A 57,671-nucleotide genomic window follows, 5' to 3' on the forward strand; every position below is an offset into this window, starting at 1 on the left:
GCAGAATCTGCTGGGCGCGGTGCACTTCAGCCCTTGCCACGAGCAGATCGAGATCACCTTCGCCCGCAAGCACCTGGTGGAGGCGCCTGCTGCTCTTCCAGTAGCAGTACGACACTTGCTGGCGATGAAACTCGTTCAGGACACCCAGCAGGGCGAGCGGGATCGCGACGTCGGCGCCCGATCGAGCAATAGGCTCAATTTCACGGAGAGCGTCCATCTGTCCCTTCTCCTGCCGACTCCAGTTCGGACACCTGACCGGCTTTGGGATGCCCGGCCGCGGCTTCTCGGACTGGATTCACGGACATGTCGCGGGGTGGCGTCCGCCATCTCCAGGTAGCAACCTTGGTCCGCCCCCAATTCAAGGCAAGAGCGGAATAGTACTTCTTGTGCCTGACCATGAACTCGCCGACATCGCCGTAACGATATCGGGCGTGCTCTCTGAGATCGACCCGCGTCAACACGGACATTGCGAAATCGCCGCGCGCATTGTCGAGGCAGCCCGCTTCGCGTAGCAGGCTTACCGCGTTACGACTTACCTCGCGCCTCGTGCTGCCCCATTTCACGACGAACAGCAGTTTGTCGGCGACAGCAGGAAGCAACCGGGCCTCGACGGCGCCTAGCACGGGTGGACCGTCAATAATCACTGCGTCGTAACGCTCCCGCATTTGACGGACGAATCCACGCAGTTGCTCGGATGCGAAGAGCGTCAGCGGGTCTGTGCGGCCCCTGACCAGCGGAAGAAGATCAACACGAGAAAGAAGGTCGACGCGCGCTTCCGTGAGCCGCCGCATGAGTTCGGCGGAAGAGAGATTCTCCGGGAGCGCATTGACCGTTCCTGTCGCATTGCCGAGCGGCGAACCGGGCCGCGGATCAAGACCAATCAGAAGCACGCGACGCCCAAGCGCTCCCAGATAGGCCGCAAGGCTCATCGCCAGCGTGGTCTTTCCTTCTCCGGGGATGCTGGAGCAGACCAACACCACCTTGGAGTTGCGCGACGGAGTGGCAAGCTCCAGTGGAGCGATGACCGATCGTATTGCCTCCGCGTACCGTGAGAATGGCTCCCGCAGGAAGTAGCGGTCGGGACGCACGGCGTTCCGGCGCGAAATCCTCGGTATGAGCGCGATACAGGGCATACCGAGCACGTCGGCCGTCTCCTGCTGATCCCGTAGCCTACGGTCGAGCCGCTCACGAACGACCGCCAGCCAGCATCCGAGGATTGCAAACAGGATGAACGACGGAACGACGAAGAGAATCGGATTGTGGGAGCTGGGTCTGGTCGGCACTCCCGCCAGAATCAGCTGGATTCCCACCTCGGATGAGCTTTCCTGCTGATCACGCAAGGCCTTTCTGGCACGCAACAAGCTGTCATAGCGCTGCGCACTGCTACTGGCGTGCCGCAGCAGCTCACGCAATTGCGGGTCGGCCAGCTGTTCCGGATCTGCGCCATCCTGCCTCGCGCCTCGTTTCTGTCGCACCGCCTTCTGCACCGTCTCGGCGGCCCTCTCCGCCTCGTACTTTGCCTCCGCAACCCGATCATCCATCTGCGCCAGCTCGCGGCTTGCGGACGCTTCCTTCCTCGCCGTCAACTCGTCAACGTAGAGCTGGACGATGCGATTGGCGAACGCCGCTGCCCTCTGAGGACTTGGCGATGTGAATGCAACGGAGATAACGCGGGATCGACGCTCCTGGATGACCACCGTGTTGCGTCTGAATTCCTCGAAACGGGGCACCGTACGGCTCCCACCCTTTCGAAGTTCGCCAATCCAGACGCCCAGGCGCCGCTTGAGTTCCGTCAACCCCAGCGTTTCCGTCGCAGGATCGATCGACGGAGCCGTCACAGCCGTTCGCGGCACATCGCGCGCCCCATCCAAGTCCGGCTCCGCATTGATCGCGTTGCGCGTTTCGGCTCGGAACTCCGGATCCTGCGAGAGACTTTCGATGACTCGTTGCAGATGATCGGGAGAACTCAGCAACGTCACATGGGTATCGATGCTCACGTCGATTGCCGATACGCCCGGTGCGCTCTCGGCGGCAGGGACGGGAGCCTCGACCACGAGTTGGGCCGTCGCGGTATATTTGGGTGCGATCAAGAGCCCAATGACGATTGCGAGCAGCATCCCGATCAAGGCGATCGACGTGATCATTCCGCTGCGGCGGCGCAGGATTGCGGCTATATGACCGAAGTGGAGGTCATTGGTTGAGCCGGAGCTGCCGCCTGACTCGACACCGGCTCCCTCATGCTCACCGATGCGCACGTCATCCACGTGAGCAGTCTTCCCGCTCGCTGCACGGTCGTCTGGACGCACGCGCAACATCGCTCAGCCTCCTCTTGCAGCCGGTACCCTTCGTGGAGCGATCAAACATAGCGAAATCGCAAACCAGAAGATCGGATGTCGCACGTCGAAATGAAAGCCGATGAATATGGCCAGCCCGCAGACCAGCGCCGTCAGGGCATCCTGTTCGGCTCTCCGCGTCGCCAGGAGGGTCACCGCCAGCAACCAGCCGAAGTTAAGGACCGCGATGAACCCGCCCTGGACAAAGAGATCCAGAAAAGTGTTGTGCGCTTCGAAATTCGGGATCACCCCGAACTTCGGGTGCTCCTCATGTTTCGGAGCATTCGTGGAATCGCGTCGGCCCGCCACTATGGACTGCGGAATTTCGAGATGCGGACCGGGTCCAAGGCCCAGCAGACCTGCGTCGATTCCACGGCGGAGGGCACCGTTCCATACCTCGAACCGTAGCCGGGCAGTCTCGTCCGTGTCGCGACCGCCGCCGCCCTTGGTCATTCCCTTGGCGAAATCCTCAAGCTCGGCAGCAAGCGTGGACCCGAGTGGCGTGGCGTAAGCTATGGTCAGCGGCAGGGCCATAACAAGGAGCCAAGCAAACGCAGAGCGCAGGAGCATTTTTCGCTCGCGCGACATCAACCATTTCCAGAGCTTGAAAACCCCGAAAAGGGGCCCGGCCGCAAGCAGCACCAGCAGGAACGCATCGCTCTTCGTAAGCCGGCCTACGATGATCGCGACCATCATGCAAATCAGAGCAGTGATCCGCTCTCCATGTCGACGCGCAGAATCGGCCAGATGCAACGACAGTGGAACGAGCACCGCACAGTACAGCGCAAGCTGATTGGAGTTATCGCTGAAACCACGAAAGCGATCCCATTCCCATGTATCGTATTCGCCGGGGTCGAGCAGCCCCCAGCCGAACGCGACCTGGATGATCAGCCACGCCGCTCCGAGCGTCGCCGACAGCCAGGCGATCCGTTGCAGACGAGCCGCGGCGCCGGGTTCGACAACCATCAAGCCGCTCAGCGCCGCCGCCAGAAGATAAGCCCCGATGTCATGCGCAAACAGTGCCGGATCGTGACGGTCGCCGAGCACGTAGGCGGTCATCGTGCCGATGCAGAGGGCCACCGCGAATAGGAGCCAGAAAGTGAGCAACCGTGACAATGCCGGCGTCAACGGGGGACCAAGCCGAGCTATCTCTCTGGAGAACGTCAACAGGACCCAGACGAGCAAGCAAATCTCGGCAGGTCCGACGGGAGCACCATCCGGTCTCAACTGGGATGCGGTCGACAGCAACAGACCGACCGTCAGCAGCAAGTCCAACGCCACGCTAGTCTCCCGAGCACAAGTCCAACGCGGCTCGTCCACGCCCCGCGCCGATCTGAAGTCTCTCAATCACCAAACTGTGCAACGTCATGGCTACGCGCTACGCTCGCGAGCGCCTCCTCAAGCGTCGGCAACGGGTTCTTCATGGAGCGCTCCACCAGGTTTTGGTACACCGCGGCATAGCGCGCGACTGTGATATCGAGATTGAATTCCGCTCTCACCCGTTGCGACGCTCGGGCCGCCATCTTCGTGGCCGCGTCTCGATCATCGAGCTGGCGGAGAATTCCATCGGCCATGCGCCTCGGATCGCCCGGCGGCACAAGGAGGCCATTCCAGCCGTCTCGCACGACGTCGGTGCATCCAGGCATCGTCGTCGTCACGATTGGGCAGCCCGCCACCGCCGCTTCGAGAAGTGCGCGCGGGACTCCCTCATGATACTCGGTCGGAAATGCGAACAAGTCCGCGATGCCAAGCAACGAAGGCACGTCGGATCGCCGCCCCAGAGCCATTACGTAAGGCGCATGACGCTCGATCTCGGCCTCAGTCACCGCGAACGGTCCCTCGCTCTCTCGAGGCCCGACAAGCAGAAATCGGGCCCCGGGTCGATGCCGGTGGACGATCGCTGCCGCTTCGAGCAGCGTCGGGATCCCCTTCTGCCGAGTCATGCGGGACACCGTAACGATGATCTCGCGCCCTGCGAGACCGAGCGCTTCGCGAAGGGCTGCAGACGATGGTCCCACCACCGCGGCGCGATCAAACGTCGCGATATCGACGCCGGACCCCGGAATGAGCAGGCTGCCTCCTCTACCGATCATCCGGTGACGAATGAAGAAGGCCTGATCTTCGCGGTTCTGGAACACAGTGACCGCGACCCATTGGCTCGCCAGCCGCTCCAGTATGCGGTAGATCGGCCGAAGACTCAGGGCCATTGGCGATTGAGAGGAATACAGCCACCCGCGTCCATTGATCGTGCTAACGACCTTCACACCGTGCAGCCCGCCAGCGGCAAAGGGAACGAGGATGTTCAGCTTCGTGTCGAAGCATTGAACGAGGGTCGGACGAACATCGGCGATCAGCTTCGAGATCGCCCTGAAGGCCGACCAATCCGCAAGCGGATCGACGAACCGTGCGAAATCAAAAGGATGGAAATCGATTCCCGCCTGCAGAAACGGATTGGACGCGGCGCTTCCCGCCGCGCTTACTCGAAATCCCTTCCTTCGGAGCGCAAGCAGAAATGGGATTCGAAAAGAATGGTCTTCTCCTCCAATGCAGAGCAGGTGCGGTTTCACGTGGATGCCCTCACCTGTCGTCCATCCGAGCCGATCGACAGCGGAATCGCAGCTGCTACGGTGTTGACCCTGCTCGCTGCCGGCGCCTCTAGCCCTGCACTCCAGCCGTCGACTAGATCGCAGAGCGGCATCCACTCGTGCGCGCCAACGAGCGAGGCGAACCGTTGCTCGCATTTTTCGAGGTTGACGCGATGACGAAACGCGTGAGTGGCCTTGATTCCGGTGACTCGGGGCTGACCCGGGTCAATCTCCCAAGGATGGATATAGAAGATGTAAGGCGTTCCCGACTGCAGAATTCTGCGCACACCCCAGAGCCACAGCAAATAGGGGGCGAGCCGGAAATAGCCACCGCCCCCCCAGGGGATTCCATGCCTGCCGAGCCGGATGCAGGAGATGCAGACTTCATAGAAGCCCTCGCGCAGCAGCACGACCGGTCTGCCCGCATCCATCCCCTTCAATCGACCATAGCGATGGTGCGCAATGGTCGGCACAACCGAGGAATCGTAGTCAAAGCCCGCATCCTGCAGGATCGGCACTGCCCATTCGGTGATCGAGAAACTGGGCGCGCGGTAACCACGAACTCGCCTGCCGGTCAGATCTTCAAGATACTTCTTCGAACGGATCACGTCTGTCCGGAAGTCGGCCGGATTGAGCGAGTAGACCAGTTCGTGATTGTAGCCGTGAGATGCAACTTCATGCCCCGCCGCGGCTATCGCACGCACCAACTGCGGACACTTCTCGGCCACCCAGCCCAGAACGAAGAAAGTTGCGCGGACATTGCATCCACCAAGAATTTCTACCAATCGCATCGTGTTGCGCTCGACGCGCAACTCGCATCGGTCCCACGCCTCCCGCGCGATATTCAGATTTGCGGCATGAAACCAGTCCTCGACGTCGATGGACAGCGCAGCTTCGCCGAAAGACCGACGCTCGGTAGTCGAACCCGCTGGCACCTGTTCTTCGGCAGCAACATCCGTGCCGCACGATAAGTCCGTCCGGCTCTTGCAGTTATCGAACGGCTTGGTCCGTGGGATCGTCGGTTCGGCTCGCATTGCGCCGTCCATTCCATAACTCGAAATGAGCATTCGCATAAACAATTCTGTCCTAAACCGAGAATCAGTAACACGGCGATCCGGCCGAACGGGCGTGTATGACGGGGTATCCTCCTATAGGGGTATCCGGCTTCGAGCGGTCGACCTCAGCGCGGCGGCGGCGCCACCGAACCACAAGCTTGCGCTGCGCCGGCTTCCGAAGAGCGCTCAGCAACGCGGGTACAAGCAGGCCATTTGCGAAGAAGACAGGCCCGGATTTGCCAATCCCGGACTTCGCCGGCGTCGAAGCAACTTCCCAACGGTCGCGGATCGTCCAAAGGTTTCCCTTTTGAGGTAGTCCGGCTTTGCCTTGCATGAACAAACACGGGCAAGCGTAAGCTTTATTCGCTCAATAGCGCCGGAACGACGAGACTTTCCTGCAACAACGCAGCAAGATTGGATCTCCCGGGCAGCCGCGAGCTTCGGGCAATCGCATGAGACACCTCGAGATCGTCGAAGTGGCCGATGCCGGCCAGGAAGAGTGGCAGGGCTACGTGGAGCGCGCCTCTCAGGCTTCGCTGTACCACGCGCTCGGTTGGCGGGACGTTCTCCAGCACAGCTTCGGCCACCGGAGTTGGTATTTGATGGCACGATACCGCGGCGAAACGCGTGGAGTCCTGCCATTGGTCGAGATGAAGAGCTCACTCTTCGGGCACTCCCTCGTATCGCTGCCATTTCTCGACTACGGCGGCGTGCTGGCTGACGGCCCCGAATACGAGGCTGCGCTCACGACCGCGGCCGTCGATCTAGCCACGAAAAGAAGCGCGCAACATGTCGAATTGCGGCAGTCGACCGCGGCTACGAGACCATCGGAAGATGGATGGATGCTCCGCCAGCACAAGGCAGCGCTCGTCATTCCCCTTGATGCCGATGCCGACATGCACTGGTCCCGCTTGAATTCGCGGCTCCGTGGCAAGATCCGGAAAGCCGAGAAATCGGACGCCACATTTTCCATTGGGACACTCGAGGTGCTCAGCGATTTCTATCGCGTATTTTGCCTGAACATGCGGAACTTGGGTACGCCTGTTTACAGTCTGGCATTCTTCAAGAATGTCCTCCGGTTTGCGGAGGATGCCACCGTACTGATTGTGCATCGCGAGGGACGCCCGGCGGCTGCAGCGATCGCATTGCGTCGCAACGGACTGGTGGAGCTGCCATGGATCTGCTCGGACTACTCGCAATCCTCTTTTTATGTGAACGAATACTTGTACTGGAGCGCCCTCCAGTGGGCCTGTCAGTCGGGAGCTCATGAACTCAATTTGGGACGCTGCTCGGTCGACGGAGGCGTCTTTCGATTCAAGCAGCAATGGAATCCCGAAGTGCGGCCACTATTTTGGTATTACTGGGCGCCCCCCGGCGTCACGCCGCCGGAATTGAGCCCCAGCAACCCGCGATACGCCGTCGCGATCCACTGCTGGAAAAAGATGCCGCTGGCGCTCGCTAACCGTCTCGGACCGTGGATCGTGCGAAATATCCCATAGCGGCCCCAGCGACAGTCATCCACCCGACGCCGTCTGGGGCCAGGATGGCCGAGAGACATAATCTGCCACTGGTCCGCCGGGCTGGTCCCAGTTGCTCGACCAAACCACTTGCGATGCATCGGGCGACGGCGAAGCATGCGTCTCGCTGTAGTAGTCACGCTTTGCGTTGCGAGTCTGGGCGATGCGCCGCACCTGACCGCTCCCGTCGATTCGCACCGCAATGACTTCTCGATAGAATGGCGCGTAGCCCGGGCTGCCCGCCACCTTGGAGCGGGTCCCCTCGTAGCTTACGAAAGCCCAACCCGGTCGGCGGATGTTGCGGGTCGAAACGTGTGTCCCGTAGCCGGCCGGGATTAAATCAGTGACCTTTCCGTCCTGGAGCCGGCGCTTGATTACGTGCCACTTGTCGGGGTCCGCCTTGCTGACGCCGACATAGACGTCGCTCCCGTCAGCATCGATCGTCATATCGCCATGGCCGGGACGATGATGCTCGGGCCAGTACTGAATCTGCGTACCATCCAACGCAAAGATGTAGGTGACCTCCGTCTCGTCAGTCGTTCTGTGGAAACAGTAGACGTATCTTCCGGAAGGAGAAATACCGCAATACGCGTGCGCTCCCGGAAGGCTGCTGAGGTTGATATCCGGATACTTAATCTTCGTAGAAAGATCGTAGCCGAAGGCTACCAGCGCGCCCGCCCGGTTTGTCGCGACCACGACCAACCGATTGCCGTCGAACGACAGATTTCCCTTGTATGGTCCAAATTGGAGATTTGTATAGTCGGAAGGAGCATACACGATCGCCTTGACATCGTTCCGCGGCGCCCATCGATAGATCGCATAGCGGGATATGCAGATCATGAGTTCGGGATCGACAGGGTGCCACTTGCAATCGTCGCTCATCGGACGATGAAAAGCCGGTATGTAAGTCCTGCCGTCCAGGAAGCAGATCCCGTTGCAACCGTCGTTGATCGCCAACAGGCTCTGGTCGGCATTCCACGCTTGTGTGCTTGAGTACCGGTGCCGGCAATACTCAGGCTTGCAGAGACTACCGGGAGCGAGCAGCTGCCCGGGATCCGTCACACGCGTAAAGCTTGTCCCGAACTCCGGGTCCGTCGTCGCTTGAAGATAGCCGGGTCGCTCCATCGGAGGCGCGACGAGAATAGGAATGCTCGCCAGTTGGCTGTACGCGACAACGCCGAAGCCCGATGCCGCGAACAGCACTGCGCAAAGCGTCATCGCCGTCCTGAACACCGGCGCCTCCCGCCACTGAATGATTGCGACCGGCTCGAAGCCTCGGAGCGGAGCTTCCGCCATATCGCGCAGGCCCGGCACGGCTACACGGCTGAACCAATGTTCGCGCGCAAGCTGCCCCAGTCTGGTACCATGCCTTGAATGCCGTGGTCGGCACATTTTATCGGTACGTCGTCCGGTGCATGCCGCCCGCAGGCAACGCGCACCTACATCGTGCGGATCGAAGCACAATCAGACTCGCTAACTCTTCGGGTCGAGCAATGCCTACCCCTCTTGGCTATCGCACCCCGTAGGAACTACCCACTCCAGCACATGCACTCTGGAAAGCGACCGGCTTGACGATTGCAGATGATAACACGTTCTAGCCGAGCTGGCGGAACGGAGAGGACGATAGATTGAGCGTTCTCGCGTCTGGATCAGAAATCGTCACGAGAGAGTATCCAGTGTATCCACGGATCTTGCGTTGGTGGACAGCAGGATCCTTTCCCTCGGGAGAATGGAGTGCCAAATGTCCATGCAAACGCCGACCCCATTGATCATGAGGCCGACCTCGTTTGACCAGCTTACCCCGATCCGCAACTTCTCCGAGGTACGAGCAACGCCGGCTACCATTCTACGCATCGCCGTTGACATAGCCGTGATCTGGTTGGCATTTCTGCTGAGCTGGCTCGCCGAAGGCAACCACCTGAACACACTCATCCCGAATGGCTCGGGAATTATCCAGCTTGTGGGGCTTTCGTCGCTCCTCGCGTGCATCGCTTATATGAGCGCCGGCCTCTACAACCACCACAGCAAATACAATGCGTGGACCAAGATTGGCCGGATCGCCCTGATCAACCTCGGCATCCTCCTCATCGCAACTGTCATCAGGGCCACGACCGGCCTCTCCGGGCCACTCGAACCTCACCTGATCTTTACGACGGTCATCGGTGCCACCGCGCTGCTCTCGATGGCACGCATTGGCTCGCTTGTGCTTCGTTCGGAAGACTGGCCCGGCAGCCGTCTGGTAACTACCGAGCAGCCAGACGAGACCAAGGTCCTCGTCATCGGCGGTGGTGGATACATCGGATCGGCGCTGGTCAAAGAACTGCTGGACGGGGGCCTACGAGTCTCGGTTCTCGACGCAATGCACTTCGGCGAAGAGCCGCTCGCACGCGTTGCCGGACATCCAAATCTCACTCTGATACGCGAAGATTTCCGTCATATCGAAGCACTCACCAGAGCCGTAAGCGGCGTCGGTACGGTCATACACCTGGGAGGCTTGGTGGGAGACCCTGCTTGCGCATTCGATTCAGACCTTACCGTCGATGTGAATGTTACCGCCACCAAGGTGATCGGCGAGATCGCGAAGGCGCGCGGGGTCCGACGGTTCATATTCGCCAGCTCCTGCTCGGTCTACGGCGCCTGCGACGACACCGTGAACGAGGATTCCCACTTCAATCCGCAGTCGCTCTATGCCCGCAGCAAAGTCGCTTCCGAAGCCGTGCTCGATGCGCTGAACAGCCCGGACTTCTCTGTGACGTGTCTTCGCTTCGCCACGATCTACGGCATCTCGGGACGGACTCGGTTCGACCTTGTGGTCAACCTGCTTTGCGCGAAAGCCGTACGTGACAATGAGATTACGGTCTACGGCGCCGATCAGTGGCGCCCCTTCGTTCACGTGGAGGACGTGGCGCGAGCCATCGTGACAACGCTGCGGGCACCTCGCCACCTGGTTTCGGGAGAAGCATTCAACGTCGGCAGCGATGCCCAGAACTACACGCTCGGCGATGTCGCCGAGCTCATCCAAAAACAGGTGCCGGACGCGGCGATCATTTCCGACGATACTTTCGTCGACAAACGCAACTATCGCGTCTCTTTTGAAAAGATACGGAGCCGTCTCGGGTTCACCCCTGCATGGACCATCGAGAGCGGGATTGCGCAGGTCGTATCCGTGGTTCGCTCCAACCAGGTCGGCGACTATTCGCTGCCGACGTACAGCAACGTCCTCTACCTGAAGGAGCATGGAACAAAGAGCTTCTGCAACTTCAAGATCACCGGCTGGGAGCAGGAATTCATGAGCCTCGATCACATCGATCACATCGCACCTCAAGACACTATCGATCGACCGGCGGCATAGGAATCAGATCATGCAAGACATTCCCTCCCGCCGAACGTTCGTGTCGCCAAATGTGCACCACCGACGCATATCGACGCCGGCCTTGCCCGGTACACATGCGACGCCGGCCAAGATTCCCTGCTTTCGGCCCTCAATCGGTGAGGATGAAATCGAGGCGGTTGTCGACGTCTTGCGATCAGGCTGGCTGACCACTGGTCCCAGAGCCCGGGAGTTTGAGGAGAAGTTCGCGGCCTACATGGGCGAAGGCGTCCAAGCCGTCGCAGTGAATTCGGCGACTGCGGGACTGCATCTGGCTGCTGAAGCTTGCGGCATTGGACCCGGCGATGAAGTTCTCGTGCCGACCCTCACTTTTACAGCCTCGGCCTCGGTCATTCGCTATCTCGGCGCAGAAGTGGTGCTGGTCGACGTCGACGAAAATACCCACTGCATCGACCTGGAGCAGGCGGAGCGCCTCCTGACGCCGCGTTGCAAGGCAATCATACCGGTACATTTTGCCGGCTTCCCCTGTGACATGACCCAGGTGCTCGCCTTTGCGCGCCTGCACGGCCTCAAGGTCATTGAAGACGCAGCACATGCGATGCCGGCGCGGCGCGATGGCCGACTGGTCGGCTCGTGGGAATCGGACGCCTGCGTGTTCAGCTTCTACGCTTGCAAACCTATCACGACCGGCGAAGGCGGCATGATCGTGACCCGCAATGGTGACATCGCCGAGCGCGCGCGTGTCATGCGTACCCATGGGCTCAATCGGGACGCCTTCGACCGCTTCTCCAAGATCGGCGCTTCCTGGGCTTATGACGTCGTGGCACCGGGTTTCAAATACAATCTAACGGACGTCGCCGCAGCCATCGGGGTGGTTCAGCTCTCGCGTGCGAACGTATTGCAGGCATCGCGACAGGCAGCTGCCGAGCGGTACCTGAAAAGGCTCACTGGCCTGCCACTGGACTGTCCGGCTCGCCCACCTGCCGGCAGCCTTCATGCCTGGCACATGTTCCCGATACGCATCCATCAGAATGCGCGCGCCAACCGAGACGACCTGATCGCCGGCCTTACCGCGAAAGGCATCGGCACGTCGGTCCACTATCGGCCATTGCACGAGATGACTTATTGGAGGGAGCGCTATCGCTGCGAGCGGAGCGACTTTCCGGTCGCCAGCCGCTATTTCGAGGGGGCGGTGACGTTGCCATTGTTCCCCGGCATGACGAACGCGGAAGTCAATCGTGTCGTTGACGCTATCTGCTCCATTTTAGGATGACACAACATGCGATCCGCCCCCGATCGCAGCGGCCCCACCTCGCCGCCGTTCCTGACGTTGACGGCTAAGCGCGCACTCGACGTTGTGGGATCAGCCGTCGGCCTTATGGCGCTATGGCCCGTGTTTGCGGTCATCGCGATAGCCATCAAGGCAGACAGCCGTGGCCCCGTCTTCTTCCGCCAGGAGCGGGTCGGGCGAGGCGGACGCAGGTTCCGCATGCTCAAATTTCGTTCGATGGTCGTGGAGGCGGAGCGAATCGGCACCGCACTCACCGTGCGCGCCGACCCGAGAATCACGCGCGTGGGAGCCCTCCTCAGGAGAACGAAGGTCGACGAGCTTCCTCAGCTCTTCAACGTCCTCGTCGGCGACATGTCGCTGGTTGGACCTCGCCCCGAAGTGCCGCAATTCATGGAGTTCTATACACCGGATCAGCGGGCGGTTCTTCTCGCGATGCGGCCAGGCATCACCGACTACGCGGCCATCCTGTTTCGTGACGAAAGCTCTCTGCTCGAGGGAGAACGCGATCCGATCGACGTCTACAGGCGAGAGATAATGCCCGCCAAGTTCAGCTACTACGAACGCTACAGTTGCGAGATCGGTCTGCTGAACGACTTACGGATCATCGTGGCGACCGTATTGCTGCTCTGCGCTGGCCGGGTGCCGCGCTGGCTCGGTCTCGAATCCGGGGCAGCGTCGCCAGGGAACGAAGCGAGAGTTAATCCATGAGCCCGGCCAAACACCTGTGACAGAGGCCCCGACCATGTTCTGCATTTTCGAGAACTGAGCCTGTCTCGAAGATCGGCTGGTTGAACGAGGGGAGCGTTGACATGAGCTATTCTTCAGAGATCGAGACCCTGTTCTCCGGCCCTTCGGTCGCAGGCACCTATCCGCCGCACAACGGGCTTGCGGTAGGACCGAACTATATCGTCATGGTGGAGGGCTCCCGCATCGAGTGGACCGACCTCTCCGGCGGATCGCCGACGGTCCAATCGACCTATAACTTCTTCTCGTCCCTGTCGCCGACAGGCGGCCTGTATGACCAGCGCTGCGTATACGACCCGATCAATCAACGCTACATCGTGATCATGGAGTACAGCGCGTCGGGCTCCACCATCAGCGACATCGACATTGCGGTATCCAAGGACTCCAACCCGAACGATGGCTGGTATTTCTCACAGCTCAACACGTCGCTCACGATCAACGGCCAATTGACTTCGTCGGACCGCCCGATGCTATCGATCGACGGCTCCAACATCTACATCACCGCATCGCAATTCAATGTCGGCGTCTCAGGCTATGCCGGAACGGAAGCGTGGGTCATCGGCGATACGGCCGGCGCCGGTGGCGGCATCTACAATGGCGGGACACTGACCGTCACCGCCAGCGAGCTCACCCCGACGAGCCAGGGCATATTCGGGGTCTCCGCAGGCGGCAACGGCAAGACCTACTACGCGAGCACTTACCCCAGCGGCAGTCAACTGATCCTGGCGTTGCAGGCCTACGACGTGGCGAGCAACAGTTTCGGGTCCATCAGCACCATCAATCTCGGTGCGATTGACCAGGGCGGCTCCTCCTACACCGCCCAGCAATTGGGAACGAGCCTCCTGCTGGACGCCGGCGACAAGCGGATCGCCAAGCATGGTGTACGCCAACGGCTTTCTGTACGCCGTGGGTGAGGTCGAGCCGACCGGCTCGACTGTTCCCGTGGTTCACTGGCTCAAGGTAGACGTCAGCAATCCCGATGCACCGACCCTCGTCGCGCAAGGCAACATATCGGGTGATGCAATTGGCATCAACGTAGCGACTTTCAACCCTTCCCTTGCGGTCGACGCTGCGGGCGACGTCCTCATCAATTTCACCGCCAGCGGCCCGAACATGTATCCGGCCGATTATTACGTCTTCCAAGGGGCCCAGGATCCGGTCGGTTCTTTCAGCGCACCCATCCTGTATCAGGCCAGCACCGGATTCTTCAATTCGGGCGCCAGCGGCGTGCAACGTTGGGGCGTCAACTCCACGGCGGTCGTCGACCCCAACAATCCAAACTCATTCTGGATATCGAACGAATATATCGCCAATGGCTGGTGGCAGACGTCGGTCGCCCAGATCGCGATCCAGAACCTCTCCGCCGTGACGGTTTCCTCGATCACGCCGTCCGGCACGGGGATTACCAATGGTGCCGGCGACCTCAACGCCGGCGACGTCGTCACGCTGACCATCAACTTCAGCGCGGCCTTGACGGCGGACACGTCCGGCGGCACACCGACACTGACGCTCAATGACGGCGGTATCGCGACCTATGCCGGCGGTTCGGGTTCGACCGCCCTCACCTTCAGCTACACGGTCGCGGCCGGGCAGAACACATCCGATCTCACGGTCTCCTCGTTCAATCTCAACGGCGCAGCCGTGACGGACGGGGCAGGCAACGCTGCCGACGTTTCGGGTGCGGCCAACAACAACCCAAGCGGCATACTTCAGATCGACACCTCGGCGCCGGTACCCGCATTCAGCCAGTATCCTGCATCGAGCACCAACAGCACCACCGCGACCTTCGCCGTTACGACGTCCAACACCGAAACGGGCGGCGTGAGCTACGCGTACGAACTCGACGGCGCGAATATCTGGACCCCCGTCAGCGGAAACAATCTTACGCTGTTCGGTCTCGCGCTCGGGTCACACGCCATTCAGGTGCAAGCGACGGATGGAGCGGGGAACTTCTCTACCTCGCCCACAAGCTACGGCTGGACCATCACGCCCCCCGCGGCGCAGGTTGAGACGCAATTCTCCGGACCGTCCGTCACGGGCACCTCCCCGCCGAACAACGCTCTCGCCGTGGGGCCGAACAACGTGGTGATGATGGAGGCGTCCCGTATCGAATGGACGAACCTCACCGGCGGATCGCCGACGCTTCAATCGGTCTACAGCTTCTTCTCTCCTCTCGGAGCAGCGGCGACCAACTCGCTGAATCACCCGCGTTGCGTCTACGACAGCGTCAATCAGCGCTACGTCGTGATCATGGACAACAGCGCGTCCGGCCACACGGTGAGCAATATCGATATTGCCGTGTCCAAGGACTCGAATCCGAACGACGGCTGGTATTTTGCTTCGCTGAATACATCAATCACAATCAACGGTCAGTTGACCTCGGCCGATAGCCCGACACTGACCGTCGACGGCACGAATGTCTACATCACCGCAACAGCCTACAACGTAAATGTCTCGGGCACGGCCGGCACCGAATGCTGGGTCATCAGCGACACGGCCGGCGCGGGCGGCGGCCTCTATAGTGGCGGAACGCTTACAGTTGTCGGCAGCGAGGTCTTACCTGCAACGCAGAATGTCTTCACGGCAGTGGCCGGCAACAATGGTAAAACCTACTACGCAAGCGACTACTCGAACGGAAGTCAGATCGTCGTAACGCTTCAGGCCTACGACACGGCCACGAATACGTTTGGCACTAGCAGCACGATCAGTCTCGGCAACATTGATCAGGGTGGCTCTTACACTGCCCAACAACTGGGAACCAGCCTCCTGCTCGATGCTGGCGACAAGCGAGCCCGGAGCCTGGTCTATTCGAATGGCTTCCTTTACGGCGTTGCCGAAGTGAAGCCTGTCGGCTCGAATGTACCCGAGGTCCATTGGTACAAGATCGACGTCAGCAATCCCAATGCTCCATTTCTCGTTGCGCAAGGCGACATCTCCGGCGCAACGATCGGGACCAATGTGGCGACCTTCAACCCGTCCATCGCGGTGGACGCGGCGGGAGATGCCATCATCAATTTCACTGCCAGCGGCCCGAACATGTACCCGGCCGACTATTATGCCTATCAGAGGGCCAGTGATCCGCCCGGCTCGTTCAGCGCGCCGATCCTGTATCAAGCCAGCACCGGCTTCTTCAACTCCGGCAACGGCTCCAGCGTGCAACCTTGGGGCAACTATTCCACGGCGACCGTTGATCCCAACAACGCGAATTCGTTCTGGATCTCGAACGAATACGTTGCCGGTGGCTGGTGGCAGACGTCGGTCGCCCAGGTTGCGATCCAGAGCCCTACAGCTGCTCCGACCGTGTCCTCAATCGCGACATCCGGCACCGGAATTGCCGGCGGCACCGGCAACCTCAACACCGGCCAGACAGCCACGTTGACGGTAAACTTCAGCGCGGCCGTCACGGTGGACACCACGGCAGGCGCGCCAACGCTTACGCTCAACGACGGCGGCATCGCAACCTATGTCGGCGGGTCGGGCTCGACAGCCCTGACCTTCGGCTACACCGTTGCGGCTGGGCAGAATACACCCGATCTCGTCGTTTCGGCGTTCAACCTAAACGGCGCAGTCGTCAGCGACGGTACCGGCAATGCCGCCGACCTGTCCAAAGCGACCAACTACAATCCCGCCGGCACTCTGGAGGTGAACACGAGCGGCGTACCACACTACGGACACATCGTGGTCGTGGTCGAAGAGAACAAGAACTATGGCGAGATCGCCGGCAATATCGCGCAAGCGCCATACATCAACAGCCTGATGGCCGGCGGCGCCTCGTTCACCAACTTCACGGCGGAGACTCATCCGAGTGAACCGAACTACTACGCACTCTATGCTGGTTCGACGTTCGGCATCACCGACGACGGCGCTCACAACCTTGCGGATCCAACTCTATACACGCTGCTGCAGAACGCAGGCCTGACATTCACGGGCTACGTGGATGATTCCGGAACGGGCAATACTTCCAGCCACGAACCTTGGGTGTCATTCCCCGAGGGCCGCTCGGTTCAAACGGATTTCACCAGTTTCCCGGGGCTTTTTCCGACCGGGGATTATTCGAACCTACCGAACATTTCATTCGTCATTCCCAACCCGACCGACGACATGCACGACGGAACGGTCGCGCAGGGTGACGCGTGGCTTCAGCAGAACTTGAGCGCATATGCCCAGTGGGCGCTTGCCAACAATTCGCTCCTCGTCGTGACCTGGGATGAAAGCGATACCTCGCCCACGAACCAGATTCCGACCGTCATGTATGGCGCCGACGTCGCCTCGGGAAGCTACGGCGCGGCTTACAACCACTACAACCTCCTCAGCACGATACTTGCCTCATATGGCTTGACCGGACCGAACAACGCCGCGACGGCCGCGCCCATCCAGGTCTTCGGGAGTATTCCCACGGTATCTTCGATCACGACGAGCGGACCGGCCATCACAGGTGGCAGCGGCGACCTCAACGCCGGCCAGGTGGTCACGCTGACGGTGACTTTCAACGAGCCGGTGACCATCAATACCTCCGGCGGCACGCCGACGCTGGTCCTCAACGATGGCGGCGCTGCAACCTATACCGGTGGCACAGGCTCAACGGCGCTGACCTTCAGCTATACCGTTGCTGCCGGGCAGAACTCGGCCGATCTCGCCGTATCCTCGTTCAGCCTCAACGGCGCAACCGCGACGGATGGCGCCGGCAACGACGCCGACCTGTCGGGCGCGACCAACTTCAATCCGACCGGGATACTTCAGATCGACACCGTTGCGCCGACGATCTCTTCGATCGCGGCCTCCGGGCCGGGCATTACTAACGGCAATGGCGATCTGGATGCCGGCCAGGCAGTCACGCTCACGGTCAATTTCAACGAACCAGTCACTGTCAATACCGCCAGCGGCTCGCCGACCCTCACCCTCAACGATGGGGGCATCGCAACCTACACCGGTGGCACGGGCTCGACGGCTTTGACCTTCAGTTACACCGTTGCGGCCGGGCAAAACACGCCCGATCTCACCGTGACTTCGCTCGATCTCAACGGGGCGACCATGACGGACGGCGCAGGCAACGCTGCCGATCTGTCGGGCGCAACCAACTTCAATCCGGCCGGGACGCTGCAGATCGATACATTCGCGCCGTCGATTTCTTCGATCGCGTTCTCTGGGCCAGGTATCACCAATGGCAACGGCAATCTGGGCGCGGGCCAGGTGGTCACGCTCACGGTCAACTTCAGCGCAGCCGTCACGGTAGACACAACGGCAGGCTCGCCGACGTTCATCCTGAACGATGGCGGCATCGCGACCTATACTAGCGGAACCGGCTCGACGGCCCTCACCTTCAGCTACACCGTCGCGGCTGGGCAAAACACGTCCGACCTCACCGTGTCTTCGCTCAATCTCAACGGGGCGACCATGACGGACGGCGCTGGCAACGCCGCCGACCTTTCGGGCGCAACCAACTACAACCCAGGCGGAACGCTGCAGATCGACACCCTGGCGCCAACCGTCTCCTCGATCACGACCTCCGGCACCGGCATCACGAACGGCGCCAGCGATCTCAACGCCGGCCAAGTGGTCACGCTCACGGTGAGTTTCAGCGCGGTCGTCACGGTGAATAGTGCGGGCGGCTCGCCGACGCTCACGCTCAACGACGGCGGCACGGCAACATACACAGGTGGCACGGGCTCGACGGCCCTGACCTTCAGCTACACCGTCGCGGCCGGGCAAAACACGTCCGATCTCACCGTGTCTTCGCTCAATCTGAGCGGTGCAATCATCGCCGACGGTGCCGGCAACGCCGCCGACCTTTCGGGAGCCAGCAACTACAATCCGGCGGGAACACTGCAGATCGACACCTTGGCGCCAATCGTCTCCTCGATCACGACCTCCGGCACCGGCATCACGAACGGCGCCGGCGATCTCAATGCCGGCGATGTGGTCACGATCACCGTCAATTTCAGTGAGGCGGTGGCGGTCAATACCGCCGGCGGCTCGCCGACGCTGATCCTCAACGACGGTGGCAACGCGACCTATACCGGCGGCACGGGCTCGACGGCCCTCACCTTCAGCTACACCGTTGCGGCCGGACAGAACACGCCCGATCTCACCGTGTCTTCCCTCAATCTTAACGGCGCCACCATCACCGACGGCGCCGGAAACGCGGCCAACCTGTCGGGCGCCACCAACGCCAACCCGTCCGGCGCGTTGCAGATCGACACCATCGCGCCGACCATTTCCTCGATTGCGGTCTCCGGCACCGGGATCACGAACGGCACGGGCATCCTCAAAGCCGGCCAGGTGGTTACGTTCACCGTCAATTGCAGTGAAGCCGTGGCCGTCAATACCGCGGGCGGTACGCCATCGCTCGGGCTCAACGACGGCGGCACCGCGACCTACACCGGCGGCTCGGGATCGGCGGCCCTCACCTTCAGCTATACCGTCGCTGCCGGACAGAACACGCCCGATCTCACCGTATCTTCGCTCAATCTCAACGGCGCCACCATGACGGACGGCGCCGGCAACCTCGCCGACCTGTCGGGAGCGGCCAACTATAACCCGGCCGGGACGCTGCAGATCGACACCACGGCGCCGTCGGCGCCGACCGGTCTTTCACTCGATGCCGCGACCGACAGCGGCGCACTGGGCGACGGGATCACTAATCTTACCCAGATCAAGATCGACGGCACGGCCGCGCCGGGCAGCACGATTACGCTCTACGATTCGAACGGAACGACCGTAATCGGAACTGGAACCGCTAACGCCATCACGGGTGCGTTCGGCATTACCACGTCGGTTCTGGCCAACGGCACGCACAACATCACGGCCAAGGCGACCGACGCAGCCGGCAACGTCAGTCCAGCCTCGAGCCCCTGTGCCGTAACGGTCGATACCACCGCGCCGACGGTCACCTCGATCGCAACTTCCGGTGCGGGAATCGCCGGCGGCAGTGGTGACCTCAACGCTGGCAAGGTCGTCACGTTGACGCTCAACTTCAGTCAGGCAGTCACCGTGAACACGAGCGGCGGCTCACCGACCCTGACACTTAACGACGGCGGCACCGCAACCTATGCGGGGGGATCCGGAACGAGCGCACTTGTCTTCAGCTATACCGTTGCAGCAGGCCAGAACACGTCCGACCTGATTGTGTCCCGCTTCAATCTCAACGGCGCAACTGTCCGGGATCTGGCGGCAAACAATGCCAACCTGGCAGGCGCGACCAACTACAATCCGGCCGGCACGCTGCAGATCGATACGTCGGCGCCAACCATCAGCATCAACACCATCGCCGGCAACAACATCGTCAGCGGCACGGAAGCTTCGGCCGGGTTCGCGATCACCGGCAAAACTACTGCCGTCGAGAATGGGCAGATCGTCACCGTCAACATCCTCAACAGCGCGAATACCATCGTCGACAGCTATACGACAGCGGACAGCAGCAATGCCTGGTCGGTCACCGTTACGAGCGCACAGGCGCTCGCCTTGGCCGATGGCCAGTATACCGTAGCTGCCAGCGTTTTGGACAAAGCCGGAAATCCGGCGCCGACCGGCACGCGTGCGCTGACGGTCGATGAGGACAAGGGGCCCGAAGCGCCGACGCTGAGTATCAGCAACACGTCGCCGACGGTACCCGCCGGCGGATCGATACCGCTGGGAATTACAGCGACGCCCGTCGACGCCGACGACAGATTGTCGGTAACGATCAGCGGCGTCCCGAGCTACGAGGTGATCACCGCTCCCTCTGGCTACAGTGTATCGAGCAAGAAGCAGTCAAACGGGACTTATACCTGGACCATCACGCAAGGAACCGCGGGCACACCGCTTACCGGCTTGACCCTCACCTCACACTACACGGGGACGGGTCATCCCGTTGCAACATTCACGGTGACGGCGAGCAATACGACCTCCGGGGAAGCTGCGACATCCGCGGCACAAACCATGCTGGTGACCGATCCGCCGGTCGGCACGTCAGGCGGTCTATTGGCCAACTGGCCTCAGGGCCTCTCCGTCGCATCGGCCCAGGACTCCGGGAACGTGGATCGCCTTCTGGCCCTCATGGATCAGTTCACCGCCGCCGGCTTCGAGTCGAACCGACCGGGTACAGGCACGATCACCCCCACGCTCGATCCGAACGGCGGTCGCGATCATCCATCGCTGGCCATACCGAACCAGCCGCAATCGTGGATGCATTCGTAATCCGGTGAACGGCTGCTCCATTGCCGGCTCGCCGGCGAACAGGAACTTGGAAGTCTGCCTATGGCCCAAGACAATGACCCCGGACTGTTCGCCCTCGTCATGATGCTGCGGGCCCACGGTATCGCGGCTGAGCAGCCACAGCTGCGCCATGGGCTGGGATCGACGACGGTCGGCGTCGTGGAGATGCTTCGTTGCGCGAAGGGGTTCGGGCTGAAGGCCCGAGCGGTCCGGACGACGTGGGCACGGCTTGCCCACACGCCGCTACCGGCAATCGCAGTCTTGAACGACGGTGGCTTCCTGCTTCTCGGCAAGGCAGGCGACGACAAGGTGCTCGTTCAACGCGCTTCGGCGCCCCGCCCGGAAATGCTGTCTCGAGCCGAGTTCGAAGCGGTGTGGAGCGGCCAGCTGGTTCTGATGGCGAGACGTGCATCGCTTTCCGCCCTGTCGCGACATTTTGACATCACCTGGTTTCTTGGTGCCATGCGCAAGTATCGTCACCTCCTGGTCGAGGTGCTGGTCGCCTCGCTCTTCCTGCAGATATTTGCACTGGTGACTCCCCTATTCTTCCAGGTTGTGATCGACAAGGTGCTCGTGCATCGCGGCCTGACCACGCTCGAAGTACTGATGGTCGGCCTGGTAACCATCAGCGTTTTCGAAGCCGTTCTCGCGGCACTACGCACACATCTGTTCGCCCACACCACAAGCCGCATCGATGTCGAGCTGGGGGCCCGCCTGTTCCGTCACCTGCTTTCGTTGCCGCTCGGTTACTTTCAAGCCCGTCGCGCCGGAGACTCGATCGTACGAGTGCGCGAGCTCGAGACCATCCGTAATTTCCTGACCAGTTCGGCTTTGACACTAGTCATCGACCTGCTGTTTACAGTCATTTTCCTGGGCGTGATGGTCGCTTATTCGCCCTGGCTCACCTTGATCGTTCTCAGCGCCTTTCCCTTCTACATCGGTATCTCGGCAGGTGCATCGCCGCTTTTCCAACATCGACTCGATGAAAAGTTTCAGCGTGGTGCCGAGAACCAGGCCTTTCTGGTCGAAAGCGTTACCGGCGTCGAGACCTTGAAGGCCATGGCGGTCGAGCCGCAGATGCAGCGCCGCTGGGAAGAGCAGCTTGCAGCCTATGTCGGCGCAAGCTTTCGCGTCCTTAGCCTGGGCAACGCGGCAAGCCAGGCCATTCAGCTGGTAAGCAAGCTCGCCACCGCCGCCATCCTGTTCTTCGGGGCCAAGCTCGTGATCGAGGGAAACCTGACCGTCGGCGAGCTCGTCGCATTCAACATGCTTGCCGGCCGCGTCAGCATGCCGGTGCTGAGACTGGCCCAGATATGGCAGGATTTTCATCAGGCGCGCCTCTCGATCCAGCGGCTCGGCGATATCCTCAATACCCGTGCCGAGACGACGATCGGCACGGCTCGCACGGCCCTGCCTCCGGTTCGAGGCGAGGTCGAATTCGAGCATGTTCATTTTCGCTACCGCATCGACGGGGCGGAAATCCTGAACGACGTGAGCTTCCGCGTATCTGCGGGCCAGATCATCGGGATCGTCGGCCCGTCCGGCTCCGGCAAGAGCACGCTTGCCAAACTCGTGCAGCGGCTCTTCGTACCCGAGACGGGGCGCGTCCTGGTCGATGGCGTCGACCTCGCCATGGTCGACACCACCTGGTTGCGACGGCAGCTCGGCGTCGTGCTCCAGGAGGACATCCTGTTCAACCTCTCCGTCCGCGACAATATCGCGCTCGCCGATCCAGCCATGACCATGGAGAAAGTCGTCGCCGCAGCGTCCCTCGCGGGGGCGCACGATTTCATTCTCGAGCTCCCGGAGGGTTACGACACTCTGGTCGGAGAGCGGGGCAGCAACCTGTCCGGCGGGCAACGTCAACGCATTGCGATCGCGCGAGCGCTCGCGACTGACCCACGCATCCTGATCTTCGACGAAGCGACGAGCGCACTGGACTATGAGAGCGAACGAATCATCCAGGAGAACATGCGGCGGATATGCGAGCAGCGCACCGTTTTCGTGATTGCGCACCGGCTGTCGACGGTGCGCGGCGCCGATCGGATCCTGACGATCGAGCACGGGCGCCTCGTCGAAGACGGGACACACGACGAGCTGATGCGTCTGAAAGGCTCCTACGCCAAGCTGCAGCATCTGCAAGCGGGGGTTCAATGACCGCGGACAAAGTGATCGAATTTCCGCAGCGGCAGACCCGCCGTCGCAGCCATGAGACGGCGTTTCTGCCTGCCACGCTCGAAATAATCGAGACCCCACCCTCGCCGACGGGCCGCGCGATCGGTGCTACGATCATCGCAGTGTTCTGCTCGGCCCTGATCTGGGCGTCGATCGGGAAAGTCGACGTGGTGGCCACGGCTGCGGGCAAGGTTGTGCCAAGCGGCCGGACCAAAACCATCCAGCCCTACGAAGCCGGTGTCGTGCGGGCGATCCATGTTCGCGACGGAACCTCCGTCAAAAAAGGCGACGTGATGATCGAGCTGGATCCGACGATCAGCGCCGCCGAAGTCGAACATGCCAGAAGCGACCTCGTCGGCGCCGAGCTCGATGTCGCGCGGCTCCGTTCAGCGCTTCGTGGCGAGGCCGAATTCATTGCGCCGGCGGGAGCGCCCGATGATCTCGTCGAGACCCATCGCCGGTTGTTGTCTGTCCAGGCCGCCGAACACCAGGCCAGAATTGCCGAGGTTGACGGGCAGATCGCGCAGAAAGTTGCTGAACGCGATACGATCGCAGCCATGATCGCGAAGACCGAAGCAATCATCCCGCCGCTTCAAGAGAGGGTCAATATCCGCCAGTACCTCTATGAACGGCAAGTCGGCTCGCAGCTCACCTATCTCAGCGAGTTTCAAGATCTCCTCGGGCAGCAGCATGATCTGCTGGTCCAACAGAGCCGTCGGCGCGAGGCAGACGCATCGATAAAGGCACAGACCGAAGCGCGGACCAGGGCCGAGGCGGAGTATCGCCGCAACCTGTTCGATGACCTGGCCAAGGCGGAACAGAAGGCCGCGGGTCTCGCCCAAGACTTCATCAAGGCCGAACGCAAAGCCAAGCTTCAGATTCTGAGCGCGCCGATCGACGGCGTCGTCCAGCAACTTGCAGTGCACACCATCGGCGGAGTGGTTACACCCGCACAAGCGCTTGCCGTCGTCGTGCCGCGCGACAGCGAACTTGAGATTGAAGCAATGCTATCCAATCGAGATATCGGATTCGTCGTCGCGGGACAGAGCGCCGAGATCAAGGTGGATACCTTCAATTTCACCCGCTATGGCTTGCTCCATGGGAAGGTGACGAGCGTCTCGCCCGACGCCATCCCCCGCACACGGCCGGAAGAACCGTCCCGAGCATTATTGAACGGCGCACCAAACACAACGAGTGAGGTTAACGGCCAGGAACTGGTCTATGCCGCCCGTGTCGCACTCGACCAGACACACATGGAAATCGAGGGCTCTTCCGTCCGGCTCCTGCCGGGCATGGCAGTAACGGTCGAGATCAAGACCGCCTCACGTCGTATCATCAACTATCTGCTCTCCCCGCTCGCGCGGTATCGACAGGAAGCTATGAGAGAGCGATAAGCGCGCACCTGCGTCAGCCAAGCGGCTTCGTTGAATTCAACGGCAAGCCGGTTGCTTCCGTGAAAAATGGCTCAAGACCGAGGTAGGGCTCGCCGGCCGACCGGGAAAGGTGACGCCCCACACCGCGCGCCATTCCGCTGCGACAAGGCTCATGGCGTGCAGATCTATGGGGCGGCCGGGTTCCTGGGCATGTCTCCCGAGCTCCAGCGGGACACCTGCGGGCACCACCACCCAGACAATCTCCAGGGGGCGGCCACGGCTATCGGCCCAAAAGGCCGGCACGTTCCGGTGGTTGAAACGATGGTTGACTCGGGAAAGACCAGCGATCAGAAGGAAAAACCTAATGATTTCTGGTCGGAGTGGCAGGATTCGAACCTGCGACCCCTGCGTCCCGAACGCAGTGCTCTACCGGGCTGAGCCACACTCCGACAAGAGGCCGGCTTATAGCGTCGGGTTTGGCGCACCGCAAGCGGCCGATATGAGGAATTTTGTCCCTGTGAAAACGGGTCTTGAAACGTCGATTTTACCGGCAGGCCGGGCCGCCGCCGAGGCCGCCGCCCGAACGCTGGCCGCCGGCGGGCTCGTTGCGTTTCCGACCGAGACGGTCTACGGGCTCGGGGCGGACGCCGCCAATGCCACGGCGGTCGCCCACATCTACAGTGCCAAGGGCCGGCCGGCCTTCAATCCGCTGATCGCTCACGTCCCCGACCTCGCGGCTGCGCGGCGGATTGGCCGGTTCGACGCGCGTGCGCTCAAGCTGGCCGAGGCGTTCTGGCCGGGGCCGCTGACGCTGGTGGTGCCGAAGACCGCTGATTGCCCGGTGGCCGATCTTGCCACGGCCGGCCTCGACACCGTCGCGATCCGCATTCCCGCGCACCCCGTGGCAGAGGCCATTCTGCGTGCCTTTGGCGGGGCGGTGGTGGCGCCGTCCGCGAACATCTCCGGCCACGTCTCGCCGACGCTGGCGGCTCACGTCGAGACCGATCTTGCGGGGCGGATCGACCTGATCGTCGACGGTGGGCCTGTCGCGGTCGGCGTCGAATCGACCATCGTCGGCTGCTTCAACGCGCCGATGCTGCTCCGGCCTGGTGGGCTGTCGCGCGAACGGATCGAGGCCGTGCTGGGCATGCCCTTGGCGCGACCGCCAGTGGAGGCCGAGAGCGATGACAGCCAGCCGCTGGCGCCCGGCATGCTGGCCTCGCACTACGCGCCCCGCGCGACCGTGCGGCTGCGCGCACAGGACGTTGCGCCTGATGAAGCGTTGCTGGCGTTCGGCCCGGATCGCCTGCCGGGCCAGGAGGCCGCCGCCGTTGTCATGAATTTGTCGCCCGCAGCTGATCTCGATGAAGCCGCGGCCAATCTCTTCGGCTATCTTCGCAGCCTCGATGCGAAGGCACCAAAGGCGATCGCCGTCATGACAATCCCCGAAGAAGGCTTGGGCGAAGCGATCAACGACCGGCTGCGGCGCGCGGCCGTTGCGCGATAAGAGTGGAAGAAGAGACGATGAACATCAATCAATCCGCCACCCCGCCGCTTGCACCCGAGTTGATCGACCAGTTCCGCAAGATCGTCGGCGATCGTCACGCCATCACCGACGCGACCGACATCGAGGCTTACGTCACCGAGGAGCGCAATCTGTTCCACGGCCGCTCGCCCCTGGTGCTCCGTCCCGGCTCGACGGCGGAAGTCTCCGCAATCTGCAGGCTCGCCTCCGAGCACAAAATCGCGCTGGTGCCGCAGGGCGGCAACACCGGGCTCGTCGGCGGGCAGACGCCACACAATGGCGAAGTGGTAGTGTCGCTGCGGCGCCTGGACAAGATCCGTGAGGTCGACACCGCCTCCAACACCATGACGGTCGAAGCCGGCATGGTGCTGCAAATCGCGCAGCAGAAGGCCTCCGACGTAGACCGGTTGTTTCCTCTGTCGCTGGGTGCGGAGGGCAGCTGTACCATCGGCGGGAACCTCTCGACCAATGCCGGCGGCACCGCCGCCCTCGCCTATGGCGTTGCGCGCGAGATGGCGCTGGGGCTGGAAGTCGTGCTCGCCGACGGCCGCGTGCTCAACGTGCTGTCGAAGCTGAAGAAGGACAACACCGGCTACAACCTGCACAATCTCTTCATTGGCGCGGAAGGCACGCTCGGCATCATCACGGCGGCGACGCTCAAACTGTTTCCGAAGCCGCGGGCGGTCGAGACCGCCTATGTCGGGCTTAAATCGCCGGCCGCAGCACTCAAGCTGCTGACCATCGCGCAGAGCGAGGCCGCGAACGCGCTGACGAGCTTTGAGCTGCTCTCGGAGATGGCGGTGGATTTCTCCGTCCGTCACGGCATCGACGTGCGCGATCCGCTTGCAGAAAAGCATCCGTGGTACGTCCTGATGGAATTGTCCTCCCCCGGCGACGACGCCCGCACGCCGCTCGAGACGATCCTCGCCCGCGCCATGGAGGAAGAGATCGTCGACGACGCCGTGATCGCAGCCAACCTCACCCAGCGCAGCAATTTCTGGAAGCTGCGCGAAGAGATGTCGGCCGCGCAGAAGCCCGAGGGCGGCTCGATCAAGCACGATATCTCGGTGCCGATCGCCGCGGTGCCCGTCTTCATCGAGGAAGCCAATGCCGCCGTGGTGAAGCTGATCCCTGGCGCGCGGCCAGTGCCGTTTGGCCATCTCGGCGACGGCAATCTGCACTACAATGTCAGCCAGCCCGTTGGCGCCGACACCGCGGATTATCTCGCGCGCTGGCACGAGATGAATGCCGTCGTGTTCGAGATCGTGCTGCGCATGGGCGGCTCGATCTCGGCCGAGCACGGCATCGGCGTGTTAAAGCGTGACGAGCTGCCCGACGTGAAAGACAAGACCGCGATCGAGCTGATGCGCGCGATCAAGGCGATGCTCGACCCGCACGGCATCATGAATCCGGGGAAGGTGCTGTGACCGCTCTGGCAATCGACCCGATCAAGGACACCGATGTGGAGAACGTCGTGGCGCTGTGGCAGCGGTGCGGCCTGACCCGGCCGTGGAACGATCCGCATGCCGACATTGCTCTGGCGCGGCGTCGCGAGAACTCGACCGTGCTGATCGGCCGCGATGCCGGCACGATCGTGGCGACCATCATGGTCGGCCATGACGGTCATCGCGGCTGGGTTTATTACGTCGCCGTCGATCCGGATGGGCGCAAGCGCGGCCATGGCCGGGCGATCATGGCCGCCGCCGAAGACTGGCTGCGCGCGGCCGGGATCGCCAAGCTTCAGCTTCTGGTGCGGCGCGAAAATGCGCAGGCCAATGCGTTCTACGACTCGCTGGGCTTCGAACTCTCCACCTCGGTGATGTTCCAGAAGTGGCTCGACGGCCGCGCTCCCACCTAATTCCGGAAGACAGCAATGCCCCTCTCCGACCGCATCCGCATCAAGGACGTCCGCGTGCTCTCGAATGGCTGGACCACGCTGAAGAGCACCACGTTCGACTACCGCCGCGCCAATGGCGAATGGCAGACGCAGAAGCGCGAAACCTATGAACGCGACAACGCCGCGGCCGTGCTGCCGTACAATCGCGCGCAACGCAGCGTGGTCCTGGTGCGCCAGTTCCGCCTGCCCGCCTTCATCCGCGGCTATGGCGACCTGCTGATCGAAGCGGCCGCCGGCGTGCTGGACGCTGCGGAGCCCGAGGTGCGTATCCGCGCCGAAGCCGAGGAGGAAACCGGCTACCGCCTGCACGACGTCCACAAGGTATTCGAGGCCTTCATGAGCCCCGGTGCCATCACCGAGAAGCTGCATTTCTTTGTCGCGGAGTACGAGCCCTCAATGCGCGTCAGCGCCGGCGGCGGCCTCGAACACGAGGGCGAGGACATCGAGGTGCTGGAGCTCGGCATCGACGAGGCGCTCGCAATGATCGCCGACGGCCGCATCATCGACGCCAAGGCGATCATGCTGCTGCAATACGCGGCGCTGCATATTTTCAGGTAGCCCCGCCGGGACGGCAATTCTGGCCTGCGCGGGCATAGCGCCTGTTGAGCAAACCGCAGACTATCTCTAGTCTGTCTGTCAACGAGAACCAGGAGACGCGCCCATGTCCGCCCCGCGCGACGACGAATTCGGCTTTGCGCCCGACTATGATTCCCCCGTCCCCTACATGCAGCGCACGCGGGATTATTACACCGCGATCGGATACACCACGCCGTATCGCTGGGCGCACTACACCGAGGCGCCATTCCAGAAGCCGAAGAAGCCGCTGGCGAAATCACGCGTTACCATCGTCACCACGGCTGCGCCCTACGATCCGGCCAAGGGCGACCAGGGTCCAGGCGCGGCGTACAATGGCAGCGCAAAGTTCTACCAGGTCTATGACGGCGACACGTCGAAGCTGCACGATTTACGCATCTCCCATATCGGCTACGACCGCAAGCACACCACGGCGACCGACAACGGCACCTGGTTTCCACTGCCGCAACTGCTGAAGGCGAGCGCGGCCGGTCGGATCGGCGAAGTCGCCCCGCGCTTCTTCGGCGCGCCGACCAATCGCAGCCATCGCGTCACGCTGGAGACCGATGCGCCTGAGATCCTGGCGCGTTGCATTGCCGACCAGGTCGATGTTGCGGTACTCGTGCCGAACTGCCCGGTCTGTCATCAGACCACAGCGCTGGTGGCGCGGCATCTCGAAGCCAACGGCATCCCGACCGTGATCATGGGCTGCGCCAAGGACATCATCGAGCACGCCGCCGTGCCGCGCTTCCTGTTCTCGGATTTCCCGCTCGGCAATTCCGCCGGCAAACCGCAGGACGTCGCCTCGCAGGCGCAGACGCTCGAGCTGGCCTTGAGGGTGCTGGAGACCGCGAGTGGGCCGCAGACCACGATGCAGTCGCCGCTGCGCTGGAGCGAGGACGCATCCTGGAAGCTCGACTACAACAATGTCGCAAAGCTCTCGCCAGAAGAGCTCGCCCGCCGACGCGCCGAATTCGACAAGCAGAAGGAGATCGCGCGCGGCAACCGCGCCGCCTGACGTCCTCCGACAACGAAAACAAAATGGGGAGAGACACGTGACGCGACCGTTCGAGGGCGTGAAGATCCTGGATTTCACGCAAGTGCTGGCTGGCCCTTATGCGAGCTACCAGCTCGCGCTTCTCGGCGCCGACGTCATCAAGGTCGAGCGGCGCGAGGGCGAGGACATGCGCCGCACGCCGCTCTCGCGCGAATGGGCCGAGCGCGGGCTGGCGCCGGCGTTCCAGGCCATCAACGGCAACAAGCGCAGCCTGACGCTCGATCTGCAAAAGCCTGACGCCATCGCAATCGTGAAGAAGCTTGCCGCGACAGTCGATGTCGTCATGGAGAACTTCCGCCCCGGCGTGATGGACAAGCTCGGCATCGGCTACGAGGCGTTGGCCGCGATCAATCCGAAGCTGATCTATTGCGCGGTGTCGGGTTTTGGCCAGACCGGCCCGGATCGCCTGCGGCCCGGCTATGACGGCAAGATGCAGGCGCTGTCAGGCATCATGGCGATCACAGGCCACCCCGAGACGGGGCCCACGCGCGCGGGCTTTGCGGTGTGCGACGTGCTCTCGGGCGCGACCGCCGCATTCGCGGTATCGAGCGCACTTTACCAGCGCGACCGCACCGGCAAGGGCCAGTTCGTCGACGTCTCCATGCTGGAGGCGACGATGGCGTTTCTGTCGGGGCAGATCGCGGACTGGTCTGTCGCCGGCCACCGGCAGCAACTGTCGGGCAACCAGGCGGTCAGCCGGAGAACCACGGCAAACCTGTTCAAATGCGGCGACGGCCACATCCTGCTCGCAGTCAACAACGAGAAGCAGTATCGCGCGCTGATGAGCGCGCTCGGCCGCGAGGACACGCTGAACGATCCGCGCTTCTCTGACTGGTTTTCTCGCAACGAGAACGAGCCGGCGCTGCGCGCCATCATCGAGGAGGCGCTCGCCGCCAAGCCGGCGAGGGAGTGGGAGAAAATCCTGGAAGACGCCGGCGCGCCTTGCGCCAGCATCTGGAAGGTCGAGGAGGTCATCGACCATCCTCAGATCAAGGCGCGCGGCGCGATCCAGGAGCTGGACACGCAATACGGCCGCCTGCGCTTTGCGGGCAGCGGCTTCAAGCTTGCCCATGGTGGCGGCCGGCTGGACCGGATGGCGCCGGAATTGGGCGCGGATACGGATGCGGTGCTGGCCGAGTTGGGCTTTGATGCCGCGGAGATTGCCGACCTGCGAAAGCAGGGGATTGTATGAACGCTATATCGCCTTCGCCGCGACCTTGGCGGCGGCCAGGATCTCGCGCCTGATTGCGTCGTCCTTCACCGCGCGCGCCATGTCGGCCGCGCCCGCCAGGATCGCCAGCAGCGCCAGCGCCCGCTGGCGTGCGTGTGTGCCACGAAAGCCCTGCGCAACGAGGTCCGCGAGGCGCTCCAGCTCGCTCTGGTAGACTGCACGCGTTGCCGCATCCGAGCGCGCGACATCGGAGGAAAAGCTCGGAAGCGCGCAGGCCTCATCGAGGCCGACCTCCATCCGCTCACCCAGATAGAAATCGATGAACGGTTCGCGCCAGCCGCTGCCGTGTTGCGCCTGAAACTGGGCTATGCCGCCGCGCAGGAACGCCAGCCCATCCGCCACGGCAAGCCGGAACGCATCGGCCTTGGATTCGAAATGGGCATAGAACGCGCCCGAGGTGAGGCCAGCGCCCTTGGCGAGCGCATCCACGCCGGCGCCGCCGAACCCGCCGGTGCGGAAGCCGCGCCCGACCGCGTCCGCCAGCCGCGCGCGCGCATCTCCGTCGCTCTTCTTCGGTCTGGCCATCGCCGGTCACCTCTCGATAGCGATCGTTACATTACGCTTGACGAAATAACGATCGTTATGTTTTATATAACGACCGTTATCTTACGGTTCAAAGGGAGACCACCTATGCCCATCCAGATCATCGTTCCCGAAGGCGCGCTGACGCCGGCCGCAGAAGCCGAGGCGTTCGGCAGGCTGACCGAGTTGCTGCTGCGTCTGCACGGCCTCACGGGCAACCGCTTCATGACGCCGAACGTCATCGGCGAGGTGACCGTGGTGCCGAAGCGGCGCACCTATTCCGGCGGCAAGCCCGCCGACATCGCCGTGTTCGAGCTCAAGGTGCCGTCATTCGTGCTGCCGACACAGGAGCTCAAGGACGCCTGGATCTCAGAAGGCACTGCCATCATCGAGAAGGCCGCCGAGGGACGCATCAAGCGCGAGCACATTTTTGCAAATGTCAGCTACGCCGTGGACGGCGGCTGGGGCATTGGCGGCGAGGCGTACAGCAACGCGGCGCTTGGGTCGGCCGTCGCCGCGGCTTGAATCGAATCATTGAACAGACGGTGGGCACGGCGCGTTGCGCTATTGCCCACCGGCATCGCTGATCAGAACAACGACCCCTGCCCGTCATCCGTCGATGCGCCCGCGGCCTTTCGCGCGACCTTCTTCGGCTTCGGTGCCTCGGCCTCCATCTCCTCCGCGCTGATCGGCAAGACCAGTTGCTCGTCGTCATTGGCGACGCGATTGACGCGGGTGGAGACCGGATGCCAGGCAAATTCGCCGACGCGGGGCGCCGTCATCAGCGGCATGATCGCATCGATCTCGTCGCCGCGGCAATCCAGCCAGCGCTCGAAGTCGCGCGGGCTGATCGTGACGGGCACGCGGTCATGCAGCGCAGCCAAATCCTCGCTTGCGGCCGCCGTGACAATCGCGACCGTGTCGAGCTCCTCGCCGTTCGGTCCGATCCAGGTCTCGAACACCGCGGCAAAGCCGAGCGGAGCACCGTCTACGTGGTGGATGAAGAACGGCTGCTTGCGGCCGCTCTCGGACTTCCATTCATAATAACCGTCAGCCGGGATCAGCCCGCGCCGCCGGCGGATCGCTTTCTTGAAGGCAGGCTTCTCCAACGCCGTCTCGGAGCGGGCGTTGATCAGAAGGGTAAAGCCCTTGGGGTCCTTGACCCAGCTTGGCAGCAGGCCCCAGCGCATCAGGCGGAAATGGCGCGCGCCATTCTCGACCAGCACGACCGGAATCGGTTGTGTCGGGGCGACATTGTACCGGGGCGGGAAATTCGGCTGCTCGATATAGCCAAACAGTTGCCGCAAGGCCGCGGGGGCCGAAGTTATGACGAAGCGTCCACACATCCTTGCGCCAATATAGGGTCCGTTCAGGTCCTTTTAACCCCGAACGTTAACACTGCGGCCGATGAGCTCAATGGCCTCGCAACCCGCGCGGACGCACGTACAGACGGGCCCCGAGGCGCAAGCCTGGGCCGAACGGCTGCGCGTGGCCAATATCAACCCGCGGACCGGGCTTGCCACTGACTATCTCAACCATTTCAATGAAGCCGTGATGCTGTTGGAAATGGTCCCCGACATGCCGGAATGCGCCGAAGATTTTCTGACCTGGTCGCCACTGTCCTATGCTGAGCATTTTACGGCGTCGAACTTCAAGGCGCGGGATCTGGCCATCGAGGCTTATGAGAAGGCCGAGCCATCCGTGCGCGCTCAGTTCGACCACATCACCGACACCATGACCTCGATCCTGACGGCGGTCGGCTCGGCGATGCGCGAGGTCGAGAAGGACACGACCCGCGTTCGGCTGGCCGAGCAGGCGACGGCTTGGGTCAAGCCGCTGATCGCGGCCTGCGGCGGCATCATCAATGGCGGTGCGGAAGCCGACGTCGACACCATCATGGCGAATTGAGCCAGGTCCTTGAAGAAAATGGCCACGGTCGTCCAGCCCACCCATCCCCAGATCGCGGTCAGCGCGGCCATCTTTCGCGACGGCAAGGTGCTGCTTACCCGTCGTGCCCGCTCCCCCGCCAAGGGATTCTATTCGCTGCCGGGCGGCCGGGTCGAATTCGGCGAATCGCTGCACCAGGCGCTCAAGCGCGAGGTCCGCGAAGAAACCGGGCTTGAGATCGAGATCGTCGGCCTGGCCGGCTGGCGCGAGGTGCTGCCGGCCACGCCCGGTGCCGGCCACTACCTGATCATGTCCTTCGCCACCCGCTGGGTGGCCCGGGAACCGTCCCTGAACGACGAGCTCGACGATTTCAGGTGGATCGCCCCGGACGGGCTGGCGAGCCTGGCCGACATCAAGATGACCGGGGGCCTGGAGGAGATCATCCAGTTCGCCCACCGGCTGACCAGCCCCTGACCGAGCCGCCTTGCTTCATCAGCCCCGAGGGGGCATACAGCCCGCCGATGTCGACGCGATTTCTGGTCATTTTTACCCTGATGCTCGCCTGCGCTTCCGTGCCCGCCCGGGCCCAGGACGTGGCGGCGCCGTTCGACCCCGATTTGCAGCGACTGGCCGAGATCCTCGGCGGCCTGCACTATCTGCGCGGCATCTGCGGCTCCAACGAGGGCAACAAATGGCGCAACGAGATGCAGGCGCTGATCGACGCCGAGACGCCCTCCGGCGAGCGCCGCACCCGCATGATCGCGGCCTTCAATCGCGGTTATAACGGCTTCCAGCAGACCTACCGCAGCTGCACTCCGGCAGCGACGGTGGCGATCCGCCGTTACATCGAGGAAGGCTCGAAGATCTCGCGCGATCTCACGGCGCGTTACGCGAACTGAGCTCGCGGGAACCTCTCGTCGACTTTGTTCACAGCCGTTAACCGTTCTTAAAGATGTGGCCTAGCGGGCGTTAATACGCGTGCTACACCTCACCTGCAGCGCATCGCCGTGGATCGCGCCCCAGCCCTGATCGAGTTTCATGAGCCAGCCGATTTCCTACGCCCCCGCCCGCGCGCCGCTGCCCGACCACGAGCAGAAACAAGCCGCCCTGAGCTATCTGAACGAGGCCTGGGCCGAAGCGCGCCATGACGGCGTCGACGGCGACTGCCTGGCGCAGGCAAGCCTGTTTGCGGCGCTCGCCGAGCTTGTCGGCACCTATGGCGAGGACGCGGTGGCGAAATTCGTCGAGGGCTTTCCCGCCCGAATCCGCAACGGCGAGTTCTCGGTCTGCCTCGCAAGGCAGTAAGCGCGCCAGATTTGATGCGCCTCAATCCGTCTCGATCGGCAGCGACGCGTCCCTCGCCCACTCCCCCATCGAGGCGTCGTAAAGCGTCAGCTTGTCGTAGCCGAGTTGCGTCAGCATCAGCAGGTCGATCGTCGCCGAGATGCCGCCGCCGCAATACAGAATCACGTTCTTGTCGCGCGTGACGCCTGCCGCGGTGAATTTGGCTTCGGCATCGGCGAGCCTCGTCAGCGTCTTGTCGGCGTTGACTAGCGTGGCAGCCGAGACGTTGACGCTGCCGGGCACGCGGCCCGGCCGGCCGTAACGGCTCGGCTCAAGGCCTTTATGAAATTGCGGTCCGAGCGCGTTGACCGTGACGGTCGAGGGATCGCCGATGCGCGACTTCACAAATGTCTTGTCCACGAAGAAGCCGGCGCGGGGTGTGGCCTCGAAGGTCGTGGCCGGATAGCCCTTGGGGGCACCGGTCTCGATCGTCCGCCCCTCTTCCTTCCATTTGTCGAAACCGCCATCGAGCACGCGCGCATCGACGCCGAGCGAACGCAGCATCCACCAGAACCGCGTCGACCACATCATGGTGCCGATGCTGTAGAGCACCACGACGGTCCTGGTCGCATCGAGACCGTGGCGGCCGAAAGCAGCTTCGAGCCGGGCCACCTCGGGCATCATGAAGAACTGTTGCGCGGAAGTGTCGGAGAACTCGCCCTGCAGGTCGAGAAAATCGGCGCCCGGGATGTGGCCGGCGGCGAAGGTCTTGTCGCCGGGGACGGCGCGATACGGCACGTCGCTGCCTGGCGGGACCGGCTCGTTATAGGTCGTGCAGTCGTAGAGGCGGAGGTTGGGGTCGCCGAGAAGCGTGGCGAGTTGCCGGGTAGATATGACCGCTGATGGCTGCGACATCGGACTGCGCTCCCGTTGGCGAGGAAGTGTAGACCTCTCCCTCGTCCTTGTGGGTAGGCACCGTGCCTCCCCACCAGCAATGCCCCCTACTGCTTCAGCGTCTCGAGAAACCGTACCGGCTCGCCCTGCGATGGCATCACCAGTTCGCCCTGCCACATCACGCGGCGGCCGCGGATGAAGGTGCCGACGGGCCAGCCCGTGACGCGGACGCCGTCATAGGGCGTCCAGCCGGCTTTCGAGGCAACCCATTTGTTGGTGATGGTCTCGCTGCGCTTGAGATCGACGATCGTGAAATCGGCATCGTAACCGGCGGCGATGCGGCCCTTGCACGCCATGTTGTAGAGGCGCGCGGGGCCGGCGCTCGTGAGATCGACGAAGCGCGCGAGCGAGAGCCGGCCGGCGTTGACGTGATCGAGCATCAGCGGCACCAGCGTCTGCACGCCGGTCATGCCGGAGGGCGACGCGGGATAGGTCTTCTGCTTCTCCTCCAGAGTATGCGGGGCGTGATCGGAGCCGAGCACGTCGATGATGCCCTGCTCGATGCCGCGCCAGATGCCGGCGCGGTGATCGGCACCACGCACCGGCGGGTTCATCTGCGCGAGCGTGCCGAGCCGCTCGTAGCATTCGGGCGCGACCAGCGTGAGATGATGCGGCGTCGCCTCGCAGGAAGCCACATCCTTGTGATCACGCAAAAATTCGATTTCTTCCTTCGTCGAGATGTGCAGCACGTGGATACGCTTGCCCGTCTCGTGCGCGAGCTTGACCAGGCGCTGCGTCGCCATCAGCGCCGCGGTCTCGTCGCGCCAGACCGGATGCGAGCGCGGATCGCCCTCGATGCGGAGAGACTTGCGGTCGTTGAGGCGGTACTCGTCCTCGGCATGGAACGCTGCGCGCCGGCGGATCACCTGGAAGATGCGCCGCAGGCTCTCGTCGTCCTCCACCAGCAGTGCGCCGGTCGACGAGCCGATGAACACTTTCACGCCCGCGCAGCCCGGGGCGCGCTCCAGCACCGGCAGATCCTGCACGTTCTCGCGGGTGCCGCCGATGAAGAAGGCGAAATCGCAATGCATGCGGTGATGGGCACGCTTGATCTTGTCGGAGAAGGTCGCCTCGGTCACCGTGAGCGGAGAGGTGTTAGGCATCTCGAACACGGCGGTGACGCCGCCCATCACGGCGCTGCGCGAACCGGTCTCGAGGTCTTCCTTCTGCTCCAGCCCGGGCTCGCGGAAATGCACCTGCGTGTCCATCACGCCGGGGAGGATGTGCAGGCCCTTGCACTCGATCACCTCGGCAGCAGAGGCCTGCGACAGCGGGCCGAGCTCGGCGATGCGACCGTTGGTGATGCCGATATCGCGAACACCCTCGCCGTCCTGGTTGACGACGGTGCCGCCCTTGAGGATCACATCGAAGCGCTGGGTCATGGCTGAAGGCCTCTCTCGTCCCCAAGCGCAGGGCTCGAGGTCTTGTCGTTTATGCCTTGCGGGCTTACGTTCCGCAGCACCATGTCGCAAGAGATTTTCGCATGAAATCAGCGTTTCTTCCGGACCGGGGCGTGATCAAGGTCGCGGGCGAGGATGCGCGCAACTTCCTCAACGGCCTCATCACGACCGATGTCGACAGGCTCAAGCCGGGCCTGGGCCGATTCGGCGCACTGTTGACGCCGCAGGGCAAGATCATCGTCGATTTCCTGATCACGGAAGCGCCCGCCGGCCACGGCGGCGGGTTCCTGGTCGACTGCCCGAGGGCGCTGGCGGAAGGCCTCGCCACCAAGCTGAAATTCTACAAGCTGCGCGCCAAGGTGACGGTGGACAACCTCTCCGACGATCTCGGCGTGCTCGCGGCTTGGGACGGCCAGTTGGCTGCGCAGCCGGACCTCGCTTTCGCCGATCCACGCAATCCCGAGCTCGGCACGCGCATCCTGATTCCCGAGGATCTCAAGCAAAAACTCTCCGATTTGATCGGTGCCGAACTGGTCGATCCCGCCGACTATGAGGCCCACCGGATCGCGCTCGGCGTACCGCGCGGTGGGCTCGATTTCATGTACAGCGATGCGTTCCCGCACGAGGCCAACATGGACCGCCTCGCCGGTGTCGATTTCGACAAGGGCTGCTATGTCGGCCAGGAGGTCGTCTCGCGCATGCAGCATCGCGGCACTGCGCGCACCCGCAGCGTAAAGGTGCTGCTCGAGGACTCAGCGCCCGAGGTCGGCGTCAGCGTCATGGCCGGAGACAAGTCCGTCGGCACCATGGGCGCGTCGGCGAAGGGCAAGGGCATCGCTTTGGTGCGCATCGACCGCGTAGCTGATGCACTCGATGCCGGCCAGCCGCTCACTGCTGGCGGACTCGCGTTGAAGCTGGCAGAACCGGACATCGTCCGCATTCCTGCAAAGCAGCCGATTGCATGAGCCGAGCTCCCCGCCTGCATCCCGACGGAAGGACCCGTTGCCCCTGGCCGGGTGACGATCCGCTCTATGTCGCCTATCACGACACCGAATGGGGTGTCCCTGAGTATGACGACCGCGCGCTCTATGAAAAGCTGATCCTCGACGGCTTTCAGGCCGGCCTGTCCTGGATCACGATCCTGCGCAAGCGCGACAATTTCCGCAAAGCCTTCGACGATTTCCAGCCGGAGAAGATCGCACGCTATACCGACAAGAAGGTGCATGCCCTGATGAACGACGCCGGCATCGTGCGCAACCGCGCCAAGATCGACGGCACGATCCTGAGTGCGAAGTCGTATCTGGAGATCATGGAGAAGGGCCCGGGCTTCTCGAAGCTGTTGTGGGACTTCATGGGTGGACAACCCAAGGTCAACAATTTCAGGACCACGGCAAGCGTGCCGGCGTCGACGCCGCTGTCGGTGCAGATTTCCAAGGAGCTGTCCTCGCGCGGCTTCAAGTTCGTCGGTCCGACCATCGTCTACGCGTTCATGCAGGCGACAGGCATGGTCAACGACCATCTGGTCGATTGCCACTGCCACGCGACCTGCAGCAAGATGCAGCGCAAGCCGCGCCTCAAGGCCAAATGACGGCCAGGAAGACCGCCCGTTCAATTGAGTCCCGCGCCTGGCAGCGCATGCTGTCTGGCCGCCGGCTCGATCTGCTCGATCCCTCTCCGCTCGATGTCGAGATCGCCGACATCGCGCATGGGCTCGCGCGCGTCGCGCGCTGGAACGGGCAGACCATCGGCGCGCACATCTTCTCGGTCGCACAGCACACGCTGCTGGTGGAGACAGTGATGCGGCACGAGATGCCGAACGTTGACCAGCGCATGCGGCTCGCCGCGTTGCTGCACGATGCGCCGGAATACGTGATCGGCGACATGATCTCGCCGTTCAAGGCCGTGCTTGCCGGCAATTACAAGGCGGTGGAGATGCGCCTGCTCGGCGCCATCCACATCCGCTTCGGCCTGCCGCCGGTGCTGCCTGAGGAAATCACGCAAGCGATCAAGACCGCCGATCGCGGCGCGGCTTATCTCGAGGCGACCGAGCTTGCGGGTTTCAGCGAGAGCGAGGCCAAGCGGCTGTTCGGAAAGGACCCGGGCCTCTCCGACAGCGTCCGGCGCGACTATCTGACGCCCTGGACGGCGGCGCGGGCCGAAAAGCAGTTTCTGGAGCGGTTTGGCGCCGTGTTTGCCTAGCGGCGGGCAAGGACGCACTTGCGCCGTGCCCGCCATTTCTTCGCGCTTGCGACAAAAGTGGTGAGCACGCTTCGCTTTGCCCACTCTGCGGCGGTTGTTATAATCGCCGGCAAAAAGGTCCGCCATGATCCACGTCTGTTCGCTCGCCGCCCTTCCCGAAACCGTCCGTCGCACCGGAGCCAGCCATGTGCTGACCGTGATGGCCAATGTCGAGCAGGTGGCGCGGCCGGTGTCGGTACTCCCGGCCAACCATCTCAAGGTGTCGATGGACGACATCACCGAGGAGATGGACGGCTTTGTCGCACCGTCCGAAGCCCATATCGGTCAGGTGCTGAATTTCGTGCGCGGCTGGGACCGAGCTGCGCCGCTGGTGGTGCATTGCTATGCCGGTATCAGCCGCTCCACGGCGAGCGCGTTCGCCGCCGTCTGCGCGCTCAATCCCGATCGTGACGAGGTCGAGATCGCGAAGAAGATCCGTGCGGCCTCTCCGATCGCCTCGCCGAACCGGCGCATCGTCGGCCTCGCCGACCGCGCGCTCGGGCGCAACGGCCGCATGCTGCGCGCGCTCGACGAGATGGGTCCGGGCGAGATGCTGGTCGAGGGCCGCCCATTCGTGATCGCGCTCGAATGACAGCTGCGCGCGACATCGCAGGTGCGCTCCCTCTCCCGCTTGCGGGAGAGGTGCACCGAGCCCGCGGACAGATTTGCTCAATCAACTCTACACCTGCGATCATCATCGCATGAGCGACAAGCTGACGCCGATCGAGATCGGCCTGACTGCCGCGATCGTCGCGATCGAGGATCACGAGCCGCTGGTGCTGACCGCCCGCGGCGCTGACGGCTTGGCAGGACTGCCGTTCGGTCCGTTCGATGCGCCGAGCCATCGCACCTTCGAGATCGGCCTGCGCGCCTGGGTTGAAGAGCAGGCGGGATTGCGGCTCGGCTATGTCGAGCAGCTCTATACGTTTGGCGATCGCGGCCGTCATGCGGAGGCTGGCGACACCGGCGCGCATATGGTGTCGATCGGCTATCTCGCGTTGACGCGCGCCGCCGCGGGCACCGCAAACGCGGCGAGTTTCGAACCCTGGTATCGCTTCTTCCCCTGGGAGGACTGGCGCGAGGCACCGCCTGCCATCATTGCCCGCGACATCATCCCGGCGCTGACCGCATGGGCCGAGGAGGAGCCGCCGGAGACGACGCGGGCGCTGCCGCGAAAAGATCGCGTGCGGTTCTGTTTCGGTCTCGATGGCGCGGCCTGGGACGAGGAACGCGTGCTCGATCGCTACGAGCTCCTGTACGAGGCCGGCCTCGTCGAAGAGGCGCGGCGCGACGGCCGGCCTGCGGCATTGGCGCGCAAGGCGCTGCCGGCGCTCGGCACCTCGATGCGGTTCGACCACCGCCGGATCCTCGCCACCGCGATCGCCCGGCTGCGCGCGAAGCTTAAGTATCGCCCTGTGGTGTTTGAACTTTTGCCCGCCGAGTTCACACTCACTGAGTTGCAGTACACGGTGGAGGCGATCTCCGGCCGTCACCTGCACAAGCAGAATTTCCGCCGCCTGGTCGAAGCCGAAGCCCTGGTCGAACCGACCGGCGTGATGTCGACACAGACGGGCGGGAGACCGGCGGCGCTCCATCGCTTCCGCCGCGACGTGCTCCAGGAACGGCCGGCGCCCGGTTTGCGCGTACGCTCCCGGCGCTAGATCAAGGATTGCGGTCGGCCCCTGCCCGCCGATCGCCAGGAGGCCCCATGTTCGACGCCCCGTTCGACGTCTTTGCGGTAATGATTGCGATCGCCGCGTTCCTGATCGCGCTGAAAGCTTCGAACCAGGCAACCGAGCTTCGCCGGCGCCTGGGCTCGCTTGAGGCCGCGTTGCAGGCGCAGCGGCAGGTCCAGCCGCCGCCACCGCTTCCTCTGCAGGAGCTCGCGAGCACGCCCGCGGCAGAGCCGCCGCCGCTTGCACCGGAAGCCGATGTCACGCCGCCTCCGCCCGTCACCGAGGCGGCTTCGCCGCCCCCGCTCGAAGCCGGCACCGAGCCCGAAATGCCACCGCCGCTGCCGGCGCCCGCCCCCGGCTTCGAGGAACGGCTCGGCACGCGCTGGGTGGTGTGGATCGGCGGCCTTGCGCTCGCGCTCGGCGGCTTCTTCATGGTGCGCTATTCGATCGAGGCCGGCCTCGTCGGCCCCGGCGTGCGCGTTTTTCTGGGCAGCCTGTTCGCAGCCGCGCTGTTGGGCGCCGGCGAATGGACGCGGCGCAAGGAGAGCATCTCCAATATCCAGGCGCTGCCAATCGCCAACATCCCCGCAATCCTCACTGCGGCCGGGACCGCGGTGGCGTTCGCGACCGTGTATGCGGCCTACGCACTCTATGGCTTCCTGGTACCCGCCACTGCGTTCGTGCTGCTGGGCATCGTTGCGATGGGCACGCTCGCGGCGGCACTGCTGCACGGGCCGGCGCTCGCAGGCCTCGGCGTGGTCGGCGCCTTTGCAACGCCGGTGCTCGTCTCCAGCGGCAAGCCGGACTATTGGGCGCTCTACATCTATCTTGCCATCGTTACCGCCGCGAGCTTTGGCCTCGCGCGTATCCGGCTCTGGCGCTGGCTGGCTGTGACGACGATCGTCTTCGCCGTGCTCTGGATCTTCCCGGGCCTCGACAACGGTCAATTGGAGGTCGCGCCGCACGCCTTCCATGCGATCGCCGGTTTCGTGCTTGCCGCACTGCTCGTGGTCTGCGGCTTCATGTTCGGCCCGACCATCGAGGATGGGCAGATCGAGCCGGTGTCGTCCAGCGCGCTCGGCGCCTATCTGTTCGGCGCGATGCTGATCGTGCTGTCGAGCGCGCATGCCGACCTCTCGCTGATCGCATTCACGATGCTTGTTGCGGCGACGCTGTTCGTCGCCTGGCGCGCGGAGGCCGCCGTCGGGGCGCTGGGCGCCGCCGCCGCGACCGTGTTCATCGTGTTCGCCGAATGGGCGGTGCGCGCCAATCCTGACATGCTGGTCCTGCCGGGCGGACCCATGCCCGGAATCACGCCGACCGCCACCGACAGCGCGGTGATGCAGCATCTGGTGATGGCCGCGATCTTCGCCGCCGGCTTTGGCATCGCCGGCTTCTTCGCGCAGGGTCGCTCCAATTCGGCGATCGTTCCTGTGGTATGGTCGGCGGCGGGCGTCGCCACGCCGATCGCGCTCCTGGTTGCGCTCTATGCCCGCATCGCCCATCTCGATCGCTCTATTCCGTTCGCGATCGTCGCGGTGCTGCTCGCGGCCGCCTTTGGCGTCGCGACCGAAGCACTCACCCGTCGCGAGAGCCGACCCGGCCTTGCAATCTCCACGGCGCTGTTTGCGACCGGCACGCTCGGCGCGCTGGCACTGGCGCTGACCTTTGCACTGGAGAAGGGCTGGCTCACCATTGCGCTGGCGCTGATGTCGCTCGGCACCGCCTGGATTGCGATGAAGCGGCCCATCCCGTTCCTGCGTTGGCTCGCCGCGATCTTCGCCGGCATTGTCACTGCGCGCGTCGGTTATGACCCGCGCATCGTCGGCGACGCCGTCGGCACGACGCCGATCTTCAATTGGCTATTGTGGGGATATGGCCTGCCGGCGGCCTCGTTCTGGGCGGCAAGTCTCTTCTTGCGTCGCAGGGGTGATGACCCGCCGCTGCGCATCGTGGAGACCGCGGCAATCCTGTTCACCGCGCTGCTCGCCTTCATGGAGGTCCGCCATCTCGCCACCGGCGGCGACATGATCGCGGCGCCGTCATTGTTGGAGGCCGCCTTGCAGGTCTGCGTGGCGCTGGCCATGGCGATCGGACTGGAACGGCTGCGGCTGCGCAGCCACTCCATCGTGCACAATGTCGGCGCGATCGCCCTCACGGCGATCGCTGGTTTCATCAGCGTATTCGGTCTCTTCTTTCTCGAGAACCCGCTGATCTGGCACATCGATGTCGGCGGCGCCGTCTTCAACCTGCTGCTGCTCGGCTATGCGCTGCCGGCCGTGCTGCTGCTGCTGCTCGCCTATGCTGTCGTCGGCGCGCGCGGCAAGATCTACGCGAATGCGATCGCTGGCGCGGCGCTGGTGTTTGCGCTGTCGTACCTGACGCTGGAGATCCGCCGCTTCTATCACGGCCCGTTCCTCACCACCGGCGAGACCACGGGGGCCGAGCAATACACTTATTCAATCGGCTGGCTCGCCTTCGGCGTCGTGCTGCTCGGCATCGGCATTCTGGTCAACTCCGAGCGGGCGCGGCTGGCCTCGGCCGCCGTCATCGCGCTGACGATCCTGAAGGCCTTCGTGATCGACATGTCGACGCTGACAGGCGTCTACCGCGCTCTGTCGTTCATGGGCCTCGGCATCGTGCTGGTCGCGATCGGCTGGCTCTACCAGCGCATCCTGTTCCGGCGACAGATCACGCCGCCGCCGACTCCGCAGACGACAGGCAGCTGAAGATCAAGCCGCGCGGACCGACTCCAGGAACTGCGCAACCTCGACCTTGAGGCGGGTGCTGTCGGTCGCGAGCGATTTCGCCGCCGACAGAACTTCGGTCGAGGCCGAGCCGGTCTCGATCGCACCGCGCTGCACGTCGGTGATGTTCATCGAGACTTCTTGCGTGCCGAGCGAAGCTTGCTGAACGTTACGCGAGATCTCCTGCGTGGCCGCGCCCTGCTCTTCGACGGCGGCGGCGATCGCGGAGGACACTTCCGACAGCTTCTCGATGGTGCCACCGATCTCCTGGATCGCGCTGACTGATTCCTGCGTCGCGGCCTGGATGCCTGCAACCTGCGCGCCGATCTCGCCGGTCGCCTTTGCGGTCTGCTCGGCCAGCGCCTTCACCTCGGAGGCGACGACCGCGAAGCCGCGGCCGGCCTCGCCGGCGCGCGCCGCTTCGATGGTGGCGTTCAGCGCCAGCAGATTGGTCTGGCCTGCGATGGTGTTGATGAGTTCGACGACGTCGCCGATGCGGGACGCCGCCTGCGACAGCTCGTTGACCCGCGCATTGGTGCGCGCCGCCTGATCGACCGCCTCCGCGGCCATCCGCGCCGAGTCCTGCACGCGGCGGCTGATCTCGGTGACGGAGGACGACAGCTCTTCGGAAGCCGAGGCCACCGACTGCACGTTGGTCGACGCTTCCTCGGAGGCCGCCGCGACTGCGGTTGCAAGCTCCTGGCCACGCTGCGCGGTGTTGCTCAGCGTCGTTGCCGACGCCTCGAGCTCGGTCGAGGCCGAGGAAACGGTGCCGACGACCTCGCCGATCATCGCCTCGAATTTGCGGGTGATGGCGTCGACGCGGCGGCCGCGATCGATCTTGGCCTCGGCGTCGCGCGCAGCCGCCTCGTCGGCCGCCCGCTTTGCGATCAGCGCCTCCTTGAAAATCTGAAGTGCGTCGGCCATCGAGCCGATCTCGGTCTTCTCGCCGCGATGCGGCACCTCGGCCGAAAGATCGCCTTCACCGAGCGACTGCATCGGCTTGATGATCGATGCGATTCCGCGCGACACGTCGCGCACGAGGTAGTAGGCCGCACCGATCGCGATCACGACCGAGAGCACGATGATGCCGACCAGCACGCGGAAGATGGTGGCATAGCTTTCGGCGGCCTGCTTCGTTTCTAGCTCGGCGCCATGGTTGTTCAACTCGATGCCCTTCTGGAGCAGGGGATCTGCCGCCTGGGCCATCTTCGCGACCTTGGTCTGCAACATCTCGTTGGCGTCGGTCGGGAACTTGCCGGGGCTCTTGCGCGACAGCGCCATCGTCTCCTGAACGCCGGTCAGGTAGTCCGCCCAGGCCTTGGTCCACTGTTCGTAGATCGAGCGCTCTTCCGGCGAGGTGATCAGGCTCTCATAGACCTTGCGGGTCGCCTCGATGCGGTCGCGTAGAGGAATCATGCGCTTCTCTGCGGCCTCCTTGCCCTCGATGCTCTCCTGCATGAGATGCAGACGAAGGACGACGCGCAGCTCGTTGATATCGGCACGCATCGAGCCGAGCGCGCGCACGCTCGGCAGCCAGCTCTCTGCGATCTCGACGGTATGGGAATTGATGTTCTGCATCGTGCCGATCGCCACAACGCCGATGCCGGCGAGGGAGAGCACGAGGACCGACAACACGGTCAGAAGCTTGAACACGATCGACAACTTCGACATCACGACAAATCCCGATGGTACCTGAGAGCACAAGTCACCCGCGCCGCGACCATCCCGAACGACGGTGGGCGGAAGTCATTCCAACAATGCTGGCTGGTTCTTATCCCGTAAGATTGGGCCCATAGTTGCAAACAGGCGTTAACAGGAACCTACGTGGAACTGCCTCATGCGCCGCCGCTGGCGCTATCTATTCTGCAACCATGTGTTGTATTACAACGAATATCACGCCGCGTCGCACCAGCGCACCGTCAGGTGTGTGGTTCGAACAGCGACAGCTGACGGACTCAGGCTGCCCGCACGGACTCCAGGAAGCGCGCGACCTCGCTCTTCAGACGGTTGCTCTCCCGTGACAGCGACTGCGCGGACGAATGCACCTGCGCCGAGGCAGCCCCGGTCTCGCCCGCGCCGCGCTGAACCTCGCCGATATTGGCGGAAACTTCCGAAGTGCCGTGCGCGGCGTGCTGGATGTTGCGGGAGATCTCCTGCGTGGCGGCTCCCTGCTCCTCGACCGCGGCGGCGATGGTCGAGGATATCTCCGACATCCGCGCGATGGTGTCGCCGATCTCCTTGATCGCGCCGACGGAGTCCTGCGTCGCGGTCTGGATCGCGCCGATGTGCTGGCTGATCTCGCCGGTCGCCTTCGCAGTCTGCTCGGCCAGCGCCTTCACTTCGCTCGCCACCACGGCGAAGCCCCTGCCGGCCTCACCGGCACGCGCGGCTTCGATCGTCGCGTTGAGCGCCAGGAGATTGGTCTGGCCGGCGATGGTGCTGATGAGATCGACGACGTCGCCGATGCGACCCGCTGCCTTTGTCAACTCGCCGACGCGTGCATTGGTGCGCTGCGCCTGCTCGACCGCGACGTCGGCGACGCGGGCCGATTCCTGCACCTGACGACCGATCTCGGAGATCGACGACGTCATCTCCTCGCTCGCCGACGATACCGACTGCACGTTGGCGGAGGTCTCCTCCGAAGCCGACGCAACGGAGGTGGCGAGCCCTTTGGAGCGCTCGGCCGCAAGGGTCAGCGTGTTGGAGGAGGCCTCGAGCTCGTTTGCCGCCGATGAGACGGTCTCGACGATCTCGCCGACCGCCCCCTCGAAATCATCAGCGAGCCGCTTCATATCCGCCTTGCGCTGCGCACGTCGCCGCGTGTCGGCTTCCGCCTGCCCGGCGCGCAGCCGCTCCGCCTCCGTCATGTTGGACCGGAACACCTCGACCGCGCCGGCCATCTGGCCGATCTCGTCCCTCCGTCCGACGCCGGGAACGGCAATCGTGAGCTCGCCGCGCGCAAGTCGCGTCATCGCATCGACCATGCCGGACAGGGCCTTCGAGATCGAGCGTCCGAGCAAAAAGCTGATCGCCGCAAGCACAACGACAGTGACGAGAAAGGCGATCACCATCCAGAACCTGACGGCGTCGCGGGTCGCAGCTTCGGCCGCGTCGGCGTGCCTGTACATGGCATCGACGCTGGTTCGCACCTCGACCATCACCGGCGCGAGCTCGCGAAAGGTCTTCATCATCGAGGCGTCGAGAGCCGCGCTTTGTTGTGCAGTGTCAGCCCAGGCCGCGAATTCGGACAGGTATTTCTGGAGCTTGGCCGTGATGTCGTTCATCACCGCCGTCGGGACGGCGACGACCTCGATCGCATTGGAGAATTCAGCCGCGTCCTTCTTCACCTCGGCGAGATATTTGGGGTCGCGCCGCAGCATGAAGTCCATTTCGTGCCGGCGCATCGTCAGCAGCCAACTCGTCGACCTGGGATCGTCGACTTCCTTCAGCTTCGCCTCGATGTCGTCCACTGCGGCACGCAGCGAGCCGGACAGGCCGAGCGTCTCGTTCAGGCCGAGCCGGGTTTCGGCGGCGACCAGCGCGTTGAAATCCGCGGTGTAACGCTTGAAGCCCTCCTGGGCCTGCTTCGTCTTGTCAGACAGGGCGACCGTGCCCCCGCCCGACATCAGCCGTTCGATCTCGCCGAAATCGCGATTGATCGGGCCGATCAGCTCGGCATGGGCCTTGGCATAGCTCTCGTTGCGGCGTTGCTGAAAATTCTTTTCGTTGCGGCGTGCCTCCAGCATCTCGATCGAGAGCTGCTTGCTGAGGTCGGCGATCGCGCGGGCGCGGTTGGCAACGTCGCGGGAGGCGTCCTGGGAAAGACTGCCGATCTCATAGATCGCGCCGAAGGCGACCAAACCGACGAGACCGAAAAGCCCGATCGCCATCACCCTGTGGGTCAGGCGGATGGAAAGGCCGCTCATGAATGTGCTCCAAAGGCCAGGACATGATGGAGGCGGACGACTCAACGCCCCGGAATATTGCGGGAGGATCATGCCAGCGTCGCTTTTCCGGAAGGTTAACCCTGCGCCGCATTTGTCGTCGCACCGCAATATACTCGCACGCAAACGCCGCGCGATTGGGCGCGACGGTTGCGAGCGGTGTCAGTCGAGAGATGGCGGCGTCAGGCCGCGCGAACGGTGCCCAGGAACTTGCTGACCTCGACCTTGAGGCGATTGCTGTCGCCGGACAGCATCTGGGCCGCCGACAGCACTTGCGAGGATGCCGAGCCGGTCTCGCTCGCCCCGCGCTGCACGTCGGTGATGTTGGACGACACCTGATGAGTGCCCTCCGCCGCCTGCTGCACGTTGCGGGAGATCTCCTGCGTAGCCGCGCCCTGCTCCTCGACGGCGGCCGCGATGGTCGAGGAGATCTCGGACAATTTTTCGATGGTGTCGCTGATCTCCTTGATGGCGCCGACCGATTGCTCGGTCGCGGCCTGGATGCCGGTAATCTGCTGACCGATCTCGCCGGTCGCTTTCGCCGTCTGCTCGGCGAGCGCCTTGACCTCCGAGGCGACGACCGCAAAGCCGCGGCCGGCTTCACCCGCGCGCGCCGCCTCGATCGTGGCGTTGAGCGCCAGCAGATTGGTCTGGCCCGCAATCGTGTTGATCAGTTCGACCACGTCGCCGATCCGCGTTGCCGCCATCGACAGTTCGCTCATCCGCTCGGTCGTGACGCGCGCCTGGCCGACCGCCTCGTTGGCAACACGCGCGGACTGCTGGACCTGCCGGCTGATCTCGTTGATCGATGACGAGAGTTCCTCCGTTGCCGATGCCACCGACTGGACGTTGGCGGAAGCTTCCTCGGAGGCCGCTGCGACCACGGTGGCTAGCCCCTGCCCGCGCTCGGCTGTCGAGGTCAATGTCGAGGCCGAAGCCTCGAGCTCGGTTGCGGCGGAGGATACGGTCTCGACGATCTCGCCGATCGCGGATTCGAAGCTGTCGGCAAGCTTGTGCATCTCGGCCTTGCGCTGCGCCGCGGCCGCCTGATCCTGCCTGATCTTGGCCTCGGCTTCGTCGCGGGCCTTCTGTTCGGAGACGATCTTGAACTTCTCGACAGCCGCAGCGACGCCGCCGACCTCGTCCTTGCGGCCAAGACCCGGCAGCACGACGGAAAAGTCGCCGCCGGCGAGCTTGTCCATGGCGATCGTAAGCGCGCGGATCGGCCGCGCGATGGACAGGAAGGACATCAGCCAAGAGCCGATCAGGATGATCACGGCGCAGATGCCGACCATCAGCCCGATCTCCTCGCCCGAGGTCATCGCCTGCAACGCACCGGCGACTTCCTCCTCGCTCCTGTGTTTGGCGAAATCGGCAACCTGACCGGTCAACTGATCCAGTTCGGCCGCGATTGGTAGTGTGCCTTCGCGGGCAAGACGCGCTGCGTCTTCGGCAAACTTGGCGACACGCGCAGCTGCATCCGGCCCGGTGAGGGCGAGCGCCTCGCCGCGGACCGATGCGACTTGCTTCGCTCCCTTGACGTAGTTCGCGCCGAGACCGCTGAGCCTTTCGATACGCGCCCGGTTTTCCGGCGCCCGCGACAGCTTCAGCATCTGTTCGACGACCCGCGCAAAGGTCTTGGAACGTTCGATGAGCGCGTCACCCGCATTTTGCAACTCGCCTGGATTGTTCGCGAGCCTGATGTCGCGGACGGCGAGTTGCATGCTGCGCGCCGCAAGCTTGGCTTCGACCGCCTCGCGTGCAAGCTGCTGCTGCGCGACCGCGGCCTCGCTAGCCCGGCGCACGTTGCCGTTGCCGATGAACTGGCTCGCGTTCAACGCGATGACCAGGAGAATGCCGAACGCCGACGCAACAGCCAGCTTGGTCCCGATCCGCAAATTCTGAATGAGGCTCAACATGGGCACGCTTTCCTTCGGGAATGCGCAGCCAAGTCATTGTCGGCTGCCCTCGGCGTTGATCGCCCTTGCCCAAAAACTGAGCGCCTGTCGTTCCGATTTGGTTAACAACAAATCCCGGACAAATACTGGATGGCGGTCAAATGGCCGATAAAACAAGCACGTAGCACGCGCTTAACAAGTTAATCACACGCGGTGATCGGGGCCGCCATCCCGGCGTGGCTCAATGACGGACGCGCACGCGGCATCGGCACCCCGCGAATTTGCAGATGGCGTCCTAACTAGCTTTCATCCGCAGTGGTGTCAGCGCAGCACAAGGTTTCGCCGACCAGGCTGACGCGAAAGACCGGCTTCTTGTTCTCGTCGAGAAGCTCCATGCTCCACTTCGCATTCGGCTTCAGATTGCGCGCGATGCTGCCAAGCAGATTGGCGCAGACCTCGGTCATCTCGGTCCACGCGGCGGCGCGATCCTCGAACTCATAAGGCTGATCAGCGGCGCCGGAATAGCGCCCGGTGCTGATGCGAAAGAAATACAGCGACATGTTTGAACCCTTCGTAGGGCAGCCCCCCGGCCGTTACGCAAGGCTGGGGCGCCAGTCGCTACCAAGGCATAAAAACCACGGGCCGTATCACTACGGCGTCGCGGCTTCGCGTACGGTGCATTGGTCAAAGGCAGGTAAATTGTGCGCGCAGCTTTACTGCCGGACATCACTCGGTCGAGCGGCGCAACTCGAGCGGACCGTCGTTCTTCGTTTCGGATTTCGGCTCGGACTTGGCTACCGACTTCACCGGTTCGATCCGGCTGCTCTCGACCCGCGGCGTCTCGACGCGCGTTGCGACTTCGGTGCTCGGCGTATTGACCGAACCGGTGGTCTGCTCGGACCTGCGCAGCGAGCGCGGCCGGGCAACGGCGCGCGCCATCAGCATCTGATTGCCGCCCTGGTGATGAAAGTCGCAATAAGCGAAACCCATGCCCGAGACGGAGCCGCGGAAGCTGCGATCGTCGGTCTTTTCGAGGTTGAAACAAGGCTCGAACGGAATGCCCTTGATCGAGGCGCAGACATTCTGGCCGCGGATCTGGAGCGTGTTGCCGGGAAGGCGGATGTGGCGTACGGGGCCCGAGCCGGAGAACTGCACCGCGCCGGCGGCGCCGAGATCATCGAGGATGCGACCCGCACCGCGGGTGCCGTCGAAGCAGGTGAAGGCGAAGACCTTGCCGGCGACGAAACGCCGCGCCTCGTCGGCGTTCATGCTCCCGGCCAAAGCGATGGCCGGCGCAAACGTCATGACAGCCCCCAACACGATACGCGCAAGCATGCACAACTCCGAACCAACCACGCAGCGGGCGATGCCTTATCTCTTTACCCGCTGCTTACCATACTAACCATGGCGACATTGAAGCAGCTTGGTTGGTAAAGTCTGAACGCCGTTAGACGATTTTTACCACGATGCGGCCGCGGACCTGGCCGGCCAGGATTTTCGCACCCCATTCCGAGACTTCGCCAAGCGAAATTTCCGTAGTAATTTCAGATAGTTTCGACCGATCGAGATCGGAGGCGAGGCGCTGCCAGGCGGCTTTTCGCGGCGGAAGCGGGCACATCACGGAATCGATGCCGAGAAGGCACACCCCGCGCAAAATGAAGGGTGCGACAGAAGTCGGCAGGTCCATGCCGGCCGCGAGACCGCAAGCGGCGATGGCGCCACCATACTTGGTCATCGAGAGGAGATTCGCGAGCGTGGTCGAGCCGACGCTGTCGACGCCGCCCGCCCAGCGCTCCTTGGCGAGCGGTTTTGCCGGGCCCGACAATTCATTGCGGTCGATCACCTCGGCGGCCCCCAGGCTCTTCAGGTAATCGGCCTCGGAAGCCCTGCCCGTCGAGGCGATGACGTGATAGCCGAGCTTCGACAATACGGCTGTCGCAACCGAGCCGACACCGCCGGCGGCGCCCGTGACCACCACGGGGCCACTCTTCGGCGACAGGCCATGCTTCTCCAGCGCCAGCACGGACAGCATTGCCGTGAAGCCGGCAGTACCGATCGCCATGGCATCGCGCGCCGACAGGCCCTGCGGCAGGGCCACCAGCCAGTCGCCCTTCACCCGCGCCTTCTCGGCATAGGCGCCGAGATGGGTCTCGCCCATGCCCCAGCCGGTACAGACGACCGTGTCGCCCGCCTTCCACTGCGGGTGCGACGAGGCTTCGACCGTACCGGCGAAATCGATGCCGGCGATCATCGGGAAGCGGCGCACCACCGGCGCCTTGCCCGTCAGCGCGAGGCCGTCCTTGTAGTTCAGCGTCGACCATTCGACGCGGACTGTCACGTCGCCATCCATCAGTTCGGCCTCGTCGAACTGTGTGAGCGCGGCGGTGGTGCCCTTGTCCGCCTTGTCGATCCTGATCGCCTTGAATGTGGCCACGGCTTGAACTCCCTGACTTGTTTGACCGGGATGTTTAGCCGATCAGGCAGGCTGCGCAACCATCCGTGCCACCGGCTTCTCCACGATCGGAAGGTTGATCAGCGCCGAGAGGATGCCGAACAGGATCGAAAGCCACCAGATCGGCGTGTAGGAACCGAACTTCTCGAACACGATACCGCCCAGCCAGACCCCGAGGAAGCCGCCGACCTGATGGCTGACGAAGGCGAAGCCATAGAGCGTGGCCAGCCAGCGCGTGCCGAACATCAGCGCCACCAGCGCCGAAGTTGGCGGCACCGTCGAGAGCCAGGTCAGGCCGGAGACCGCGCCGAATGCGATGGCCGAGAACGGCGTGATCGGGAACGAGATGAAGGCGAGCGTTGCCAACGCGCGGGTAAAATAGATGGCGGAGAGGATGTAGCGCTTGGGCAGCGAGTTCTGGAGGTAGCCGACGCTGAGCGAGCCCATGATGTTGAACAGGCCGATCGCGGCAATCACCCAGCCACCAGTTTGCGTCGAGACACCGCGGTCGACCAGGAACGCCGGCAGATGCACGGTGATGAAAGCGAGCTGGAAGCCGCAGGTGAAGAAGCCGAGCACGAGGAGCACATAGGAGCGATGGCCGAAGGCTTCGGCAAGCGCCTTGGTAATGGTCTGCTCGTCCGCTGGCGCCGCATGGGCCGCACTTGCGACCGGCGGCGTCGAGATCGCCAGCGCGAGCGGGATGATCAGCAGCATCAGGAAGCCGAACACCGTGAGCGCCTGCTGCCAGCCGAAATTGTCGATCAGCGCCACGCCGATCGGCGCGAACAGGAACTGGCCGAGCGAGCCTGCCGCCGTACCGGCGCCAAGCGCAAGGCCGCGCTTCTCGACCGGCAGAAGCTTTGTGAAGGCCGCCAGTACCAGGTTGAACGAACAACCCGCAAGGCCAAAGCCGACCATCACACCCGCGCCAATGTTGAGCGAGAGCGGCGTCGAGGAGTAGCGCATCAGCAATAGACCGCCGGCATAGAGCAGCGCTCCGATGCACATCACGCGGAACAGGCCGAAGCGATCGGCGATCGCGCCCGCAAAGGGCTGACCCAATCCCCACAGCAAGTTCTGAAAGGCGATGGCGAGGCCAAACACGTCGCGGCCCCAGGCAAATTCATGGCTCATCGGCTGCACGAAGAAGCCGAGCGCCGAGCGCGGGCCGAAGCCGAGCATGCCGATGGCGCAGCCGCAGAGAATGATGACGGCTGGTGTGCGCCAACCGGAGGAACGAGATGCAGGAGCGAGGTCGCCCGCTTGTATCGACATGGGTCTTGCTCATCGTTTCTCGGCGGATCCGGGATAGGTAACCGCGAGGCCGCCATTTAATGCAGATGCATTAAAATCCCAAGTCGAAAGTGATTGCGTTGCGCGGGGGGCTCTTGCGGGAGCATTGCGTTTCATCGCGACCTTTCCTTGGGCGCGAGCCGCGGCTTGACGTGAATGTGTGCGAAGGGGTCTGGCGGTCCTGGCCGTGCCATGCTAAGTTTGATCTACTCAGATTGAGCATATATAGCTTCACCTGAAATCCGCCCCGGCCTCTCGGCCGGATTTCTCGGGCTCTATATATACTCATATTGAGCATATATAACTGACATGGGAGGCTTCGATGCCGATCGCAGGAATTTACGGCCCCGACGATTTCGCCAGCCGGCCGCAGGGCCAGCCCACCTCCGCCCCACCGGCGGCGGGGCGACGAGGACCCGCGCTGCCGCGTCCTTCGCTCGAATGGACCAGTGAAGTCGAACGCGCCACCGCGCCGATCTACGAGCGCATCAAGCACGTGATCCCGCCGATCGAGTGGCCGCTGATGGCGCCGACGATTCACGCGATCAACCAGCTCAAGCGCGCACGGAACGCGGTGATCCTCGCCCACAACTACCAGGCGCCGGAGATATTTCATGGCGTCGCCGACATCGGCGGCGACTCGCTCCAGCTCGCCGTCGAAGCCACCAAGGTGAAGGCCGACATCATCGTTCAATGCGGCGTGCACTTCATGGCGGAAACCTCAAAACTGCTCAATCCGGACAAGACGGTGCTGATCCCCGATACGCGCGCCGGCTGCTCGCTCGCCGCCAGCATCACCGGCGCCGATGTGCGCCTGCTCCGCGAAAAATTTCCGGGCGTGCCTGTCGTCGCTTATGTCAACACCTCGGCGGAGGTGAAGGCCGAAGTCGACATCTGCTGCACCTCGTCGAATGCGATGCAGGTAGTCGAGAGCCTGAATGCGCCCACCGTGATTTTCCTGCCCGACCGCTATCTGGCGACCTATGTCGCCTCGAAGACCAACGTCAGGATCATCGCCTGGAAAGGCGCGTGCGAAGTGCACGAACGCTTCACCGGCGACGAGTTGCGCGCCTTCCGCGACGCCGATCCCTCCGTGCAGATCATCGCGCATCCCGAATGCCCGCCCGACGTGCTGGCGGAGGCCGATTTTACCGGCTCGACCGCGCACATGATCAACTGGGTACGCCAGCGGCGGCCGAAGCGTCTCGTGATGATCACGGAATGCTCGATGGCCGACAATGTCCGCGCTGAGCTGCCCGACGTCGAGATGCTACGCCCCTGCAATCTTTGCCCGCACATGAAGCGCATCACGCTGTCCAACGTCCTGGAGAGCCTGCTGACATCAGGCGAGGAAGTGACGATCGATCCGGCGCTTGCGCAGCGTGCGCGGCGGTCAGTCGAGCGGATGATCAATCTGAAGAATTGAGGCCTGACATGACGAGCAACATCCACAACCTCACCCGCTCCACCGACGACGTCGTCATCGTCGGCGGTGGCCTCGCCGGGCTGTTCTGCGCGCTCAAGCTTTCGCCGCGGCCGGTGACACTGATCTCGGCGGCACCGCTTGGACAGGGCGCATCGTCCGCATGGGCGCAAGGCGGCATCGCGGCCGCAGTCGCCGACGGCGACAGTCCCGAAGCACATGCCGCGGACACGATTGCGGTCGGCGGCGGCATCGTCGACGAAGCCATTGCGCTCGGCATCGCGCGCGAGGCTGGCCTGCGCGTTCACGATCTGCTCGCGTATGGCGTGCCGTTCGATCGGGATCTCGAAGGTCGGCTTGCCGTGGGGCGCGAAGCTGCGCATTCGGCACGCCGCATCGTTCATGTCCGTGGCGATGGCGCGGGTGCCGCGATCATCGCGACCCTGAACGAGGCCGTGCGCCGCACGCCGTCGATCCGCCTGATCGAGGGCTTCGTCGCAGAAGCACTACTGACCGAAGATGGCTCCGTCACCGGACTTCAATTGCGCGAGGCGGGTAATTTGGCAGCGACGCCCGTGATGATCGCCTCGCGCACCATCGTGCTCGCGACCGGCGGCATCGGCCATCTCTATGCCGTCACCACCAATCCGACTGAGGCCAACGGATCTGGCCTTGCGATCGCGGCGCGCGCCGGCGCCCTGATTGCCGATCCGGAATTCGTGCAGTTTCACCCAACCGCCATCATGACCGGCCGCGACCCGGCGCCGCTCGCGACAGAGGCGTTGCGCGGCGAAGGCGCAACGCTGATCAACGCTGACGGCGAACGTTTCATGGCGCCGCTTCATCCCCTTGCCGAGCTCGCACCGCGCGACATCGTGGCCCGCGGCGTGTTTGCCGAGATCGCGGCGGGACGCGGAGCTTTCCTCGATGCGAGGCAGGCACTCGGCGCGCGCTTCGCCGACAAATTCCCCACCGTGCATGCGAGCTGCATCGCCGCCGGCATCGACCCGGCGACGCAAGCCATCCCGATCGCGCCGGCCGTGCATTATCACATGGGCGGCATTGCCGTGGACACACGCGGGCGCAGCTCGATCGACGGACTCTGGGCTGGCGGCGAGGTGTCGTCCACCGGCATGCATGGCGCCAACCGGCTTGCGTCGAATTCGTTACTGGAAGCCGTGGTTTATGCCGCTCGCATCGCCGAGGACATCGCGGGTCAAGCGATCCCCTCGCCGGCTCGCCTCCCCCAGGCGCTGGCCACGCCGCGCGCCGGCGCGCTGGATGCGAGCGTCGTGAAGCGGCTGCGGGCGATGATGAGCGCGAATGTCGGCGTGATCCGCGAGCGCGACGGACTTGCGGACGCCGTGCGCAGTTTTGCCGCGCTCGAGCACGCGGCGACAAGCATCGTGGTTCGCAACATCGCAACAACAGCTCTGCTCGTGGCGGCCTCAGCCTGGAGCCGGCGCGAGAGCCGTGGCGCGCACTGCCGGGCCGACCATCCTGCGGAAGTCCCCGCACTCGCGCGGCGAACAATGACGACACTCGCCGAAGCACACGACGTTGCGGACGGCCTCACCGAACATTCGACACCGCGCATCGCGCAATCCATGATCGCCTGACGGAGCCCTTTATGATCACCCCGACCTCCCTGCTCTATCCCGACGCATTCCTGTCACCGCTGGCCATCGACGATGCCGTTCGGCGTGCGCTCGACGAGGATCTCGGGCGCGCCGGCGACATCACCTCGCTCGCGACGATCCCGGAAGCAACAAAAGCGCAGGCCGCCCTCGTGGCGCGACAGTCCGGAGTCATCGCCGGCCTGCCGCTGGCAGTGGCGACCTTGCATAGGCTCTCGTCCGACATCGAGGTCCGCGCGCATGTCCGCGACGCCGGGCGCGTCACCCGCGGGCAGCATGTGCTGACGATCTCAGGTCCGGCGCGTGCCATTCTCACCGCCGAGCGAACTGCGCTGAATTTCGTCGGGCGTCTCTCCGGCATCGCCACGCTCACGGCCGCCTACGTCGCGCGCACCGAAGGCACCAAGATGCGCATCTGCTGCACGCGAAAGACCACGCCGGGATTGCGGGCGCTGGAGAAATATGCGGTGCGTTGCGGCGGCGGCTTCAATCACCGTTTCGGGCTCGACGATGCGATCCTGGTCAAGGACAACCACATCGCGGTCGCCGGCGGCATCCGCCCCGTTCTGGAGCGCGCCCGCGCCCATGCCGGTCATCTCGTCAAGATCGAGATCGAGGTGGATACACTGGCGCAGCTCCGCGAGGTGCTCGACACGGGAATGGCCGAGGCCGTGCTGCTCGACAACATGGATATCGCGACGCTGCGCGAAGCTGTCAGGATGACGGAAGGCCGCCTGAAGCTGGAGGCCTCCGGCGGCGTCACGCTGGACTCGATTGCCGGGATCGCGGCCACCGGCGTCGACTACGTCTCGTCAGGCGCGCTGACGCATTCGGCGCCGAACTTCGACTGCGCAATGGATATTGCGGCGTGAGATGCGCTCAGCGCCGCTCGGTCACGCCCATCTCGGCTGAGCTCTTGGCTTCCTGCACGAGCTCGGCCGAGAGCGCGGCGGTCTGCGCCGGCGTGCCCCAACTCGGCTCCTCGTCGCCGTCGCCCCAGGCGCGGGGCCTGTAGAAGGTGTGAACGCCGAATTTGTACATCTTCTTCATCTCGGCGACCCAGGATGGACGCACCCAATAGGCATGATAGTGCGTCGACTTGCCGACCTCGGGCAGCCAGATCTGGCCATCGAGCATCGCCTTCGAAATCTTCCTGGCCCGCTCCCACATCTCGGGCTCGCGGATCACGTCGGGATTGTTGTCGCAGGCGAAAGTGAACTGGCAGGCGAAGTGGCGGTACTTGTTCTGGTAGACGACGCCGCAGACGTTGTCGGGGTATTTGCCGGAGAATACGCGGTTCATCACCACCTGCGCGACCGCGATCTGGCCGCGCACGGCCTCGCCGCGGGATTCGAAATACACCGCCTCGGCGAGGCACTTTTCCGACTTCGCGCGCGACTTCTCGTCCAGCGCCAGCCGCTCGGCCGGCG

At 63.6% G+C, this 57,671-nt stretch carries 46 protein-coding genes and 1 tRNA gene (2 of these 47 running past the window's edge); 28 read left to right on the forward strand and 19 right to left on the reverse strand.

Annotated elements, in window-relative coordinates; all coding sequences use genetic code 11:
* The 5 genes from XH90_RS26545 to XH90_RS39120 all read right to left on the reverse strand — a co-directional run.
* Positions 1 to 217, reverse strand: partial view of a hypothetical protein gene (locus XH90_RS26545; protein WP_194477249.1) — the beginning only. Its footprint begins 1,307 nt before the window's first position; the window shows 217 of its 1,524 coding nt (coding positions 1-217); it begins with the start codon at positions 215 to 217; the stop codon falls past the left edge of the window.
* Positions 201 to 2,315, reverse strand: a complete 2,115-nt coding sequence (locus XH90_RS26550; protein ID WP_194477250.1) for an AAA family ATPase — start codon at positions 2,313 to 2,315, stop codon at positions 201 to 203. The genes XH90_RS26545 and XH90_RS26550 overlap by 17 nt, the downstream gene beginning before the upstream one ends.
* Positions 2,316 to 2,318: 3 nt before the next feature.
* On the reverse strand, positions 2,319 to 3,614 hold the full coding sequence (locus XH90_RS26555) for an O-antigen ligase (protein ID WP_194477251.1): 1,296 nt from the start codon (positions 3,612 to 3,614) through the stop codon (positions 2,319 to 2,321).
* 62 nt (positions 3,615 to 3,676) lie between these two features.
* A complete protein-coding gene (locus XH90_RS26560; RefSeq protein WP_246755594.1) occupies positions 3,677 to 4,900 on the reverse strand; it encodes a glycosyltransferase family 4 protein in 1,224 nt (407 codons plus the stop codon).
* The gene (locus XH90_RS39120) at positions 4,897 to 5,964 is read right to left on the reverse strand and encodes an XrtA system polysaccharide deacetylase (RefSeq protein WP_246755595.1); all 1,068 of its coding nucleotides are present in this window, start codon (positions 5,962 to 5,964) and stop codon (positions 4,897 to 4,899) included. Before XH90_RS39120 ends, XH90_RS26560 begins: the two co-directional genes overlap by 4 nt.
* 461 nt (positions 5,965 to 6,425) lie before the next feature.
* Here XH90_RS39120 and XH90_RS26565 point away from each other — a divergent pair, with 461 nt between their 5' ends.
* Complete coding sequence (locus tag XH90_RS26565; protein WP_194477253.1) at positions 6,426 to 7,472, forward strand: FemAB family XrtA/PEP-CTERM system-associated protein; 1,047 nt, start codon at positions 6,426 to 6,428, stop codon at positions 7,470 to 7,472.
* Between the two features lie 15 nt (positions 7,473 to 7,487).
* Here XH90_RS26565 and XH90_RS26570 read toward each other — a convergent pair whose 3' ends face one another.
* Entirely contained in the window at positions 7,488 to 8,804 is a 1,317-nt protein-coding gene (locus XH90_RS26570) for a hypothetical protein (protein WP_194477254.1), read from the reverse strand.
* Positions 8,805 to 9,231: 427 nt separating this feature from the next.
* Between XH90_RS26570 and XH90_RS26575 the strand changes: the two genes are divergently transcribed.
* From XH90_RS26575 to XH90_RS26605, 7 genes are all read left to right on the forward strand, one after another.
* On the forward strand, positions 9,232 to 10,842 hold the full coding sequence (locus XH90_RS26575; RefSeq protein ID WP_246755596.1) for an NAD(P)-dependent oxidoreductase: 1,611 nt from the start codon (positions 9,232 to 9,234) through the stop codon (positions 10,840 to 10,842).
* 10 nt (positions 10,843 to 10,852) lie between these two features.
* Complete coding sequence (locus tag XH90_RS26580) at positions 10,853 to 12,094, forward strand: DegT/DnrJ/EryC1/StrS aminotransferase family protein (protein WP_194477255.1); 1,242 nt, start codon at positions 10,853 to 10,855, stop codon at positions 12,092 to 12,094.
* 6 nt (positions 12,095 to 12,100) lie between these two features.
* Positions 12,101 to 12,820 carry a sugar transferase gene (locus XH90_RS26585; RefSeq protein ID WP_194477256.1) on the forward strand — a complete coding sequence of 240 codons (720 nt, stop codon included), beginning with the start codon at positions 12,101 to 12,103 and terminating at the stop codon, positions 12,818 to 12,820.
* A 101-nt stretch (positions 12,821 to 12,921) separates the two neighbouring features.
* Positions 12,922 to 13,770 carry a hypothetical protein gene (locus XH90_RS26590; protein WP_194477257.1) on the forward strand — a complete coding sequence of 283 codons (849 nt, stop codon included), beginning with the start codon at positions 12,922 to 12,924 and terminating at the stop codon, positions 13,768 to 13,770.
* On the forward strand, positions 13,733 to 21,031 hold the full coding sequence (locus XH90_RS26595; RefSeq protein WP_194477258.1) for an alkaline phosphatase family protein: 7,299 nt from the start codon (positions 13,733 to 13,735) through the stop codon (positions 21,029 to 21,031). The genes XH90_RS26590 and XH90_RS26595 overlap by 38 nt, the downstream gene beginning before the upstream one ends.
* A 60-nt stretch (positions 21,032 to 21,091) precedes the next feature.
* Positions 21,092 to 23,206, forward strand: coding sequence for a type I secretion system permease/ATPase (locus XH90_RS26600; protein WP_194477259.1), 2,115 nt, complete (start codon positions 21,092 to 21,094; stop codon positions 23,204 to 23,206).
* Complete coding sequence (locus tag XH90_RS26605; protein ID WP_194477260.1) at positions 23,203 to 24,618, forward strand: HlyD family type I secretion periplasmic adaptor subunit; 1,416 nt, start codon at positions 23,203 to 23,205, stop codon at positions 24,616 to 24,618. The genes XH90_RS26600 and XH90_RS26605 overlap by 4 nt, the downstream gene beginning before the upstream one ends.
* Positions 24,619 to 24,969: 351 nt before the next feature.
* Here XH90_RS26605 and XH90_RS26610 read toward each other — a convergent pair.
* Positions 24,970 to 25,046, reverse strand: a tRNA-Pro gene (locus tag XH90_RS26610).
* Positions 25,047 to 25,114: 68 nt separating this feature from the next.
* On the opposite strand from XH90_RS26610, the gene XH90_RS26615 reads away from it, so the two are divergent.
* From XH90_RS26615 to XH90_RS26640, 6 genes are all read left to right on the forward strand, one after another.
* Positions 25,115 to 26,104 (forward strand): L-threonylcarbamoyladenylate synthase, encoded by a 990-nt coding sequence (locus XH90_RS26615; RefSeq protein WP_194477261.1) that lies wholly within the window; start codon positions 25,115 to 25,117, stop codon positions 26,102 to 26,104.
* Positions 26,105 to 26,121: 17 nt separating this feature from the next.
* Positions 26,122 to 27,549, forward strand: coding sequence for an FAD-binding oxidoreductase (locus XH90_RS26620; protein WP_194477262.1), 1,428 nt, complete (start codon positions 26,122 to 26,124; stop codon positions 27,547 to 27,549).
* Positions 27,546 to 27,980: a GNAT family acetyltransferase gene (locus XH90_RS26625; protein WP_194477263.1), complete on the forward strand. Its 435-nt coding sequence runs from the start codon at positions 27,546 to 27,548 to the stop codon at positions 27,978 to 27,980. The genes XH90_RS26620 and XH90_RS26625 overlap by 4 nt, the downstream gene beginning before the upstream one ends.
* Before the next feature lie 15 nt (positions 27,981 to 27,995).
* Positions 27,996 to 28,577: an NUDIX domain-containing protein gene (locus tag XH90_RS26630; protein ID WP_194477264.1), complete on the forward strand. Its 582-nt coding sequence runs from the start codon at positions 27,996 to 27,998 to the stop codon at positions 28,575 to 28,577.
* 103 nt (positions 28,578 to 28,680) lie between these two features.
* Positions 28,681 to 29,610 carry a glycine/sarcosine/betaine reductase selenoprotein B family protein gene (locus tag XH90_RS26635; RefSeq protein WP_194477265.1) on the forward strand — a complete coding sequence of 310 codons (930 nt, stop codon included), beginning with the start codon at positions 28,681 to 28,683 and terminating at the stop codon, positions 29,608 to 29,610.
* Between the two features lie 37 nt (positions 29,611 to 29,647).
* A complete protein-coding gene (locus XH90_RS26640; protein WP_194477266.1) occupies positions 29,648 to 30,841 on the forward strand; it encodes a CaiB/BaiF CoA-transferase family protein in 1,194 nt (397 codons plus the stop codon).
* A gap of 3 nt (positions 30,842 to 30,844) precedes the next feature.
* Here the strand turns inward: XH90_RS26640 and XH90_RS26645 are convergent, their stop codons facing one another.
* Positions 30,845 to 31,405 carry a TetR family transcriptional regulator gene (locus tag XH90_RS26645; protein ID WP_194477267.1) on the reverse strand — a complete coding sequence of 187 codons (561 nt, stop codon included), beginning with the start codon at positions 31,403 to 31,405 and terminating at the stop codon, positions 30,845 to 30,847.
* A 105-nt stretch (positions 31,406 to 31,510) separates the two neighbouring features.
* Between XH90_RS26645 and XH90_RS26650 the strand changes: the two genes are divergently transcribed.
* Positions 31,511 to 31,927: a Tautomerase enzyme gene (locus XH90_RS26650; RefSeq protein WP_194477268.1), complete on the forward strand. Its 417-nt coding sequence runs from the start codon at positions 31,511 to 31,513 to the stop codon at positions 31,925 to 31,927.
* Positions 31,928 to 31,989: 62 nt separating this feature from the next.
* Here XH90_RS26650 and XH90_RS26655 read toward each other — a convergent pair whose 3' ends face one another.
* Positions 31,990 to 32,748 (reverse strand): SOS response-associated peptidase, encoded by a 759-nt coding sequence (locus tag XH90_RS26655; protein ID WP_194477269.1) that lies wholly within the window; start codon positions 32,746 to 32,748, stop codon positions 31,990 to 31,992.
* Positions 32,749 to 32,809: 61 nt separating this feature from the next.
* On the opposite strand from XH90_RS26655, the gene XH90_RS26660 reads away from it, so the two are divergent.
* The 4 genes from XH90_RS26660 to XH90_RS26675 all read left to right on the forward strand — a co-directional run bounded on the left by XH90_RS26660 (position 32,810) and on the right by XH90_RS26675 (position 34,594).
* A complete protein-coding gene (locus tag XH90_RS26660; protein ID WP_194477270.1) occupies positions 32,810 to 33,310 on the forward strand; it encodes a hypothetical protein in 501 nt (166 codons plus the stop codon).
* Positions 33,311 to 33,328: 18 nt separating this feature from the next.
* Positions 33,329 to 33,763, forward strand: coding sequence for an NUDIX hydrolase (locus XH90_RS26665; protein WP_194482823.1), 435 nt, complete (start codon positions 33,329 to 33,331; stop codon positions 33,761 to 33,763).
* Between the two features lie 47 nt (positions 33,764 to 33,810).
* On the forward strand, positions 33,811 to 34,188 hold the full coding sequence (locus XH90_RS26670; protein ID WP_194477271.1) for a TIGR02301 family protein: 378 nt from the start codon (positions 33,811 to 33,813) through the stop codon (positions 34,186 to 34,188).
* A gap of 139 nt (positions 34,189 to 34,327) precedes the next feature.
* A complete protein-coding gene (locus tag XH90_RS26675; RefSeq protein ID WP_092227477.1) occupies positions 34,328 to 34,594 on the forward strand; it encodes a hypothetical protein in 267 nt (88 codons plus the stop codon).
* Between the two features lie 21 nt (positions 34,595 to 34,615).
* On the opposite strand, the gene XH90_RS26680 is transcribed toward XH90_RS26675, so the two are convergent.
* Both XH90_RS26680 and XH90_RS26685 read right to left on the reverse strand, forming a co-directional pair.
* The gene (locus XH90_RS26680) at positions 34,616 to 35,488 is read right to left on the reverse strand and encodes a sulfurtransferase (protein WP_194477272.1); all 873 of its coding nucleotides are present in this window, start codon (positions 35,486 to 35,488) and stop codon (positions 34,616 to 34,618) included.
* Positions 35,489 to 35,574: 86 nt separating this feature from the next.
* A complete protein-coding gene (locus tag XH90_RS26685) occupies positions 35,575 to 36,909 on the reverse strand; it encodes a dihydroorotase (protein ID WP_194477273.1) in 1,335 nt (444 codons plus the stop codon).
* 101 nt (positions 36,910 to 37,010) lie between these two features.
* Between XH90_RS26685 and XH90_RS26690 the strand changes: the two genes are divergently transcribed.
* From XH90_RS26690 to XH90_RS26715, 6 genes are all read left to right on the forward strand, one after another.
* Positions 37,011 to 37,892: a folate-binding protein YgfZ gene (locus tag XH90_RS26690; RefSeq protein WP_194477274.1), complete on the forward strand. Its 882-nt coding sequence runs from the start codon at positions 37,011 to 37,013 to the stop codon at positions 37,890 to 37,892.
* Complete coding sequence (locus tag XH90_RS26695; protein ID WP_194477275.1) at positions 37,889 to 38,515, forward strand: DNA-3-methyladenine glycosylase I; 627 nt, start codon at positions 37,889 to 37,891, stop codon at positions 38,513 to 38,515. The genes XH90_RS26690 and XH90_RS26695 overlap by 4 nt, the downstream gene beginning before the upstream one ends.
* On the forward strand, positions 38,512 to 39,126 hold the full coding sequence (locus XH90_RS26700; RefSeq protein WP_194477276.1) for a YfbR-like 5'-deoxynucleotidase: 615 nt from the start codon (positions 38,512 to 38,514) through the stop codon (positions 39,124 to 39,126). The genes XH90_RS26695 and XH90_RS26700 overlap by 4 nt, the downstream gene beginning before the upstream one ends.
* Positions 39,127 to 39,250: 124 nt before the next feature.
* Positions 39,251 to 39,757, forward strand: a complete 507-nt coding sequence (locus XH90_RS26705; RefSeq protein ID WP_194477277.1) for a tyrosine phosphatase family protein — start codon at positions 39,251 to 39,253, stop codon at positions 39,755 to 39,757.
* 109 nt (positions 39,758 to 39,866) lie between these two features.
* On the forward strand, positions 39,867 to 40,826 hold the full coding sequence (locus tag XH90_RS26710) for an NAD regulator (RefSeq protein ID WP_194477278.1): 960 nt from the start codon (positions 39,867 to 39,869) through the stop codon (positions 40,824 to 40,826).
* Between the two features lie 47 nt (positions 40,827 to 40,873).
* Positions 40,874 to 43,570, forward strand: coding sequence for a DUF2339 domain-containing protein (locus XH90_RS26715; RefSeq protein ID WP_194477279.1), 2,697 nt, complete (start codon positions 40,874 to 40,876; stop codon positions 43,568 to 43,570).
* 3 nt (positions 43,571 to 43,573) lie between these two features.
* Here the strand turns inward: XH90_RS26715 and XH90_RS26720 are convergent, their stop codons facing one another.
* From XH90_RS26720 to XH90_RS26750, 7 genes are all read right to left on the reverse strand, one after another.
* Positions 43,574 to 45,262: a methyl-accepting chemotaxis protein gene (locus XH90_RS26720; protein WP_194477280.1), complete on the reverse strand. Its 1,689-nt coding sequence runs from the start codon at positions 45,260 to 45,262 to the stop codon at positions 43,574 to 43,576.
* 284 nt (positions 45,263 to 45,546) lie between these two features.
* Positions 45,547 to 47,517: a methyl-accepting chemotaxis protein gene (locus tag XH90_RS26725; protein ID WP_194477281.1), complete on the reverse strand. Its 1,971-nt coding sequence runs from the start codon at positions 47,515 to 47,517 to the stop codon at positions 45,547 to 45,549.
* 200 nt (positions 47,518 to 47,717) lie between these two features.
* Positions 47,718 to 49,454, reverse strand: coding sequence for a methyl-accepting chemotaxis protein (locus tag XH90_RS26730; RefSeq protein WP_194477282.1), 1,737 nt, complete (start codon positions 49,452 to 49,454; stop codon positions 47,718 to 47,720).
* 278 nt (positions 49,455 to 49,732) lie between these two features.
* Positions 49,733 to 49,993 carry a hypothetical protein gene (locus tag XH90_RS26735; RefSeq protein ID WP_194477283.1) on the reverse strand — a complete coding sequence of 87 codons (261 nt, stop codon included), beginning with the start codon at positions 49,991 to 49,993 and terminating at the stop codon, positions 49,733 to 49,735.
* A 166-nt stretch (positions 49,994 to 50,159) separates the two neighbouring features.
* Positions 50,160 to 50,768 carry a hypothetical protein gene (locus tag XH90_RS26740; RefSeq protein ID WP_194477284.1) on the reverse strand — a complete coding sequence of 203 codons (609 nt, stop codon included), beginning with the start codon at positions 50,766 to 50,768 and terminating at the stop codon, positions 50,160 to 50,162.
* 112 nt (positions 50,769 to 50,880) lie between these two features.
* A complete protein-coding gene (locus XH90_RS26745) occupies positions 50,881 to 51,867 on the reverse strand; it encodes an MDR family oxidoreductase (protein WP_194477285.1) in 987 nt (328 codons plus the stop codon).
* Between the two features lie 42 nt (positions 51,868 to 51,909).
* Complete coding sequence (locus XH90_RS26750; protein ID WP_194477286.1) at positions 51,910 to 53,163, reverse strand: MFS transporter; 1,254 nt, start codon at positions 53,161 to 53,163, stop codon at positions 51,910 to 51,912.
* 340 nt (positions 53,164 to 53,503) lie between these two features.
* Between XH90_RS26750 and nadA the strand changes: the two genes are divergently transcribed.
* From nadA to nadC, 3 genes are read left to right on the forward strand one after another with little or no spacing between them, the layout of a single operon-like run.
* Complete coding sequence (gene nadA / locus XH90_RS26755) at positions 53,504 to 54,607, forward strand: quinolinate synthase NadA (protein ID WP_194477287.1); 1,104 nt, start codon at positions 53,504 to 53,506, stop codon at positions 54,605 to 54,607.
* Between the two features lie 8 nt (positions 54,608 to 54,615).
* Entirely contained in the window at positions 54,616 to 56,223 is a 1,608-nt protein-coding gene (locus tag XH90_RS26760) for an L-aspartate oxidase (protein WP_194477288.1), read from the forward strand.
* 11 nt (positions 56,224 to 56,234) lie between these two features.
* Entirely contained in the window at positions 56,235 to 57,113 is an 879-nt protein-coding gene (gene nadC, locus XH90_RS26765; protein WP_194477289.1) for a carboxylating nicotinate-nucleotide diphosphorylase, read from the forward strand.
* A gap of 7 nt (positions 57,114 to 57,120) precedes the next feature.
* Here the strand turns inward: nadC and XH90_RS26770 are convergent, their stop codons facing one another.
* Positions 57,121 to 57,671, reverse strand: the 3' portion of a protein-coding gene (locus XH90_RS26770) for a cell wall hydrolase (protein ID WP_194477290.1). It continues 913 nt past the right edge of the window; 551 of the gene's 1,464 nt are visible here — the last part of the coding sequence; the start codon falls outside the window, past its right edge; its stop codon occupies positions 57,121 to 57,123.

This window comes from Bradyrhizobium sp. CCBAU 53338, from assembly GCF_015291665.1.
Lineage (GTDB): Bacteria > Pseudomonadota > Alphaproteobacteria > Rhizobiales > Xanthobacteraceae > Bradyrhizobium.

What these genes read in the sequence shown, in the direction of transcription:
- XH90_RS26550 (WP_194477250.1), bottom strand. Translation starts at nt 2,315, where the DNA reads ATGTTGCGCGTGCGTCCAGACGACCGTGCAGCGAGCGGGAAGACTGCT.
- XH90_RS39120 (WP_246755595.1), bottom strand. Translation starts at nt 5,964, where the DNA reads ATGGACGGCGCAATGCGAGCCGAACCGACGATCCCACGGACCAAGCCG.
- XH90_RS26565 (WP_194477253.1), top strand. Translation starts at nt 6,426, where the DNA reads ATGAGACACCTCGAGATCGTCGAAGTGGCCGATGCCGGCCAGGAAGAG.
- XH90_RS26575 (WP_246755596.1), top strand. Translation starts at nt 9,232, where the DNA reads ATGTCCATGCAAACGCCGACCCCATTGATCATGAGGCCGACCTCGTTT.
- XH90_RS26580 (WP_194477255.1), top strand. Translation starts at nt 10,853, where the DNA reads ATGCAAGACATTCCCTCCCGCCGAACGTTCGTGTCGCCAAATGTGCAC.
- XH90_RS26585 (WP_194477256.1), top strand. Translation starts at nt 12,101, where the DNA reads ATGCGATCCGCCCCCGATCGCAGCGGCCCCACCTCGCCGCCGTTCCTG.
- XH90_RS26590 (WP_194477257.1), top strand. Translation starts at nt 12,922, where the DNA reads ATGAGCTATTCTTCAGAGATCGAGACCCTGTTCTCCGGCCCTTCGGTC.
- XH90_RS26595 (WP_194477258.1), top strand. Translation starts at nt 13,733, where the DNA reads ATGGTGTACGCCAACGGCTTTCTGTACGCCGTGGGTGAGGTCGAGCCG.
- XH90_RS26600 (WP_194477259.1), top strand. Translation starts at nt 21,092, where the DNA reads ATGGCCCAAGACAATGACCCCGGACTGTTCGCCCTCGTCATGATGCTG.
- XH90_RS26605 (WP_194477260.1), top strand. Translation starts at nt 23,203, where the DNA reads ATGACCGCGGACAAAGTGATCGAATTTCCGCAGCGGCAGACCCGCCGT.
- XH90_RS26620 (WP_194477262.1), top strand. Translation starts at nt 26,122, where the DNA reads ATGAACATCAATCAATCCGCCACCCCGCCGCTTGCACCCGAGTTGATC.
- XH90_RS26630 (WP_194477264.1), top strand. Translation starts at nt 27,996, where the DNA reads ATGCCCCTCTCCGACCGCATCCGCATCAAGGACGTCCGCGTGCTCTCG.
- XH90_RS26635 (WP_194477265.1), top strand. Translation starts at nt 28,681, where the DNA reads ATGTCCGCCCCGCGCGACGACGAATTCGGCTTTGCGCCCGACTATGAT.
- XH90_RS26645 (WP_194477267.1), bottom strand. Translation starts at nt 31,405, where the DNA reads ATGGCCAGACCGAAGAAGAGCGACGGAGATGCGCGCGCGCGGCTGGCG.
- XH90_RS26650 (WP_194477268.1), top strand. Translation starts at nt 31,511, where the DNA reads ATGCCCATCCAGATCATCGTTCCCGAAGGCGCGCTGACGCCGGCCGCA.
- XH90_RS26655 (WP_194477269.1), bottom strand. Translation starts at nt 32,748, where the DNA reads ATGTGTGGACGCTTCGTCATAACTTCGGCCCCCGCGGCCTTGCGGCAA.
- XH90_RS26660 (WP_194477270.1), top strand. Translation starts at nt 32,810, where the DNA reads ATGAGCTCAATGGCCTCGCAACCCGCGCGGACGCACGTACAGACGGGC.
- XH90_RS26665 (WP_194482823.1), top strand. Translation starts at nt 33,329, where the DNA reads ATGGCCACGGTCGTCCAGCCCACCCATCCCCAGATCGCGGTCAGCGCG.
- XH90_RS26670 (WP_194477271.1), top strand. Translation starts at nt 33,811, where the DNA reads ATGTCGACGCGATTTCTGGTCATTTTTACCCTGATGCTCGCCTGCGCT.
- XH90_RS26675 (WP_092227477.1), top strand. Translation starts at nt 34,328, where the DNA reads ATGAGCCAGCCGATTTCCTACGCCCCCGCCCGCGCGCCGCTGCCCGAC.
- XH90_RS26680 (WP_194477272.1), bottom strand. Translation starts at nt 35,488, where the DNA reads ATGTCGCAGCCATCAGCGGTCATATCTACCCGGCAACTCGCCACGCTT.
- XH90_RS26685 (WP_194477273.1), bottom strand. Translation starts at nt 36,909, where the DNA reads ATGACCCAGCGCTTCGATGTGATCCTCAAGGGCGGCACCGTCGTCAAC.
- XH90_RS26690 (WP_194477274.1), top strand. Translation starts at nt 37,011, where the DNA reads ATGAAATCAGCGTTTCTTCCGGACCGGGGCGTGATCAAGGTCGCGGGC.
- XH90_RS26695 (WP_194477275.1), top strand. Translation starts at nt 37,889, where the DNA reads ATGAGCCGAGCTCCCCGCCTGCATCCCGACGGAAGGACCCGTTGCCCC.
- XH90_RS26700 (WP_194477276.1), top strand. Translation starts at nt 38,512, where the DNA reads ATGACGGCCAGGAAGACCGCCCGTTCAATTGAGTCCCGCGCCTGGCAG.
- XH90_RS26705 (WP_194477277.1), top strand. Translation starts at nt 39,251, where the DNA reads ATGATCCACGTCTGTTCGCTCGCCGCCCTTCCCGAAACCGTCCGTCGC.
- XH90_RS26710 (WP_194477278.1), top strand. Translation starts at nt 39,867, where the DNA reads ATGAGCGACAAGCTGACGCCGATCGAGATCGGCCTGACTGCCGCGATC.
- XH90_RS26715 (WP_194477279.1), top strand. Translation starts at nt 40,874, where the DNA reads ATGTTCGACGCCCCGTTCGACGTCTTTGCGGTAATGATTGCGATCGCC.
- XH90_RS26720 (WP_194477280.1), bottom strand. Translation starts at nt 45,262, where the DNA reads ATGTCGAAGTTGTCGATCGTGTTCAAGCTTCTGACCGTGTTGTCGGTC.
- XH90_RS26725 (WP_194477281.1), bottom strand. Translation starts at nt 47,517, where the DNA reads ATGAGCGGCCTTTCCATCCGCCTGACCCACAGGGTGATGGCGATCGGG.
- XH90_RS26730 (WP_194477282.1), bottom strand. Translation starts at nt 49,454, where the DNA reads ATGTTGAGCCTCATTCAGAATTTGCGGATCGGGACCAAGCTGGCTGTT.
- XH90_RS26735 (WP_194477283.1), bottom strand. Translation starts at nt 49,993, where the DNA reads ATGTCGCTGTATTTCTTTCGCATCAGCACCGGGCGCTATTCCGGCGCC.
- XH90_RS26740 (WP_194477284.1), bottom strand. Translation starts at nt 50,768, where the DNA reads ATGCTTGCGCGTATCGTGTTGGGGGCTGTCATGACGTTTGCGCCGGCC.
- XH90_RS26750 (WP_194477286.1), bottom strand. Translation starts at nt 53,163, where the DNA reads ATGTCGATACAAGCGGGCGACCTCGCTCCTGCATCTCGTTCCTCCGGT.
- nadA (WP_194477287.1), top strand. Translation starts at nt 53,504, where the DNA reads ATGCCGATCGCAGGAATTTACGGCCCCGACGATTTCGCCAGCCGGCCG.
- XH90_RS26760 (WP_194477288.1), top strand. Translation starts at nt 54,616, where the DNA reads ATGACGAGCAACATCCACAACCTCACCCGCTCCACCGACGACGTCGTC.
- nadC (WP_194477289.1), top strand. Translation starts at nt 56,235, where the DNA reads ATGATCACCCCGACCTCCCTGCTCTATCCCGACGCATTCCTGTCACCG.